This window comes from Paraburkholderia bengalensis (genome assembly GCF_037126505.1).
Lineage (GTDB): Bacteria > Pseudomonadota > Gammaproteobacteria > Burkholderiales > Burkholderiaceae > Paraburkholderia > Paraburkholderia bengalensis.
In genome coordinates this window covers 56,131-112,023 of record NZ_JACFYJ010000017.1, presented here as the reverse complement: position 1 = coordinate 112,023, position 55,893 = coordinate 56,131, and the positions used below count along the sequence as shown (strand labels likewise).

Annotated in this window: 48 protein-coding genes and 2 pseudogenes (1 of these 50 only partly in view); 29 read left to right on the top strand and 21 right to left on the bottom strand. The window is 60.1% G+C overall.

Annotation, left to right across the window (positions count from 1 at the left end; all coding sequences use genetic code 11):
- Nucleotides 1-260 (top strand): annotated as a pseudogene (locus H3V53_RS13380) (porin); the annotation flags it as partial.
- 174 nt (nt 261-434) lie between these two features.
- Here the strand turns inward: H3V53_RS13380 and H3V53_RS13375 are convergent.
- Both H3V53_RS13375 and H3V53_RS13370 read right to left on the bottom strand, forming a co-directional pair.
- On the bottom strand, nt 435-1,877 hold the full coding sequence (locus H3V53_RS13375) for a sialidase family protein (RefSeq protein ID WP_336598314.1): 1,443 nt from the start codon (nt 1,875-1,877) through the stop codon (nt 435-437).
- 324 nt (nt 1,878-2,201) lie between these two features.
- Nucleotides 2,202-2,387 (bottom strand): hypothetical protein, encoded by a 186-nt coding sequence (locus tag H3V53_RS13370; RefSeq protein WP_336598313.1) that lies wholly within the window; start codon nt 2,385-2,387, stop codon nt 2,202-2,204.
- 54 nt (nt 2,388-2,441) lie between these two features.
- Here H3V53_RS13370 and H3V53_RS13365 point away from each other — a divergent pair, with 54 nt between their 5' ends.
- From H3V53_RS13365 to H3V53_RS13355, 3 genes are all read left to right on the top strand, one after another.
- On the top strand, nt 2,442-3,128 hold the full coding sequence (locus tag H3V53_RS13365; RefSeq protein WP_336598312.1) for an SGNH/GDSL hydrolase family protein: 687 nt from the start codon (nt 2,442-2,444) through the stop codon (nt 3,126-3,128).
- Nucleotides 3,129-3,480: 352 nt separating this feature from the next.
- Nucleotides 3,481-5,058: a hybrid sensor histidine kinase/response regulator gene (locus tag H3V53_RS13360; protein WP_336598311.1), complete on the top strand. Its 1,578-nt coding sequence runs from the start codon at nt 3,481-3,483 to the stop codon at nt 5,056-5,058.
- 149 nt (nt 5,059-5,207) lie between these two features.
- Nucleotides 5,208-6,923, top strand: coding sequence for a hybrid sensor histidine kinase/response regulator (locus H3V53_RS13355; RefSeq protein ID WP_336598310.1), 1,716 nt, complete (start codon nt 5,208-5,210; stop codon nt 6,921-6,923).
- Nucleotides 6,924-7,024: 101 nt separating this feature from the next.
- Here H3V53_RS13355 and H3V53_RS13350 read toward each other — a convergent pair whose 3' ends face one another.
- Nucleotides 7,025-8,050, bottom strand: coding sequence for an AraC family transcriptional regulator (locus H3V53_RS13350; RefSeq protein WP_336598309.1), 1,026 nt, complete (start codon nt 8,048-8,050; stop codon nt 7,025-7,027).
- Between the two features lie 434 nt (nt 8,051-8,484).
- Between H3V53_RS13350 and H3V53_RS13345 the strand changes: the two genes are divergently transcribed.
- The 3 genes from H3V53_RS13345 to kce all read left to right on the top strand — a co-directional run bounded on the left by H3V53_RS13345 (nt 8,485) and on the right by kce (nt 11,998).
- The gene (locus tag H3V53_RS13345; protein ID WP_336598308.1) at nt 8,485-9,843 is read left to right on the top strand and encodes a short-chain fatty acid transporter; all 1,359 of its coding nucleotides are present in this window, start codon (nt 8,485-8,487) and stop codon (nt 9,841-9,843) included.
- Between the two features lie 81 nt (nt 9,844-9,924).
- Nucleotides 9,925-10,983 (top strand): ketopantoate reductase family protein, encoded by a 1,059-nt coding sequence (locus H3V53_RS13340; RefSeq protein WP_336598307.1) that lies wholly within the window; start codon nt 9,925-9,927, stop codon nt 10,981-10,983.
- A gap of 76 nt (nt 10,984-11,059) precedes the next feature.
- A complete protein-coding gene (gene kce / locus H3V53_RS13335; RefSeq protein WP_336598306.1) occupies nt 11,060-11,998 on the top strand; it encodes a 3,5-dioxohexanoate:acetyl-CoA acetone transferase in 939 nt (312 codons plus the stop codon).
- A 197-nt stretch (nt 11,999-12,195) separates the two neighbouring features.
- Here kce and H3V53_RS13330 read toward each other — a convergent pair whose 3' ends face one another.
- Together H3V53_RS13330 and H3V53_RS13325 are read right to left on the bottom strand one after the other, a co-directional pair.
- Entirely contained in the window at nt 12,196-12,468 is a 273-nt protein-coding gene (locus H3V53_RS13330) for a hypothetical protein (protein WP_336598305.1), read from the bottom strand.
- Nucleotides 12,469-12,480: 12 nt separating this feature from the next.
- The gene (locus tag H3V53_RS13325) at nt 12,481-13,158 is read right to left on the bottom strand and encodes an MgtC/SapB family protein (RefSeq protein ID WP_336598304.1); all 678 of its coding nucleotides are present in this window, start codon (nt 13,156-13,158) and stop codon (nt 12,481-12,483) included.
- A gap of 119 nt (nt 13,159-13,277) precedes the next feature.
- On the opposite strand from H3V53_RS13325, the gene H3V53_RS13320 reads away from it, so the two are divergent.
- Both H3V53_RS13320 and H3V53_RS13315 read left to right on the top strand, forming a co-directional pair.
- Nucleotides 13,278-13,658: an NUDIX hydrolase gene (locus H3V53_RS13320; protein WP_336598303.1), complete on the top strand. Its 381-nt coding sequence runs from the start codon at nt 13,278-13,280 to the stop codon at nt 13,656-13,658.
- A gap of 235 nt (nt 13,659-13,893) precedes the next feature.
- Nucleotides 13,894-14,817, top strand: a complete 924-nt coding sequence (locus H3V53_RS13315) for a recombination-associated protein RdgC (RefSeq protein WP_336598302.1) — start codon at nt 13,894-13,896, stop codon at nt 14,815-14,817.
- A gap of 123 nt (nt 14,818-14,940) precedes the next feature.
- On the opposite strand, the gene H3V53_RS13310 is transcribed toward H3V53_RS13315, so the two are convergent.
- Nucleotides 14,941-15,162, bottom strand: a complete 222-nt coding sequence (locus H3V53_RS13310) for a hypothetical protein (RefSeq protein ID WP_054924508.1) — start codon at nt 15,160-15,162, stop codon at nt 14,941-14,943.
- 141 nt (nt 15,163-15,303) lie between these two features.
- Nucleotides 15,304-16,212 carry a glutamate/aspartate ABC transporter substrate-binding protein gene (locus H3V53_RS13305; RefSeq protein WP_054924507.1) on the bottom strand — a complete coding sequence of 303 codons (909 nt, stop codon included), beginning with the start codon at nt 16,210-16,212 and terminating at the stop codon, nt 15,304-15,306.
- 306 nt (nt 16,213-16,518) lie between these two features.
- Between H3V53_RS13305 and H3V53_RS13300 the strand changes: the two genes are divergently transcribed.
- Nucleotides 16,519-16,926 carry a hypothetical protein gene (locus H3V53_RS13300; protein ID WP_336598301.1) on the top strand — a complete coding sequence of 136 codons (408 nt, stop codon included), beginning with the start codon at nt 16,519-16,521 and terminating at the stop codon, nt 16,924-16,926.
- A 281-nt stretch (nt 16,927-17,207) separates the two neighbouring features.
- On the opposite strand, the gene H3V53_RS13290 is transcribed toward H3V53_RS13300, so the two are convergent.
- Nucleotides 17,208-19,535, bottom strand: coding sequence for an FdhF/YdeP family oxidoreductase (locus H3V53_RS13290; protein ID WP_336598300.1), 2,328 nt, complete (start codon nt 19,533-19,535; stop codon nt 17,208-17,210).
- A gap of 189 nt (nt 19,536-19,724) precedes the next feature.
- Here H3V53_RS13290 and H3V53_RS13285 point away from each other — a divergent pair, with 189 nt between their 5' ends.
- Together H3V53_RS13285 and H3V53_RS13280 are read left to right on the top strand one after the other, a co-directional pair.
- Nucleotides 19,725-21,167, top strand: coding sequence for an aminotransferase-like domain-containing protein (locus H3V53_RS13285; protein WP_336598299.1), 1,443 nt, complete (start codon nt 19,725-19,727; stop codon nt 21,165-21,167).
- Nucleotides 21,164-21,478, top strand: coding sequence for a helix-turn-helix domain-containing protein (locus H3V53_RS13280; protein ID WP_054924504.1), 315 nt, complete (start codon nt 21,164-21,166; stop codon nt 21,476-21,478). The genes H3V53_RS13285 and H3V53_RS13280 overlap by 4 nt, the downstream gene beginning before the upstream one ends.
- A 58-nt stretch (nt 21,479-21,536) precedes the next feature.
- Here the strand turns inward: H3V53_RS13280 and H3V53_RS13275 are convergent, their stop codons facing one another.
- Nucleotides 21,537-22,691: an FUSC family protein gene (locus tag H3V53_RS13275; RefSeq protein WP_336598298.1), complete on the bottom strand. Its 1,155-nt coding sequence runs from the start codon at nt 22,689-22,691 to the stop codon at nt 21,537-21,539.
- A 23-nt stretch (nt 22,692-22,714) separates the two neighbouring features.
- Nucleotides 22,715-23,326: a LysE family translocator gene (locus H3V53_RS13270; protein ID WP_336598297.1), complete on the bottom strand. Its 612-nt coding sequence runs from the start codon at nt 23,324-23,326 to the stop codon at nt 22,715-22,717.
- Nucleotides 23,327-23,484: 158 nt separating this feature from the next.
- Between H3V53_RS13270 and H3V53_RS13265 the strand changes: the two genes are divergently transcribed.
- Nucleotides 23,485-24,015, top strand: coding sequence for a GNAT family N-acetyltransferase (locus tag H3V53_RS13265; RefSeq protein WP_336598296.1), 531 nt, complete (start codon nt 23,485-23,487; stop codon nt 24,013-24,015).
- A 112-nt stretch (nt 24,016-24,127) separates the two neighbouring features.
- On the opposite strand, the gene H3V53_RS13260 is transcribed toward H3V53_RS13265, so the two are convergent.
- Complete coding sequence (locus tag H3V53_RS13260) at nt 24,128-25,189, bottom strand: alkene reductase (protein WP_336598295.1); 1,062 nt, start codon at nt 25,187-25,189, stop codon at nt 24,128-24,130.
- Nucleotides 25,190-25,272: 83 nt separating this feature from the next.
- Nucleotides 25,273-25,602: a helix-turn-helix domain-containing protein gene (locus tag H3V53_RS13255; RefSeq protein WP_054924499.1), complete on the bottom strand. Its 330-nt coding sequence runs from the start codon at nt 25,600-25,602 to the stop codon at nt 25,273-25,275.
- Nucleotides 25,603-26,497: 895 nt separating this feature from the next.
- Between H3V53_RS13255 and H3V53_RS13250 the strand changes: the two genes are divergently transcribed.
- The 4 genes from H3V53_RS13250 (at nt 26,498) to H3V53_RS13235 (ending at nt 31,113) form a co-directional block, all read left to right on the top strand.
- Nucleotides 26,498-27,145, top strand: a complete 648-nt coding sequence (locus tag H3V53_RS13250) for a hypothetical protein (protein WP_336598294.1) — start codon at nt 26,498-26,500, stop codon at nt 27,143-27,145.
- Nucleotides 27,146-28,102: 957 nt separating this feature from the next.
- Complete coding sequence (locus H3V53_RS13245; RefSeq protein ID WP_336598293.1) at nt 28,103-29,146, top strand: medium chain dehydrogenase/reductase family protein; 1,044 nt, start codon at nt 28,103-28,105, stop codon at nt 29,144-29,146.
- A 596-nt stretch (nt 29,147-29,742) separates the two neighbouring features.
- Nucleotides 29,743-30,906, top strand: coding sequence for a DUF4382 domain-containing protein (locus H3V53_RS13240; protein ID WP_336598292.1), 1,164 nt, complete (start codon nt 29,743-29,745; stop codon nt 30,904-30,906).
- 51 nt (nt 30,907-30,957) lie between these two features.
- Nucleotides 30,958-31,113 (top strand): hypothetical protein, encoded by a 156-nt coding sequence (locus H3V53_RS13235; RefSeq protein WP_336598291.1) that lies wholly within the window; start codon nt 30,958-30,960, stop codon nt 31,111-31,113.
- Between the two features lie 335 nt (nt 31,114-31,448).
- On the opposite strand, the pseudogene H3V53_RS13230 reads toward H3V53_RS13235, so the two are convergent.
- Nucleotides 31,449-31,835 (bottom strand): annotated as a pseudogene (locus tag H3V53_RS13230) (integrase core domain-containing protein); the annotation flags it as partial.
- 455 nt (nt 31,836-32,290) lie between these two features.
- Between H3V53_RS13230 and H3V53_RS13225 the strand changes: the two are divergent.
- Nucleotides 32,291-33,970: a mechanosensitive ion channel family protein gene (locus tag H3V53_RS13225; protein WP_336598290.1), complete on the top strand. Its 1,680-nt coding sequence runs from the start codon at nt 32,291-32,293 to the stop codon at nt 33,968-33,970.
- 356 nt (nt 33,971-34,326) lie between these two features.
- Nucleotides 34,327-34,974 carry an ion channel gene (locus H3V53_RS13220; protein ID WP_336598289.1) on the top strand — a complete coding sequence of 216 codons (648 nt, stop codon included), beginning with the start codon at nt 34,327-34,329 and terminating at the stop codon, nt 34,972-34,974.
- A gap of 455 nt (nt 34,975-35,429) precedes the next feature.
- Here H3V53_RS13220 and arcA read toward each other — a convergent pair whose 3' ends face one another.
- Nucleotides 35,430-36,686 (bottom strand): arginine deiminase, encoded by a 1,257-nt coding sequence (gene arcA, locus H3V53_RS13215; protein ID WP_419539491.1) that lies wholly within the window; start codon nt 36,684-36,686, stop codon nt 35,430-35,432.
- A gap of 16 nt (nt 36,687-36,702) precedes the next feature.
- Nucleotides 36,703-38,070: an arginine-ornithine antiporter gene (arcD, locus tag H3V53_RS13210; protein ID WP_473766656.1), complete on the bottom strand. Its 1,368-nt coding sequence runs from the start codon at nt 38,068-38,070 to the stop codon at nt 36,703-36,705.
- Between the two features lie 533 nt (nt 38,071-38,603).
- On the opposite strand from arcD, the gene H3V53_RS13205 reads away from it, so the two are divergent.
- The 3 genes from H3V53_RS13205 (at nt 38,604) to H3V53_RS13195 (ending at nt 41,657) form a co-directional block, all read left to right on the top strand.
- On the top strand, nt 38,604-40,025 hold the full coding sequence (locus tag H3V53_RS13205; protein ID WP_336598286.1) for a DUF2252 domain-containing protein: 1,422 nt from the start codon (nt 38,604-38,606) through the stop codon (nt 40,023-40,025).
- 92 nt (nt 40,026-40,117) lie between these two features.
- On the top strand, nt 40,118-40,963 hold the full coding sequence (locus tag H3V53_RS13200) for a hypothetical protein (RefSeq protein WP_419539490.1): 846 nt from the start codon (nt 40,118-40,120) through the stop codon (nt 40,961-40,963).
- A 91-nt stretch (nt 40,964-41,054) separates the two neighbouring features.
- A complete protein-coding gene (locus tag H3V53_RS13195; protein ID WP_336598284.1) occupies nt 41,055-41,657 on the top strand; it encodes a hypothetical protein in 603 nt (200 codons plus the stop codon).
- A 92-nt stretch (nt 41,658-41,749) separates the two neighbouring features.
- On the opposite strand, the gene H3V53_RS13190 is transcribed toward H3V53_RS13195, so the two are convergent.
- Complete coding sequence (locus H3V53_RS13190; protein ID WP_336598283.1) at nt 41,750-43,012, bottom strand: cation:proton antiporter; 1,263 nt, start codon at nt 43,010-43,012, stop codon at nt 41,750-41,752.
- 1,138 nt (nt 43,013-44,150) lie between these two features.
- On the opposite strand from H3V53_RS13190, the gene H3V53_RS13185 reads away from it, so the two are divergent.
- From H3V53_RS13185 to ppk2, 3 genes are all read left to right on the top strand, one after another.
- Nucleotides 44,151-45,032, top strand: a complete 882-nt coding sequence (locus H3V53_RS13185) for a potassium channel family protein (protein WP_336598282.1) — start codon at nt 44,151-44,153, stop codon at nt 45,030-45,032.
- Nucleotides 45,029-46,756 (top strand): SulP family inorganic anion transporter, encoded by a 1,728-nt coding sequence (locus tag H3V53_RS13180; protein ID WP_336598281.1) that lies wholly within the window; start codon nt 45,029-45,031, stop codon nt 46,754-46,756. The genes H3V53_RS13185 and H3V53_RS13180 overlap by 4 nt, the downstream gene beginning before the upstream one ends.
- A 147-nt stretch (nt 46,757-46,903) precedes the next feature.
- Complete coding sequence (ppk2, locus tag H3V53_RS13175) at nt 46,904-47,725, top strand: polyphosphate kinase 2 (protein ID WP_336598280.1); 822 nt, start codon at nt 46,904-46,906, stop codon at nt 47,723-47,725.
- Nucleotides 47,726-47,965: 240 nt separating this feature from the next.
- On the opposite strand, the gene H3V53_RS13170 is transcribed toward ppk2, so the two are convergent.
- From H3V53_RS13170 to H3V53_RS13155, 4 genes are all read right to left on the bottom strand, one after another.
- Nucleotides 47,966-49,009: a Vgb family protein gene (locus H3V53_RS13170; protein WP_419539488.1), complete on the bottom strand. Its 1,044-nt coding sequence runs from the start codon at nt 49,007-49,009 to the stop codon at nt 47,966-47,968.
- A gap of 315 nt (nt 49,010-49,324) precedes the next feature.
- On the bottom strand, nt 49,325-49,822 hold the full coding sequence (locus H3V53_RS13165) for a TPM domain-containing protein (RefSeq protein ID WP_336598277.1): 498 nt from the start codon (nt 49,820-49,822) through the stop codon (nt 49,325-49,327).
- A 2-nt stretch (nt 49,823-49,824) separates the two neighbouring features.
- Nucleotides 49,825-50,679: a TPM domain-containing protein gene (locus tag H3V53_RS13160; RefSeq protein WP_419539487.1), complete on the bottom strand. Its 855-nt coding sequence runs from the start codon at nt 50,677-50,679 to the stop codon at nt 49,825-49,827.
- Nucleotides 50,676-51,338 (bottom strand): LemA family protein, encoded by a 663-nt coding sequence (locus H3V53_RS13155; protein WP_336598276.1) that lies wholly within the window; start codon nt 51,336-51,338, stop codon nt 50,676-50,678. The genes H3V53_RS13160 and H3V53_RS13155 overlap by 4 nt, the downstream gene beginning before the upstream one ends.
- Before the next feature lie 349 nt (nt 51,339-51,687).
- Here H3V53_RS13155 and H3V53_RS13150 point away from each other — a divergent pair, with 349 nt between their 5' ends.
- Genes H3V53_RS13150 through H3V53_RS13135 form a run of 4 tightly spaced genes read left to right on the top strand, consistent with a single transcriptional unit; the run spans nt 51,688 to nt 55,265 of the window.
- Entirely contained in the window at nt 51,688-52,053 is a 366-nt protein-coding gene (locus tag H3V53_RS13150) for a hypothetical protein (protein ID WP_336598275.1), read from the top strand.
- A 26-nt stretch (nt 52,054-52,079) separates the two neighbouring features.
- Nucleotides 52,080-52,352: a DUF2933 domain-containing protein gene (locus H3V53_RS13145; RefSeq protein ID WP_336598274.1), complete on the top strand. Its 273-nt coding sequence runs from the start codon at nt 52,080-52,082 to the stop codon at nt 52,350-52,352.
- On the top strand, nt 52,336-52,992 hold the full coding sequence (locus tag H3V53_RS13140) for a methyltransferase family protein (protein ID WP_336598273.1): 657 nt from the start codon (nt 52,336-52,338) through the stop codon (nt 52,990-52,992). Before H3V53_RS13145 ends, H3V53_RS13140 begins: the two co-directional genes overlap by 17 nt.
- A gap of 20 nt (nt 52,993-53,012) precedes the next feature.
- Nucleotides 53,013-55,265: a copper-transporting P-type ATPase gene (locus H3V53_RS13135; protein ID WP_419539486.1), complete on the top strand. Its 2,253-nt coding sequence runs from the start codon at nt 53,013-53,015 to the stop codon at nt 55,263-55,265.
- A 281-nt stretch (nt 55,266-55,546) separates the two neighbouring features.
- On the opposite strand, the gene H3V53_RS13130 is transcribed toward H3V53_RS13135, so the two are convergent.
- On the bottom strand, nt 55,547-55,893 hold the 3' portion of the coding sequence (locus H3V53_RS13130; protein WP_336598272.1) for a BON domain-containing protein. 343 nt of this gene lie beyond the right edge of the window; only the last 347 of its 690 coding nucleotides appear in the window; the start codon falls outside the window, past its right edge; its stop codon occupies nt 55,547-55,549.

Below are 55,893 nucleotides of genomic sequence, written 5' to 3'. Positions count from 1 at the left end.
CCGTTGAACTCTCGGCTGCCTATACCTATTCGCGCGCGGGCGGTAACGCAGGCAGCGGCAGCCCGCACTGGAACCAGGTGAGCGCGATGGCCGACTACAGTTTCTCGCGGCGCACGGACGTGTACATACAGGGAACCTGGCAAGGACTTAGTGCGAGCAGCGACTCCCCACTCGGAGTCGCCTGGATTAACGGCGTGAGCGCACCGTCATCAACGAACAACCAGGTGGAAGCGACTATCGGCCTGCGTCACCGGTTTTAGGCTCGCCGCTTGGGATTGCGCGAGGGAGCCTGCGACCCAGCGGCCGCGAGTAATTGGGCGCTTTCATCGAAGAATCAGGCAGGCCGAGTCTTTGGAGCGCTCTCGCACATCGTGATGTTTTGCACGCAGCGGTGCGACCCTCGCTGCGTGCTGATTCCTAGCTGACGATTACGGCTAGGGCTGGGCAAAGACGTCTGTGCGATTACTCAGATTCCCCGAGTTCGTTTCCACGAAAAACGGCAGAAAGCGCGTGCCGGCGGCGGCCAGACCCTGGTAGTCTCCGACGAAAAAGCCTTCGGCATTGGGCGCAGTCTTGAGATCGAACGGGCCCGCCAGATGTGTTTCGTTGCCGAACGTTGACCCCTTGTCCGCCGAGATCTTTTGCCAGATATCGGTGGGCAACGTCGCTGTGTTGCCGTCGGCGAGGTTGCGGAAGTCGTAGTAGGTCACTGCCACGGTCCCCGACGAGTTGACGCGAATGCTCGGGTTGAACGCAGGCCGTCCGGTAGGCGTATTCACGCGGACGGGAGCGCTCCATGTCACGCCGCCGTCGCTCGAAGTGGAAAGGACGATCTCATCGTAATGCCCGCCATTGAAGCGGGAATCCTGCCAGACCACATAGAGCTGGCCCGTCTTCGGGTCGATGGCCGGCTCGGGAATGTCGTCCCCCGATCGCACCGCTTCGCCCGTGTTTGGATCGAACACCGAGACGGTCTGCAAACCGGTGATAATTTTTGGCTTTGTCCAGGTTGCGCCGTCGTCGGTCGATTTGATGAATGCCACCTTGCCTGCTGATTTCGAGAAGGGCGGAGTAATGAGGTTAAAGAAGTCGTACAGCGTTCCGTTTTCCGAGTCCACGACGATCTGATTGCCGATTGTCTGTTGCCGTGAAGGTAGCGCCACAATCACCGATGGTGTACTCCATGTGACTCCGCCGTCGGTTGTCTTCGAAAACAGCGAAGGCCCGCGGAAAGCAGCCGTATGTCTGTTTGCGTACGGATTTGCATTGGGCAGTTCAAGGCGATCCCACACTGCATACGCGACGCCTGTCCGGGTCGGACTGGCCGTGACCGACTCCTTGTCGTTGAAGAACTGCAAGCTCGGTTCGTTATTCGCGATGATCGTGCTCGGCTTCGCCCACGTCAGGCCACCGTCCTTCGACACTGAGGCGAGCACGGCGTTACTGTTGTTGGACTGATTGAACGAGATGGACACCGCGTACGCTGTTCCATCTGGGCCTATGGATACCCATGGGTCGGAAGCCCGCTCGTAGTCGGTCCCGCCAGCGCATGCACTGAACGGAAGGGCGGTCGGCGTGCCCCAGGTGTAACCGCCGTCGAATGACGAACTGGCAACCAGCCCATGTGCGCCGCCGTTGTCCCATCGGTCCTGTTGCCACACACCGATAAGAGCCGAAGGATTTCCGGGGTTAGCGGCGATCCACGGCTCCACTTCCGCATTCACGTAATTCTTCCCGGGGCCGCCTATATTGCAAGAGGAAAATACGCTGGGACGGGAGACGAGAACGGGCGCTGCCCGAACAGTGGAGATTGTTGTGAGGAGGACAGCAGCGAGCGGGATGCCGCTCAGCAGTGCACGAGTTTTGTGGCAACGCATGGAAGGCTCCTTCCCAATGCAGTCGACAACAGCTCGACGCAGGCCTGCTGGCAGTCGCGAAAGACGCGGGCTGGCAATCTTCGCCACCCTGCTGAAAGATGACATCGTCGGCGCGTCTTGTTCGCATATTCTTCGCTGACCAACTCGCTACCGCGTGAGTTGCTACCGACCGCGAGCGCTGGTCGCCGCCAGCGCGTCGGTCAAGCAAAATGCCGATATAAGATCGTCGTTCCTCGTCATGCAAATATGCTTTGCAGATGAGCGCACACCTTGCACAGGTCGCAATTTGTCAGAGGTGTGGAATGGACTTTAGATTCTGAAAGATCAAGTTGCGCGATTTTTTTGTAACAAGAGAAAGCGATATTCACTCTCATTCGCTAATGCAGCGAGAACTGTTGTGTCCTCGCGCACCTCGACCTTGCGCGCCGTCGCCGTCGAGCGGGAATCTGACGCGACGTCGCACAGGTGACCGGCCTTTGAATCGGCGTACCATGTGGGCGAAAGCAGCATTGGGATGTCGTTGCAATAATCGCAGCGATTGGCAAACTATTTCCCATCACTACGATGAGCCGCGAGTTTCGAGTCCTCTTTGTCGGCAACAGCTATACCACGAGAAACGATTTGCCGACGCTGGTTGCCCGGCTTCTTGAGGCGAGCATTCCCGATATGAATGTGAAAGCAGAAGTTCTCGCATTCGGCGGAGCATCGCTAGCGGCGCATTGGAACCGCGGGGAAGTCCAAAAGCGTCTGGCTGCCCAGAAATGGAATGCCGTCGTGTTGCAGGACCAAAGCACTCGAGCGCTCCGTGCATTGAAAAGCATGCAGGAATATGTGCGAAGGTTCGTCGATGAAATTCAGGCGACGGGTGCGAAGCCATATTTGTACATGACCTGGGCCCGGAAGGATAACCCGGCGTCGCAGGCAAATATCGCTACGGCGTATGAGGATCTGGAGAAAGTGACGGGAGCCAGCGTTGTCCCGGTTGGCCTCGCATGGGATCAGTTCCGCAAACTGCGGCCCGCGATCGGCCTCTACGAGTCCGATGGAAGCCATCCATCAGTGATAGGGTCATATTTGGCGGCGTGCACTCATGTTTTCTCGTTTGCCGACATTGACGCGGTCTCCGACGGGTTGGCCGGAAATAAGTTGAGTGCTCTCGACCTGAATCTGCTCCATGAGATATGCAGGACGACCGCAAGAGCTGATAAAACATTTCGGCCTGGCGAGTTGGCCGTGCCGCCGGCTGATTAACTCTAGGGCCACCACGCGGTCGAGTAGCGTAGGGCGACTATCCTCCGTCGTCGCGCTTGTGCATGAGATCGTTCCGTTTAAGGTGACGCGGCAGTACCGCCCATCACCATCAGCCAGGAAGTCGACGCGGCGCGCGTTGCGCCTGCTTCTCACTCTTATCGGTTGACGTCATTTTTTCCGCGATGTCCCGCGCCGCTGGCGTCCGGCCGTGTGGGAACAGAACATGCCCATACGTTTCGGATGCTATCGTCCTTTGGTCCATTTCCTGATAGCGGAAGGCGAAACACCTACGGCAAGGAATGGTGAAACACGACTTGTTACAGCGTCATTTCGAGTACACACGCCAACGACCATGACCGACTACCGACTACGCCCACAACTGGAAACCGTGGAGCAGACACGGGATCGCCTGCGCCGGGCAGCGGAGGCGGCCGAAATCGGCACATTCTATTGTCCGTTGCCTCTGCAGCGCCTGTACTGGAATGCGCGGTGCAAGACGCATTTCTGGCTCGACCCCGGCACGCCGGACGATGAGATCGATATCGGTACGTTCTACCGTACGATCCATCCGGATGACCGGTCCCGTGTGCGCTCTGCCGTCGAAAATTCGATAGCGGCTGGCCAGCCATACGATGTCGAATATCGCACTGTGTCGACCGAAGGTGCGGTTCGATGGCTCAGGGCGAAAGGCAGCACCTCTTTCGATGACGAAGGGCGCGCCGTACGGTTCGACGGGATCACGATCGATATCTCAGAACAGAAGCGGGTGGAAGCCGAGCGGGATGCGTTAATCGAAAGCGAACGTGCGCTGCGGCGCGCAGCGCAATCTGCGAGCGAAGCAAAGGATGCTTTCATCGCCGCGGTGTCTCACGAGTTGAGGGCGCCCCTGACTGCAATACTGGCGTGGGTTGAACTGCTTGCGCAGAGCGCCCACGACGCGGATTTCGTCAGGAACGGTATTTCCGTCGTCCGCCGCAACGTGGTCACGCAGACCCGACTGGTGAACGACCTCATGGATGCGAGTCGCATCAGCAAGGGCAAGTTCACGGTCGAGCGAACGCCCATCGCGGTTACCGACTGCTTTAGCGCTGCGCTACAGGAAGTGAGGCCGATCGCCGATGAGAAAGGCGTGTTCGTAGCGGATCTCGTTGCCGACGAGGTGCACGTGCTCGGCGACGGCCCCCGGCTGCAGCAGGTGTTCAGCAATCTGCTCAACAATGCTCTGAAGCACACGCAGCGCGGCGGGAAAATTCTGCCTTCACTCGTGGTGACTGGCAACGTGGTGCGGATCTGCGTCGCCGATACAGGCGCTGGTATCCCCCCGCAGAGGCTGGAGGAGATTTTCGAGCCCTTCGTACAGGTCGAATGCGCGATCAACCGTGAACGCGCAGGTCTCGGCCTGGGGCTAGCTATTGCGCGCAGCATCGTCATGATGCACGGCGGGGAGATCACTGCACAGAGTAGCGGGCCGGGACAGGGGGCCGCCTTCACGGTTGTGCTGCCCGTCATGAGGCAGAGCGCGCCGGCAGGTCCTGCGCGCGAACAGGCGGAAGCGGCGTCGGTCATTCACGGACGGTCCGTCCTGCTCATAGAAGACGACGCTGACACGCTGGAGGCGCTCTCACTGACGCTCCGGCTCGAGGACATGCGCGTGCGTACCGCCAGATCAGCGGCCGAAGCTCGCGAGACGCTCAAGTACCATCTGCCCGACATCATCGTGTCGGATCTGACGATGCCGGGAGAACATGGATGCGACCTGATGAAGGCCGTGCGTGCGCTGGGCATCGACGTGCCTGCGGTGGCGCTCACCGGTTACGTGAGGAAGGAAGACGAGCAGATGGCACGCGACGCCGGTTTTGACGGCTATCTGTGCAAGCCGGTTGATCCGGCGGAACTCATCTACGTCATTGGGAAACTGATCCGCAAGTGAGCGGGGCTGCAAGCATGGATCTCCACGCGCTCGTGTCGAATGAAGGAAACTTGCCCACGCATGCCGCGCTGCAGTGGCACATACATTGCGGCGAATACGATGAGGTGACCAGCAGGTCCATGTGATGGTTCGTCCCGCGCAGACTAAAAATGGAAAGCAGACCACTCCTTCCGGCCCGTTTCTACCAGCACGTTTTTTCAGTTCTTCCCAGCCCGTGTCTTATCGTCCATGCGGACCCCTGTTTCACCATTGTCGATGCGAATGATGCCTATTTGCGGGAAACCGTTAGCGAGCGGGATCAGCTGGTGGGGCAACCGCTGCTGGATGTGTTTCCGGATAACCCGGATAACCTGAAGGAAAAGGCTACGCAATCCCTGGCCGAGTCGTTGCGGTGGGTAGTCCGATACCGTCGGACGGATGCGATGCCTCTGCAAAGATATGACGTCCCAGACCGGGCGAGTGGCAACGGGCAATTTCTCAAGCGTTTCTGGAGTCCGATAAATGTGCCCGTTCTAGACCACGATGGATCGGTGGCTTTCATCTTGCACCGCGTCGAGAACGTAACGGATTTGGTCTCCGACGTTCTTCAGACGACTGATGGAAGTACTGTCCACGCGCTGCCGCACTGGTGGATCGAGAGCGAGTCGGAACTGATCAGGGGGAGTCGTCGACTCGGCAACGCCAATGCGGAACTCCGCCGTGTAAGCGAGGAAGCCGTTGAACTTGCGGCACGCCTGAAAGAAGAGAGCACGCGAAAGGACGAGTTCCTGGCAATGCTCGGACATGAATTGAGGAACCCGCTGGCCGGACTGGCTTCTGCATTTCAATTGATTCAGGGCAGCGACGCGAACCGGTCGATTCCGGTGGACATCACAGCGCTGATTCATCGACAGATTGCCACGCTCACCAGACTTGTCGATGACCTGCTCGATGCGTCCCGGGTGTCCCGGGGAGCGATCAAACTGGCGCGCGAGATCGTCGATCTGCGGATGGTGGTCGAAACCGCAGCGTACTCTGTGCGGCGAGATTTCGAGCTGAAGCGCCATACGCTGAGCATCAACATTTCTCCCGACGACTACTCGCTGCGAGGTGACGAAACCCGCTTGCAACAGGTGGTCGCCAATCTGTTGTCGAACGCAGTGAAATATACGGATGCGGGTGGGAATATCGAAGTGCGCCTCAGGACGCGCGGCCCAAAGAGAAATCGCCGCGCAGTGCTAACCGTCTCGGACAACGGGCGGGGCATTCCTCAAGCCTTTCTCGAAACCATTTTTGAACTGTTCGCACAGGTTCACACCACGATGGACCGTGCAGAGGGAGGGCTAGGCATTGGTTTGAATCTCGCGCGACGCCTCGTTGAATTGCACGGGGGAACACTTCGCGCCCAGTCACGGGGCGAGGGAAAGGGCAGCGAATTCACCGTCGAGCTGCCCCTTGTTGAAGCGCCGCAACGTCAACCCGAGCCGTCAACGACTTTGGCGTGCGTGACTGCGACGCCCAATGTGACAGTCTTGTTAGTGGAAGACAACGAGGACGTCAGGCTGGCAACGGCAGCAATGCTGGAAAGCCTCGGCTACGTCGTAACGACTGCCCGTGATGGTCCTGACGGCCTCGCGGCCATAGAGTCGACAAGGCCTGCCGTCGCGATCGTCGACATCGGGCTGCCCGGGCTCGACGGGTACGAAGTGGCCCGACATGCGCGACGTCTACTTGGTTCAAGCTGTCCATTTCTGATTGCACTGAGCGGTTACAGCGGTGCCGAAGTGGCAGCGAGGGCAAAGGCAAGCGGCTTCGACTGCTCGTTCGTCAAGCCGGTCAACGTTTCGTTGCTAAGAAGCACAATAGAGTCTTTCGCATTGGGCTAATCGAGCGTAAGTCAACGTGAATGGCGACGGGAAGCTATCAGCACCGACCACGGCTCGACCAGCTGGCAGACTCCTGCGGAAACAGCGCGACAGAAGCGAGATTAACCGCGAAGCTCTTTCGGCCCTTTACCTGTCCATCGTTTCAGTGCACGTCGGAAATTGGCGGCATCGCTAAAGCCGAGCAGTGTGGCGATATCGCTCGCGCTCATTTTCGTTGTCTGCAAGTACTCTTGCGCAAGGGAAGACCGCACGTCGTCGAGAATTGACTGGAATGATGTTCCCTCTGCCTGGAGGCGCCTGCGCAGCGTGCGTTTGACCATGTTGAATCTGGCAGCCATTGCGTCCATCGAAGGAAAGTCGCCGGGATTGGTCAGGAAGACCTGATACATCTCACCCGACAGTCCACTCGACGTTTTCTCCTGGCTGACAAGGCGATCGCATGTCTTCTGCAACAACGCTGTCGTCAACCTGTGAGCCTTCTGCGGTTTCTGGTCGAGAATCGAGCGCTCATAGACGAGCTCGCAAGCAGGCGCATCGAACTCGCAATGGCAGCCGAGATACTTTGTGTACAAGCCTGCGTGAGCGGGTGGCGGGTACGAGAAAGTGGCCCGCAGCGGTGGACATTCGCGGCCTGCGATTTCCTGAAGATGTGCGACGTTGAGACTGACTTGCTGCTCGATAAGGAACTTCCAAAGCCTGGGTGAGAGATCAGGGACGATCGGATCGACAAAAGTCCATGTGACGGTCTCATCGTGCTCCGCCCATTCGATGTTGACGGGCGGAGTCGCCAAACGGCGGTACTTCACGGCTAACCGGAAATACTCGCGCAGCGAAAGGCATGACAACAGCGCATATCCATAGATCCCATACGCTGACAGGTGTAGACGGCGACCGACCTCGAGAGCTGTAGCGGGATCTGTGGCGAGCCTGACAGCGTTCTCGCATACGGTCAGATATTGACGCACCGAAGTCAGTTCGAACGCGTCGTACAGCTTGTCAACACCAACCCCGCTCCCCTTGAGACTGTCCTCGGGTGCGATGCCCTGCTCGGCAAGCACCTCCACCACGGCGTCGATCTTGTACGGCGCATAAATCTGCTCGTTCGGCAGCGGAAGTTTCGATTTCACGGTTCTGTCCCGAATGTCCCTTTTTGACCCCTGCGAGTCCCTTAATGACCTTTCGGCGAGGAGAGTATCTCACTACCATGCTGATCACAAGCATCAGGGACCTCATCGCACCGGTCGCACACAATCAAATGACGGAGACAACGTGAACATCACTACATCGACTTCGGCATCCGCCTCGGCCTGTCACATGTACCTGGTACGCGGAAGCGTTCACGCGGCACCGCGACGACCCAAGTCACGGCGGCATCGGTAGCGCCACGCGCAATTCCGCGATTCACGAGCGGCACAGATATCCGTACACGAGGACACCTGCGCAGATCGCAGTCGTGGTCTGCGCTCGCGGTGCCGAATTGATCAAGTAGAGGGGACGAGACATGGTGCAGATGGTGCAAAACGACGCTGAAGATTCAAGGCGCGGAGTCGCTCAGTCGGCAGTGCAAGTCAAGCGAAACATATCCGGGCGATTTACCGAATGGAGTCTGAACTGGATTCCTGACTCGATGGTCTTCGTCGCGGCGCTCACGATCATTGTTTACCTGATGGCATTGGGGTTGACTCGCCATGGCCCATTGGAACTGCTGGACGACTATGCGAAAGGCTTCTGGGTATTGCTGACGTTTGCGATGCAACTCACCGTGATGATGGTTACCGGCTTTGTCGTTGCCGATTCAAAACTGGTGAAGGCAGCAATCGTTCGCGTCATCAGCCTCACGACGACGGCCCGATCAACGTTGATCCTGTTCTGCCTGATCGTTGGTGTCGTGAGCTGGCTGCACTGGGCAGCAGGACTGATGGTGGCCATCGTGATGGGCAAGGAAGTCGCAGTACGCAAGCGCGGCTTGGGAATCCATTATCCCGTTCTGGCGGCTGCAGCGTACACAATGATGCTCCTCATGGCGAATGGACCGTCGCAGTCTGCACCGCTGCTCGCGGCTACCTCGGGCAATTTTCTTGAAAAGACGATCGGCGGCCTGATTCCGCTCACGCAGACGGCGTTGTCTCCGTTCCTGCTGGCGCTCGTGCTTTTTGAGCTCGTCACGTTGCCCGTCATTTTTGCATTCCTGATGCCGCGGAACGGGCGCGCAGTTGAGATCAGCGACGCCACTTACGACGAGTTCACGAGGCCGCCCGTGTCAACCGGTTCGACGGAGAACCTGCGTCCCGCCGAACGTTGGGAACGTTCGCGCGTTCTGCTGACTGTCCTTGGCCTGGGCATCCTCATCTGGTCGGTGCGTTTTCTCGCCACCATGGGCGCAGCAAAACTCGACTTGAATGTCATCAACTTCATGTTGTTTGGGCTGGGCATGGTGTTGCACGGATCGCCTCGCAGCTTCACGGAATCTGTCAAGCAGGGTGTGGGTACCACGTACGGAGTGATCATCCAGTTTCCGCTTTACGCAGGCATCTTCGGATTGATCGTCCATTCGGGTCTGTCGGACATCATCACGCACTGGTTCCTGTCGATTTCGACGGCAGGAACGTACGCGTGGATCGTGCTCATCTACACGACGATCATGGATTTCTTCGTTCCTTCCGGCGGCTCGAAGTTCGCGGTCGAGGCGCCGTACATCATCGCTGCTGGCCAGAAGCTTGGCATTCCTGTCGCGCACGTCGTCAACGCCTACAGCACGGGCGGACAACTCGCGAATCTGATCCAGCCTTTCTGGGCGTTGCCTTTCATGGCCGCGTTCAAAGTACGCTTTCAGGACATTCTTCCCTACACATTCGCCATGTTCTTGTATGCCCTTGGCGTAGGCAGCATTGCATTCCTGTTATTTCCGCACGGTCTCTGAGGCCACCCACTTTCGCGATGAAGCACCCCTCGCGGGCGATGGCGACGTGCTGCGCGTGTCCAACATGACGATGGAGAGTGAATGAGAGCAGCAATCATTGGCGCGGGGTCGCTTGGCACCATCATCGGTGCACTGATCACGCGCGCTGGAAAGCAGATTGACCTGATCGATACCTATAGAGAGCACGTGGACGCGCTCAACAGCAATGGCGCGACGATCACCGGGTCAGTCGAGATGAATGTGCCAGTCGTCGCCCTCACACCGGATGAAATAGCAGGGCACTACGATCTGGTGTTTTTGCTCACCAAGCAGACGAGCAATAGAGACATGCTGAGCAAACTGCTCGCCCACCTTCACGCGGACAGCATCGTCTGTACGCTGCAGAACGGCATCCCTGAACACAGCGTCGCTGAAATCGTAGGCGCGCAACGTACGGTCGGAGGTGCCGTGGGGTTTGGCGCGACGTGGGTAAAGCCTGGCGTCTCGTCACTGACGTCCAGCTACGATGTACTAAAAAGCTTCGCATTTGAGATTGGCGAAATCGATAACGCAATCCGACCCAGGTTGACACAGGTTCAGTCGTACCTGCAGTGCGTGGGTGCCACGGAAATACGCACCGATCTCATGGGCCTGCGTTTCAGCAAGCTTCTCATGAACGCAACGTTCAGCGGAATGTCGGCTGCGCTCGGTTGTACGTTTGGCGACGTTCTGAACAATCCCAAGGCGATGACATGCCTCGCATTTGTCGCAGACGAATGCATCAAGGTAGCTCATGCGCACGGCGTACGCCTTGTGCAGATGCAAGGCGAAGACTTCGAAACCTTTCAGCTGGATAGTGCGGCCGACATCCCTGCAAAGATGCCGATGTATCGGAAGATCTGGGGGGCACATGCAGGACTGAAGGCCAGCATGCTGCAAGATCTTGAGAAAAGGCGGGATACCGAAATCAGCTATATCAACGGCCTAATTAGCGACATGGGACGCAAGCGGGGCGTTGCCACTCCGTTCAACGACAAGATTGTCGAATTGGTACTCAAAGCACAGACCCGCCGCGAGCTTAGCAAGTTTGAGGATCTCGAACGATTCGACGAGCTGCTCTCGATATACGCGGGCGAATCTTCTTGCTTGCCAAGCTTGTGACCGGCAGCAGCGCGTCCGGCGTGGCGACGTCGAGCGCGCACAAGAATTCAATCAGGCAAATCAGAGGGAAATGACAATGGCTCGTCAGGACAGGAAAGTCATCATTACGTGTGCCATCACCGGCGCTATCCATACGCCGACGATGTCGGACGCGTTACCGTACCGTCCGGAGGATATCGCAAGGCAGGCCATAGACGCCGCAGAGGCGGGGGCATCCATCGTGCACCTGCATGCCCGCAATCCGACGAATGGGGCTGTGTCGATTGACCCCGACCACTTCATGCAATTCCTGCCCCATATCAAGGCATCAACCGACGCGGTGATCAATCTGTCGACGGGAGGCAGTCTCACCAATACGATGGAAGAGCGAATCGCACCGGCGCGCCGCGTGTCGCCCGAAATGTGCTCGCTCAATATGGGCAGCATGAATTTCTCGATGCACCCTTTGGCAGATCGCTACAAGGAGTGGAAGTTCGACTGGGAGGAACAATATCTGCGCAACTCCGATTCGTATATCTTCCGCAATACGTTCCGTGACATCGGTTTTTCTGCGAAGGAGTTGGGTGAAGGACACGGTGTCAAGTTTGAGCACGAATGCTACGACGTGGGGCACTTGTACAACCTCAAGTTTTGCATGGATATCGGTATGTTCAAGGCACCCGTTTTCATCCAGTTCATCTTTGGGATTCTGGGCGGTATTGGCGCCGAACTCGACAATCTTCTCTTTATGAAGCGAACAGCAGACCGTCTGTTCGGTGACAACTATCGTTGGTCAGTTCTCGGTGCAGGTGGTGCCCAGATGAACTTCGCAACCACGGCTGCCATGATGGGAGGCAACGTGCGCGTCGGGCTCGAAGATTCGTTGCATATTTCGCGCGGGAAGCTTGCGAAGTCGAATGCGGAGCAGGTGACCAAGGTCCGTCGAATACTCGAAGACCTCGGTTATGAAATCGCAACACCCGCTGAGGCGCGCGCTATTCTTGCCCTCAAGGGCAGCGAAAACGTGGGCTTCTGATCGCCCAATAGCGGGATTGATGCCGGGCCAAAAGAGCGGGGGCTTTTCAAGGAATTGGCCAAAGGCCGCCGATCGACATTCATTCGGGAATCGCCGGCAATTTCGCGTCGACTCCATGACTTGTCCCCGTAGAAGTCAGCATTAACCGTCCGATTTGCCAACCGACCGCAGTCCTTTCGGACTGCTGTGGCACGGGATCAATGGACTTCCCGCTGGGACAAATCATCGACCAGCGTGCGTGCGGCCTGGTAACCGCCGTCAAGCGCTTCGGATTCGCTGACGAAAGGACGTCCCGCCTTCTCCACGAATCGGAGCGGTGAGAAGCGCGACAACTGGGTGCCGGGTTCGCAGATTCTCACGACGGCAACATAGCCCGGCTTTCCCGATGGGCGCGCGCCTTTTCGGTTCTGAAAATCGGACTCGATCGCGATCTGCAGGGTATATCCGTTGTACTCGTAACTCTGTGTCATGGCCTCTTCCCGTTACTGCCCACGCCGGCAGCTACGCGCGCCCGGCATTGCTTCGAGTCTCTCGCAGATCGCGGAGAACTCAGTTTCCGTCACGCGCGAGAGCGCGATCTGGATGTCGTCGAATTCCGGATCATCCTCGGACTGCTGAACGACAAACTGCTTGACCCTGATCTTGCCTGAACCGAGTGCGGTAACCAGCGTGTCCAGGGAAACCGACCCTCGCTCGACCAGCAACTGCACGTTTCGTTGCTGCCGAACCGAGATAAAGCGGCGCTCAAGGGGTTTGATCCCCGCCAGGATGATCAGCATGATGACCGTAGCGCCGATCGCCGCCGTGTACATTCCGCCGCCCACCGCCAGACCGACACCGGCGACCGACCAGAGACTGGCCGCCGTCGTCAGGCCGCGAACGATCTCGCCACGAAGCAGGATGGAGCCTGCACCGAGAAAGCCGATGCCTGACACGACCTGCGCGGCGATCCGCGACGGATCGAGCACGACATCCTTCTGACCCAGCACGTCCGCAAAACCGAACGCAGACACCAGCATGATCAGCGCGGAACCCATACAGACCAGCATATGAGTGCGTAGCCCGGCTGCCCAGTTCAGCCGTTCGCGCTCGAACCCGATCACGCTGCCGAGCAGGGCAGCGATGAGCAAACGGGCGACGATTTCCCAGTTACTGATCACGATGAGCCAGGTCCGACGTCGATGAGCGCGAATTGTGACATTTATGTGACATTTCTGCTGGGAACATGGACAATTTGTGTTGTGATACGTTCACAAAATCGCGAACAGGCAAGGAGCGCATGAAAAATCGGGCAACCGTGCTGTGCATTCGCGGCGACCGCATTCTGCTCGTGGCGAGAGCCCGTGCGAGATGGGCGCTGCCGGGCGGCCGGATCAAACGCGACGAAACACCCGCGGACGCCGCGCGACGCGAGCTCGAGGAGGAAACCGGTCTCGCGGCGACCGATGTGATTTACCTGTTTCAGTTTGGCGGGTCGAGCACCCATCATCACGTGTTCCTCGCCGACGTGCCCACGCATGCTGAACCGGAGCCCATGAACGAAATTGCACGGTGCCGCTGGTTTGTGCACAGGAAGATAGCGACGCTGTCAGCGAGCGTACCGACGCGTGGCATCGTCGAACTCGTCGCCAGGGCGACGACGGACACGGACGGGAGCTGAGCAGGAGCCCGCTGGCGGCGGCGCCGGCCGTCAGCTTCGCAGCACTTCGTTTTTGGCGAGCTTGAAAGGCAGATGACGCACGCCGCTGACATTGATAATTTAGTATCACCAACTAATCGGGGTTAAAAGCGTAATCGCCAATGCGCTCGTTCGCCTATCGTCTGGTTGTATGACACATAAAAATCCGCCGTGCCGCCATCGTCATATAGAATGACGCGCTTTGCCCGTTCTCGCCATGTGGTTCAAGAATCTACAGCTTCACCGTCTTCCCGCTCCGTGGAACGTGAGCGTCGAGCAAATGGAAAAGTGGCTCGCGCCGGATGCGTTCCAGCCCGCCAATAGCGTCGAGACCCAGCGACAGGGCTGGGCGCCGCCGCGACACGACGGCGCGCTCGTCTACTCGATCAACAAGCAGATGCTGCTGACTTTCCGCGCGGAAAAGAAACTGCTGCCCGCGTCGGTGGTGACGCAGGTGACGAAGGCGCGCGCGTTGGAACTCGAAGAGCAGCAAGGTTTCAAGCCGGGCCGCAAGCAGATGCGCGACCTGAAAGAGCAGGTCACCGACGAACTGCTGCCGCGCGCCTTCAGCATCCAGCGCGACACCCGCGTGTGGATCGATACCGTCAACGGCTGGCTTGTCATCGATTCCGCTTCGCAGGCGCTCGGCGACGACGTGCTTGGCCTGCTGGTCAAATCCGTCGACCGCTTGCCGATCGCGAGCGTGCGCGTCGCGCAGGCGCCCGTCTCCGCGATGACCAACTGGCTGCTGGCGGGCGACGGCCCTGTCAATTTCACGCTCGACCAGGACACCGAACTGCGCTCGCCCGCCGAAGGCAATGCGACCGTCCGCTATGTCGGCCACGCGCTCGAAGCCGACGACATGCGCCGTCATATCGAAGCGGGCAAGCAATGCATGCGCCTTGCGATGACGTGGAACGATCGCGTGTCGTTCGTGCTCACGCCCTCCCTGACGATCAAGCGCGTGACACCGCTCGACGTCATCAAGGACGCCTCCGACCCGACCGCGCAAAACGACGACGAACAGTTCGACTCCGACTTCACGCTGATGACGGGCGAACTGGCGAAGATGCTGGACGGCATCGTCGATGCGCTCGGCGGCGAACTCGACGATGGCATTGCGGCTGCGAGAGCCGCCTGACGCGCAACGCGTTCGCGTCTCGGCACGCGCGGAACGTGCAATGTGCAAATTGCAACGTGCAACATGAAAAAGGCCCGCATGCAGCGGGCCTTTTTCATATGCGTGGGACAAGTCGCGCGAGCGCTAATCGAACATATTCCTGAACGCGACGGCCACGATCACGGGCACGCACATCACGAGCGGAATCGCGAAGTACGGCACTTCGAGATCGACGTACCAGCTATAGACGAGCCAACCGATGCCCGCGCCCAGCGTGCCGATGCCGATGAGCGCCGTCAACACGTTGAGCGTCGTCGGCGACGGACGCCAGCGCGGTTTGTCCTCTTTGGGCGAAGGCGAATTCATTGCAGCTCCGGAGCGAATCGACATGAGTTGTTGTTTGTTCGATTCTACTCCGGCGGCCCGCCGTCAGCAGGATGGCCCCGGCAAGCCGCAGGCCGCGCTGAAAGAACATTGAAAGCGCGGCGGGCGGTGGAGCTGTCCCGCTTATTCGAACGCCTTGTCGTTCGGATTCTTGTAAAGCGTGCGTAGGTTGTCGCTCATCGGAAAGTCGAAGTTCATGTTCTTCGGCGGCACGGGCTTCATGAACCACTTGTCGTACATCGCGTCGATCTCGCCGCTTTTCATCACCTGCGCAAGCGTGTCGTCGACCACTTTCAGGAACGCGGGATCGCCCTTGCGCAACATGAAGCCATACGCCTCCGACGACTGCGGCGTGCCGACGATCACCCAGTCGGCAGGCTTCGCGGTCAGCGTGCGCGTGCCGGCGAGCAACACGTCGTCCATCATGTACGCAACGGCGCGGCCCGTTTCGAGCGTCATGCGCCCTTCGCCGTAATCCTTCGCGCTGATGATCTGCATGTTCATCTTCTTGTCTTCGTTCATCTTGCGCAGGATGCGCTCGGACGTCGTGCCCTGATTCGTCACGACCGTCTTGCCCGCGAGATCGGGAAAGTCCTTGATGCCGGAATCCTTGCGCGTGAGCAGCCGCGTCGTCGCGACGAAGAATGTGTCGCCGAACGCGACCTGGTTTTGCCGCGACGTGAGGTTCGTCGTCACGCCGCATTCGAGATCGACCGTGCCGTTCTGCACCAGCGCAATGCGGTTCTGAGACGTGACGGGAATGAAGCGCACCTGCAGATTCGCCTTGCGCGTCTTCACCTTCACGGCATCGATGATCCTGTTGCAGAGATCCTGCGAGAAGCCGATGACCTGATTGTTCGAATCGACATACGAGAACGGCACCGATGTCTCGCGATGGCCGATTGCGATCAGATTGGCGGCCTCGATCTTCGCGAGCGTTGGCTGCGATTCCTGCGCGTCAGCGTTGGCCATCGACGCGAAGCACGGCGCCGCGACGCACAGGGCGAGCGCGAGCGAAGTCAGTCGGTTCATTGCTGGTCCTCTGGTTGGACAATCGATTGGAAACGAACGGCACGGCGCGCGCCCGCATGATGTTTACATATGTTGCCACAACAAAAAATTACGCAACATATGTTTTACCCTTAGGGTTTGCCCTCGAGGTTTGCCACGACCCTTTGGTTCGCTTGCGACGCGGCGTGGGCCGTCATGTGCGCGGCGCGCAGGGGTGGCATGATGGATGCACCATTTCGTCGTGAACGTTCGTCCGAATCTGCCGTTTCGTCGTCAACCCCACCCAGGAGAAAGCCGATGCATGCCGTTCGTCAATGGATCGCAGGAATGGTCTTCACCCTGACGCTGGTCGCCTTTGCCGCGCTGGCGCCGCTGCCTGCCGACGCGCAGTCCGCGCCAGGCGCCGCGCCGCCGCCCGTGCCCGCTGGCGACGGCACGTTCTTGCTGACCATCTTCCTGAAGCACGACGAATCGAAGCCGCTGCCGAAGATCAACCAGCAGCTTGCCGAGCAGGGCTTCTACAAGGCATTCCCGCCGCCGGGCATCGAAGTGGTGTCGTGGTACGTGATGATGGGCATCGGCCAGGTCGTGACGCTGCGCGTGCCCGCCGACCGTCTGCGTGAAGTGAATCGTGCGATCGAGGAAACCGCGTGGGGCGGCTACCGAACCGAGTTCTATCCCACATACGACTACAAGGCGCTTGCCGAGCAGGCACGCGCGAAGAACGGCAAATAGCCGCGCGCGTCGTCAGGCCGTGTTGCGCGACGAATGGGAGCCGTTGTTCCGTTTGCAAGGCATGCAGAATCCGCTGCCGCGCATGCGGATGCTCGATGGATTCAACGAAGGCGGATCGCATTCGAGGCGACCGATTCGTCGGCGAAGGACAGTGACGCTCGAGACGGTGGTCCGCCCGCTGGTCGAGCGTTCAGTATGAGGGCGTCTCTGCGGCGCGGGCAGTCCCGCCGCCGTTTGCGATGCCGGCAGGAGCCTTGCGGGCATCGCGAAGATAACAAATATTACGCGGCGTCGGCCGCGGCTGCCGCAGACGCATGCAGCAAGACGGGAATCGACTTCGACGTCGGCGTATTGCATACGTCGGCCGTGCTGGAAAGCGGCACGAGCGGATTCGTCTCCGGATAGTAGGCGCCGAGGCATCCACGCGGAATGTCGTATTCGACCAGCAGAAAACGCTCGGCGCGCCGCTCGATGCCGTCGTCCCAGATCGTTTCCATATCCACCCAATCTCCCGCCTTGAATCCCAGCATGGCGATGTCGGCAGCGTTCGCAAACACCACGCGGCGCTGGTTGTACACGCCGCGATAACGATCATCGAGCGCGTAGATCGTCGTGTTGTACTGGTCGTGCGAGCGCGTGGTCATCAGCGTCATCGCGCGTTCGCCGTGCAGCTTGCGCGCGCGCTGGATCGGCGTGTCGCGCTGGATCTGATGCACGACGAAGTTCGCCTTGCCCGTGCCCGTGTTCCAGTCGCGTTCGCGCGAAGCGACGCGCAAGTGAAAGCCGCCCGGCTGCGCGATGCGCTTGTTGTACTCGTAAAAGCCGTCGATCGACCACTCGATGGCATCGCGGATCTTTGCGTAATCGTTCGCGTAGCCGAGCCAGTCGACCTTCTCGCTGCCGAGCGTCGCATGCGCGATCTGCGCGACGATGCGCGTCTCAGACATGAGGTTCTCCGACGCGGGCTTGTTCATGCCATACGACACGTGCACCATGCTCATCGAGTCCTCGACGGTCACGCCTTGCGGCACGCCATTCTGCAGATCGATTTCGGTGCGGCCCAGCGTAGGCAGGATCAGCGCGTCGCGGCCATGCACGAGATGGCTGCGGTTGAGCTTGGTCGTGATGTGCACCGTCAGGTCGCAGGCGCGCAGCGCTTCCCACGTGCGCGGCGTGTCGGGCGTCGCGATCGAGAAGTTGCCGCCCAGACCGACGAACACCTTCACGTGGCCTTCGAGCATCGCTTCGATCGTTTCGACCACGTCGTAACCGTGCTCGCGCGGCGGCTCGAAATCGAACACTCTGCCGAGGCGATCGAGAAACGCGTCGCTCGGCTTTTCCTCGATACCGACCGTGCGGTTGCCCTGCACGTTCGAGTGGCCGCGCACCGGGCACAGACCCGCGCCCAGACGCCCGATATTGCCGCGCATCATCATCAGGTTCGACAGCATGTGCACGGTCGGCACGGAGTGCTTGTGCTGCGTGAGTCCCATGCCCCACGTCGCGATCACCCGCTTGCCGTTCGCGTAGATGCGCGCGAGGTCTTCGATGTCTTCACGCAGCACGCCCGATTCTTCCACGAGCGCGTCCCAGCTTTGCGCGCGCAGATCGGCGGCGAACGCTTCGAAATTGGCCGTGTGCTCGTCAAGGAACGCCACATCGAGCACGCGCTCCGCGTTCTGTTCGATCGCGATGTCGTCCAGTTCGAGCACGCGCTTGGCGACCCCCTTGATCAGCGCGAAGTCGCCGCCGATTTTCGGCTGGATGAACGTCGACGCGATCTTCACGCCCGACATCTTGACCATGTCCGTCACGTGCTGCGGGCTGGCAAAACGTTCGAGGCCGCGCTCGCGCAGCGGATTGATCGACACGATGGTCGCGCCGCGCTTCGCACATTCGCGCAGTTCGCCAAGCATGCGCGGATGGTTCGTCGCGGGGTTCTGGCCGAAGATCAGCAGCGTGTCGGCGTGCTCGAAATCTTCCAGCGTCACCGTGCCCTTGCCGACGCCGACGGTAGTGGGCAGGCCGCGGCTCGTCGCCTCGTGGCACATGTTCGAGCAATCGGGGAAGTTGTTGGTGCCGTACATGCGCACGAACAACTGATACACGAATGCTGCCTCGTTGCTCGCGCGGCCCGACGTGTAGAACGCGGCCTGATGCGGGCTATCGAGCTTGTGCAGATGCTTCGCGATCAGCGCGTAGGCGTCGTCCCATGAAATGGGCTTGTACTTGTCGGTGCGCGCGTCATAGACCATCGGGTCCGTCAGGCGGCCGTGCTGTTCGAGCGTGTAGTCGTCCTGCTTCATCAGCGCGTCGACCGTGTGCTGCGCGAAGAATTCGGGATTCACGCGCTTGGTCGTCGCTTCCGCCGCGACGGCCTTTACGCCGTTTTCGCAGAACTCGAATGTGGATGCGTGCTGCCGGTCCGGCCATGCGCAGCCCGGGCAGTCGAAGCCGTCGGGCTGGTTCTGCTTGAGCAGCGTGCGGTAATTGCCGCCCGAGACCTTTTCCTTGATCAGGTTGATCGCAACGTATTTCAGCGCGCCCCATCCCGCGGCTGGCCCCGTATACGGTTCGATGCGGCCTGGCTTGGTGGTGGTCTTGTCCATGTTCTGCGTCCGGTGTGGCGTGATGTTGTGGCAAGGGTAGTGGGGAATACGCGTAGCCGGTGTGTACACAACGTGCGAAAGAAAAAGAGTACAGTTTCGACTGTTATCGTTGAAAATTCCCCGCGACGGCGAACTGTGCTCAAAAATTGGGCGCCGTGCCCGTCTGCTGTGCCCGCTCGAGAGGCGTCGTTGAAGCTCTACGAAGAATTGGCGAAGGAGATCGAAGGGCAGGTGAGGCGCGGCGTGTTCCGGCCAGGCGAGCGCGTGCCGTCCGTGCGGCAAACCAGCCAGCACCGGCAGATTTCGATCACGACGGTGCTGCGTGCTTACCTGCTGCTGGAAAGCAAGGGCATCATCCAGAGCCGCCCGCAATCCGGGTATTTCGTGCGCCTCGGCGCGAACGATGCCGCAGCGCCCGTGCAGGAACTCGACGTATCGAAGCCGATTGCCGTGTCCGCGCAGGTCGATGTGAGCCGGCTGGTGCTGTCCACGTTGCGCTCGATCGGCAGCGACGAAGCTGTCCCGCTAGGCTCGCCGTATCCCGATCCCGGCCTGTTTCCGTTCCAGAAGATCAACCGCTACGCGCATGCGATCGGCCGCCGCAAGACGCAATGGGGCGTGACGGACGAGCTGCCGCCCGGCAACCCGGACCTGATCCGGCAGCTCGCGCGGCGCTATCTCGAGAACGGCATCGCTGTCGATCCGAACGAAATCGTCGTGACGGTCGGCGCGACGGAGGCGATCAATCTGTGCCTGCAGGCAGTGGCGAAACCGGGCGATACCGTCGCCGTCGAATCGCCCACGTTCTACGCGATGCTGCACGCCATCGAGCGCATGGGTTTGCGCGCGATCGAAGTGGCGACGCATCCGCGCGAAGGCATCGACCTCGGCGCGCTCGCGCAGATACTCGACAAACGCAAGATTGCCGCGTGCATGGTGATGCCGAACTTCCAGAATCCGCTCGGCTTTCAGATGCCCGATGAGAAGAAGCGTGAGCTGGTGAAGCTGCTCGCGAAGCACGACGTGCCCGTGATCGAAAACGACGTCTATCACGAACTGTATTTCGGCGACGTGCATCCGGGCGCGCTGAAGAGCTACGACAGAAAAGGGCTGGTGCTGCATTGCGCGTCGTTTTCGAAGACGCTGACATCCGCTTATCGCATCGGCTGGGCGATGCCGGGCCGCTACCGCGAGCAGGTCGAAAAGCTCAAGTTCCTCAACACGCTGACCACGCCGTCGATTCCGCAACTGGCGATCGCCGAATATCTGAAGCAGGATGGCTACGAGCATCATCTGCGCAAGCTGCGCAAGGGTTTCGCGCAGCGCGCGAAGCTGATGACGACGCTCGTCACGCGCTTTTTTCCCGAAGGCACGCGCGTATCGCATCCGATGGGCGGCTACGTGCTGTGGGTCGAGTTGCCGCCTGCCGTCGATTCGATGCAGCTGTACAAGCTCGCGCTCGAGCACGGTATCACGGTCGGCCCCGGCTACATGTTCTCGACCACGGACGGGTACAGGCATTGCATCCGCCTGAATTACAGTTATGCATGGTCGCCGGAAATCGAAAACGCGCTGGTGACGATCGGCAAGCTTGCAGCCGCGAACATGCGACTCTCTGGAGATTCCACGTGAACCCGAACGACTCGGCACACGACAAGCATTGCGACGACGATGACGACGACAACGGACTCGATCCGACCGTCGAGCAGCTGCTGATGCTGCTTTGGGAAGCGGCGAGCGCGACGGCAGGGGACGGCAAGCCGTGGTCGCTCGCGAAGATCAGCAAGCGCGCCGAGCTGCCGATGAGCACGCTGCGGCGCTATCTGACGCAGCTGCAATCGGCGGGCGTGATCGATGTGCAAATGGACGATGAGGGGCGCGGCACGGCCTCGCTGACGGCCGAAGGGCGCGAGCTGTGCGAGGCGCTGTTCGGCGAGCCTTGAGCGTGCATTCGCGTGCGCTTGTGCGCGTTCGCATGCGCTTGCATCGCAAAGCGCTGCGTCAGGGCGTGGCCTCGTCGGACACGGGCAGGAACGACAGGCGCGCCGCAATCAGCATCACGCAGGTAAGGACTGCGATGCCCGTCAGGATGCCCGCGAGCCGCAGCATCGCCGGGTGAGGATCGGCGGACCACGCGTGGTCCTGCACGAACACCATGAGGAACGCGATCGTGAACTGCCGCCCGATGTAGCTCGCGCCCTCCTTGCCCGTCTGCACGTGACAGCCCGCCCAAACGCCCGCTGCGAGCGCGAGCAGGCACGCGGCGATCTGTCCGTGCATCAGCGGCAGCAGCGCGATGCCGACGGCGCCCGCGATCAGGCAGCCGAACATGCGCTGCACCATCTTGTCGGCGACCGGCTTTTGCGAGCGTACGACGAGCGCGCTGGCGGGCAGGATCATGACCGCGATGGTCGTCACGATTGCCTGCGCGAAGCCGGGCAGATCGAATGCGTAGGTCATCGCGGCGACGATCGAGACCGCGATGCCCGCCTGCACGCCGAGCACCATGCGCGCGTGGCGCAAGGTTTCGAAGGTCGGCGGCACGGCGTTGGCGGACTTCGCCGCCGCCGCCACGACTTTCGACGCGGGACGGTGCCGCTCGTACCAGCGGATGACGACGTGAAACGCGCCCGACACGGCGACGCAGGCAAACGTGCCGACGCACACTTCGGCCACGCGCAGCATCGCGAACGAGGCCGTCGGGCCGAACGCCAGCAGTTTGTGCGCCTCGAACGTGACCATCACCGACGTGATGCCGCCCAGCACCCACGCATACGACGCCGACGAACCGTTCGCGCGATACACGCAGACGCCGCCGATCGCGCCCAGCACGGGCACGAACAGCCACGGCCGATCGCCGATGATCGGGCCGGCGAGCGCGCCGACCAGGGCGCCGATGATGGTGCCGAGCACCCGATGCAGCCCGCGTTGCGCGGACGCCGAGAAGCGCGACTGCATCACGGCGAAGCCGCTGATCGCGGCCCACCATGTGTTCGGCAGATGCAGCAGGTGCGCGAGCGCCACCGACAGCACGACCGAAACGACGGCTTCGATGCCGAACAGCGCGCGTTCGGGCGTCGGTTTCCACGCGGCGAGTTCGCGCCCGAGCGCGGCGAGCGACTCGCGGCCGATCTGCGTGAACATGTTGGGGCGCATCGTCAGGCGGTCCCGAGTGGAGTTCAGCGCGTCGCGATTGCGGCGGCTGCGCCCGCCATCATCGTCGCGCTGGCGCGGTTCGCGATCCGCACCGCGCGGCGGCTCTTCAACAGCGCGCGCGCCTTCACGGCGGCAAGCGCCCAGACGAAATCGACCGTCATCAGCACGGCGAACATCGTCAGCGTCAGTTCGAGCCATGCCAGCGTGCCGACGCGCGACAGGTCGACGATGGTCGGCAACAGCGCGACGTAGAAGATCATGATTTTCGGGTTGCCGAGCGTGACCATCAAACCGGCGGCGAACATGCGCGCCGGCGACTGGCCACGCGGCAGGGCGCCTTCGTGGACCTCGGCGGGCGCGAACCACATCTTCCACGCGAGGAACAGCAAATAAGCGACGCCCGCGAACTTCAGCACGATGAAGACGAACGCGAAGGTGCGCGCGAGCACGGCGATGCCGGCGACGGCGCAGGTGAGCCACAGCGCTTCGCCGATCCACATTGCAGCGAGAAACGGCAGCACATCCCTGAAGCCGTTGGTGAGGACGCGTGCGACGAGCGCCGCGATGCTGGGGCCGGGCGAGCCCGCCGCGACGATCAGCGCGAGCGCGAAGACGAGAAGGCCGGAGAGTGCCATCGAACGACTCCTTGCAAGAGGTTCCCGCTGGGCATTATATCGGCGTGATGCGCTTATCCTGATTCCGCGTTTGGACTCGGATTGCGCCGGGTTGAACTGCACGCGCGGGCGGTGTCACACTGTGCGCTGATCTTCCACGACCTTTTTCGCCCCGTTCGATGCAAGCGCCCGCTGTCCTCTATCGATTCGCTGTGCCCCGCGACGTCGCGTCGATACGCGTGGTCGAATCTGAGGCTGCGCAGCGTTTCGTCAGCGTCGGTCTGACGGGCATCGCGGCGGCGCGCCCGATGGACGCGCCGTTCGTGCTGAAGAAAGTGCGGGCGTCCGAGGTGATCGTGGCGGAATGCGGCGGCGAATGCGTCGGCTTCGTGATGTTCGCGATGCTTCGCTCTCGCATCTACGTCGAGGCGCTCGATGTCGTGCCGCAACACGCCGGACGGCGCATTGGCGCAGCATTGCTCGACGAGGTGGACGCCAGGGCGCGCGAGTCGGGCGCGACGCGCGTCGAGCTGTCGACGTTTCGCCATGTGCCGTGGAATGCACCGTACTACCGGCGGCTCGGTTTCAGCGAACTCGCCGACGATGAACTCGACGCCACGCTGCTGCGCATCCGCAGGTTGCGCATCGCGCGCGGCGTCGACGAGACGAAGCGCGTTTTCATGCGGCGCGAAGTGAAGGCTGCGGGATAAGGGCGCTCGTGTATCCGCTCGCGCATCGCATGCGTGCAGATAAAAAAACGCCGCGGGAGAACTTCCCGCAGCGTTTTTCTTTTGCTGACCGACGTTGCGATGCCGCGATGAATCAGTTCACGGCTTCGAGCGTCGGATAGTCGGTGTAGCCCGCTTCGCCTTCGGCGTAGAAGGTTGCCGGAATCGGCTCGTTCAGCGGCGCGTCGAGTTCGAAGCGGCGCACGAGGTCGGGGTTCGCGATGTACAGCTTGCCCCACGCGACAGCATCCGCTTCGCCCGCATCGAGCAGCTTCTGCGCGCTTTCCTTCGTGAAGCTTTCGTTGGCGATGTAGACGCCGCCGAAGGCCTTCTTCAGTTGCGGGCCGAGGCGGTCGTCGCCGAGCGCTTCGCGGGCCGCGATAAAGGCGATCTTGCGCTTGCCGAGTTCGCGCGCGACGTAGCCGAACGTGGCGGCCGCGTCCGAATCGCCCATCGTGTGCGCATCGCCGCGCGGCGCGAGATGCATGCCGACGCGATCGGCGCCCCATACTTCAATGCATGCGTCCGTCACTTCGAGCAGCAGGCGCGCGCGGTTTTCGATCGGGCCGCCGTAGGCGTCGGTGCGCTTGTTGGTGCTGTCCTGCAGGAACTGATCGAGCAGATAGCCGTTTGCGCCGTGCACTTCGACGCCGTCGAAACCCGCTTTCTTCGCGTTCTCCGCGCCCTTGCGATAGGCGGCGACGATGCCCGGAATCTCCGACACGTCGAGCGCGCGCGGCGTCACGAACGGGCGCTGCGGACGCACGAGGCTTACGTGGCCTTGCGGTGCGATCGCGCTCGGCGCGACGGGCAGTTCGCCGTTCAGGAACACCGGGTCGGACACGCGGCCCACGTGCCACAGCTGCAGGAAGATCTTGCCGCCTGCGTCGTGAACGGCTTTCGTCACGAGCTTCCAGCCTGCCACCTGCTCATCGGACCAGATGCCCGGCGTGTCCGCGTAGCCGAGGCCTTGGGGCGTCACGGATGTCGCTTCGGAGATGATCAGGCCGGCGCTGGCGCGCTCGGCGTAGTACTTCGCCATCAACGCGTTGGGCACGCGCTCGTTGCCGGCGCGCTGGCGCGTGAGCGGCGCCATCACGATACGGTTCTTCAGCGTGAGATCGCCAATCTGGAGCGGGTCGAAAAGATTCGGCATGGTTCCAATCCTTGTGGGCCGTGGCCCGTCTATGTCAAGACTGCATTCGGGAAAAGCGAAGATGCGCGAAGACGCGGCGCGCGTCAGAGATCCGCGTTCATGTGTGCGAGGAACGCCTCGATGACGGCCTCGTTACGCTTGAAGAACACCCATTGGCCAACGCGCTTCGACGTGATCAGCCCCGCGCGCTGCAACGCGGCCAGATGCGCGGACACCGTGGACTGCGAGAGATTGCAGCAGTCGTCGAACTGTCCGGCGCAGACGCCGTGATCGTACGAAAGCTCCTGCTCCGGAAAATACTTCTCCGGCTCGCGCAGCTTCGCGAGAATCACGCGGCGCGCCGGATTGGCGAGCGCCTTGTGAATCGCGTCGACGTCGATGGCAATGGTCTTCGGGTTGGTCTTCGTGCTCATGAAACGGCGGGCAGACTCGGTAGCCGGAAATCGGCATCTGCATCGCTATGGGCCGAATCTTATATCGGAAATTTACGATATGTGTAGATGGCCTTACTTCGGGTGGGGAGATCGTTATCCGCATACAAAAAGCCAGGAACGCACTCCTCTCCCTGCTGTTCCGGAACGGTGCTGTTTTTCATTGTCATATTGACCTTAGCATCGGATCGTCGGCGAATGCCAATAGGCTTCGCACCATGCGCCTTCCTACGTCCGAAAGCTTACCTGAGTCGATATGAATGTCTGTTATTGGAGGCGGCCGTCGATGGTCCGCTCCTGGCCGACTGTACTCATTCACAGAAGTCGCCCGAATGCTGCCGTTGAAGGTTTCAATGGCACCTCTATAGCACCTTCATTGAACTGGGGCTCTCGGCCATGAACGGCCGTTCGATGTCGTCGTCCAGTTTCTATGCCCGGGGTTCCATAGGCTCCTGTCCAACGACCGCTTTGCGGCGAGTGAATCACGGTGACACTGCCTCAACCCGGCCATAAAGGGACGGTCGACGAAGCAACATAGATCGTCGACAATGTGCCCTGGTTCTATGCCCAAGCCTCCGGATGCCCATGATTCACGACTACGACTTTCGGTTATCTTGCCTCGTCTGAGCGGCCCTCTTCGCGAGATACTCGACGCCGAGCTTTGCATCGGTAACGCTATGGTCGAAATCAGCAGTGGTTGGCCAATGCAAAATGTGAATGTATGGCTGAAGGAGCCACTGGGACGGAAATACGCGGCTGATTACCCGGACCTCGAATACACCTATCTCGGCGACGCGCGACAGTGGCTGGAACAATACGTAGACACCAAGACCGGGGCTATGGTCGCAGCCAAGTGCTGACAATAGGCAGCCCTCAAATGAGTGGCACGCCCGCCGAGCCAGTCGTCTCGATAGTCGTCGACAATCGGCGCGGCGGCAGCAATCGACTAGTTGGCGATTTTGAAGAATATGATAGAAAAATTTGCTATTTCTCGACGAGCAGGGGTAATCGTGGCTTGGCTACTCCTCGCCATTCCCTACGGGCCCTAAACGCCTCTGCACAGACCAACACAGCTACCGACTCTTTGATCGATAGAGTTGTTGCGTTGACCGAGCATGGAGATCCAGCCGCCATGGAAAAAACAACAGCTGGATATCAGATTGATGCATCAAGGAAGTTCAATCCAGGGATTCCGGACGACACATGGGGATCTATCCGTGCCGATGTCAATGACATTATCTCAAACAAAATAAAGCCCGGGTACGGCGAGCAAGCTCTTCTAACAAGACACTTCGTTGAAAGCGCGAAATTTTCGGATGATGAACTCAGGCATCTAATAACGATAATGCAAGATCCTGTCATGCAAAGATGGGGCATTGCGATGCGCGACAGTAGCACTACGGCGTATATGGCAAAGCTATCGCAACAAGTGAATAATCAGATGTGGATGGTGGTCTCCATTGTTCTCCGACGACATGGGTTGCAGACAACCGACACATCGACAACGGCTAAGCAGAGTCATTGAGCACGTACACCACTTCCGTCGATTCCGGAAAGCGACTTATGTACGTGACGACCGCATCTAGCTCGGCCAGGCGGCCAACTAAGCCTGCGATTGTCCGTTAACGGAAGCGCCAATTGTCCGCTCTGGGTCCGGAGTGCGCGTTGACGATCGGCCGCTTTCGGGAAGCGAAATACCAATGACCGCTTTGCGGCGATCACTTCGAAGCGCGGATGGACTCCGGCCGACCCTCTCCGGACAGACAGCGCTGCCCGAACCGGTCAGTCATTCGGGCGGCCGTTACTCGGTTAGTAACGGTCATTCCTGAGCCCACGATGAATCTTGAGCCCACGATGAAAAAGGCGGCGGCTCCACGAGGCCGCATGCAGGTCGTCTGCGGTTGCTCGAACGCTATCTGGTTCAGTCAGGTCTTAGATGATTGTCAGCGCTGAGTCCATGCATCGCACTTTCGTCGAGGGCACCTTCTCCGGTATTTCGTCCAGCGGCACCGTACGCTAGTGGCGCCGGCACGCCGACCGATCGCTCCAGGATGGCATGCGGAGGTTGAGGCGTGTCCAGTGGAAGGGAAGTAACCTGACGCGTGCTGCCCCGTTGCGGCTTTGCGAAATCCGGCCCGCGTACGTCCGCTTGCATGAGGCAGAGCCCGGCCATTTGCCACGGTTGGTCCGCGCATTCGCTCGAACATTCGGATGACTGATCAGTGCGCAAGCGGCGCACCCCAGAATCTCCCCACCAACGATGAAGTAAGCGTCGCCGGACCCAGGGCGGCCGATACCTCATGGGCCGCGGCTAGCAAGATGCGGGCGGCAAGGGCTGCAACGCTGTTATTTTGAAAAGATGATCTGCATCAAAATGGCGCGAAGGGAGGCGGGTACTTTGAACTCAGAATGTCGCTGACTTGCCTTGACATCTTGCTCGCGTTCGCTGGACGGGGCACTCGGCAAGCGGGGAAATGTGCTCATGAGACACACACGTATCGTCGTGACTCACTACGGTGGACCCGACGCACTCAGGGTAGTCGAGGAGGAGTGCCCCGAGCCGGGGGATGGCGAGGTGCGGGTGCAAGTGCTGGACGCAGGTGTGAGCTTGCCCGACCTGATGATGCGCGAAGGCATCCACCCTGAAACGCCACGGCTGCCTTTCACGCCCGGGTGGGATCTGGTTGGCGTGGTGGACCGGCTCGGCCGCGGCGTCTCGGGAATCGAACCTGGCCAGATGATCGCCGCGTTGCCGATCAGTGGCGCCTACGCGCAGTACGTGTGCCTGCCGCAGGATGAACTGGTTCCCGTGCCCGCCGGATTAGATGCTGCCGAGGCTGTTAGCCTCGTGCTGAACTATGTGACGGCGTACCAGATGCTCCATCATTCGGCAAAGGTCAAACCGGGCCAGCGCGTCCTGATCCACGGCGCTGCCGGCGGGGTCGGCACGGCGCTATTGCAACTTGGACGCCTCGCCGGGCTGGAGATGTACGGCACCTGTTCATTGCGTGGGGCCTCGGCCGTTTCAGAGCTGGGCGGTATCCCGATTGATTACCAGCAGTTCGACTTCGTCAAAGAAATTCAGCGGCTCACCAGGGACGGCGTAGACGTCGTCTTCGAAGGGATCGGTGGTCCCCACATTTGGCGATCCCGCAAGGTTCTCCGTCCTGGCGGGACAGTAGTCGCATATGGCTTAACCTCTTCGCTACGCGGAGGTAGATTAGCTTCAGGTCGTCAAGGTGGTCGTCATCGCTTTCGTGCAATCGCCATTTTTGGGTGGTACATTGCCGCCAGCTGGCTTTTGCCGGGCAGGAAGCGGGTGATCCCCTACAGCATCCAGTGGCTCAAACGGCTGAACCCCGCATTGTTTCGACAGGACTTGATTGCCCTGCTTTGTCTTCTACAACAGAGGAAGATCGTGCCACTAGTCGCGCAGCTCATTCCCCTTGCAGAGGCACGACGCGCGCAGGAGTTGCTAGGCGACGGGGGCGTGACAGGCAAGATCGTGCTCGTCTGCAATGGATGATCCGCTGCTGGCTGTGGAGCGGTATAAGAACGGTACGCGGCGTCTGGCAGCACCGAGGCGCGCGTAGGGCCGAGTATTCTGCGGCGGATACTATCGCGTCAACGGGCGTAGCAATCTTCGAAAGCCACCGTTGGCGCAGCGATAGCGCGAACCGCTCAAGCGGGTCGGCTTTTGGCTTTTGCATGGAACACGCCCGAGGCGATCGCCGCATCGGGCCGTGGGACGCTATGCGGCCATGAGCGGCCGCTCAAGGTCGTCGCCCAGGTCGGACCGCCCAGACCTCATCCGCCCTTGCTGAGGGGTCGCTCTGCGGCGAGCGAATTGCGGATGGCACTGCCTCGGCCCGGCCAGCTTGGGTCATACACCCCGCACTTTAACTGACCGGAATCGGTGGGCCTTCGGACATATCAGCCTGCGCTAATTGCCCGAGGGAGGGCCTGGAACGTTTCCGTGAGCGAGGCTCGCGAATTTAGATGACCACCTGTCCACACGCGCCAGGTGCAGCTCGAAATGTTGCGAATCGTTACAAAATTAGAAATCGTTTGCTCCCCGGCAAACGTATCCTTCGCAACTCTGAAAAAACAAACAGGTGCTGAATGAACGGCTTGCGGAAAAGCTTAGCGTGCGCAATTCTCGCGTCGGTCGCCCTTGCGGCGTGCGGGGGTGGTGGGGGTAGCAGTGGCGGCGGCACCCCGACCGGCACGGTGAACGTCCAGATGACGGATGCGCCCTCGTGCGGATTCGACCACGTGTACGTAACGGTGAGCCAGGTACGGATCAATGCGAGCTCGAGCGCGGGCGACAATGACGGCGGATGGACTAACATCACGCTCGCTACCCCGCAGAAGGTCGATCTACTTTCGCTCACGAACGGCACGATGGCGACGCTCGGCCAGGCGACGCTGCCCGCCGGCCAGTATCAGCAGGTGCGGCTGGTCCTCGCCCAGAACCAGGGTAACACGGCGGCCAACTCGGTCGTCGTGTCGGGTACGACCAACGAACAGCCGCTCGCGACACCGAGCGCGACTCAAAGCGGTCTCAAGATCATTCGTCCGTTTGACGTGGCTGCGAACTCAACGGTCGATCTCGTGATCGACTTCAACGCCTGCAAGTCGGTCGTCCAGCACGGCAACGGCTCGTACGCGCTGAAACCGGTCATCACTGCCACGCCGACAACCGTCGCCGGCACGATCGACGGCTACGTCGCAGCGGCGGAAGCCGGCGCAACCGTGTATGCCGAGCAGAACGGCAAGGTGGTGAGCGGCACGGTGGCGGACAGCACAGGCCACTTCGTATTCTCGACACTTGCCCAGAGCTCAACGAACGGGACCTACGACATCGTGATCGTGCAACCGAACGAGACAACAGGGATCATTACGTCGGTGCCTGTCGTTGTCGGCGCTACGACGCGCGTGTCCACGGCGGGCCAGCCGATCACGCTTCCCGTATCGGCGATGAATACGGTAAGCGGCACCGTGACGGCGTCGGCGGATGCAAGCCTGCGTGCGCTTCAGGTTACGCCGATGGGCACGTATGAGATCGCGTCGGCGAATGCCAACCTCGATACGGGCAACTATACGACGAGCCTGCCCATCGCGGCACCGATGGTCGGCGCGTATAACGGCACGCTGCCCGTCGGCCTGAACCCAGCGGCGTCGGGCCAGTACACGATCGAAGCCGATGCGGCCTCGGGCGCCACGCAATCGACCACCGTCAGCATCACCGGCGGAAGCAAGACTAACGTGAACTTCACTTTCTGACGAAGTGCACTATCGACGAAGGGCGGCCGCCCCTTCTCCTCGGGGAGCCTCATGAAAAGATTCATCATTGCCATGGCCGTCGCCGCCGGCACGCTGTCCGGGTGTGCCGTGTACGTACCGGCCGAACCCGCCGTGGTCGTGAAGCCGCAAGGCGGCCCCGGCAACGGGTTCTGCCCCCCGGGGCAGGCCAAGAAGGGGAACTGCTGACGCGTTTCGCTTGTGCGCGGACAGAGCCCGCGGGGGCGCCCCTTGTGATTCGAACGTTTTTATGAGGCGGTGCCCAGCGCCGACCGTTTCACTTTGTAACGGTTAGTAATCTCTTCCGCTTACGCAACCCGGTTCGCATGAGCGGCGGATTGGCTGTTCTGATGGCGAGAGCGAACGCTCAGCGCTCGCAGGCCAATGTCCCTTTCAAACGGGTCGACTAGGGAAGTTCGGGGGGCGATCCAGGCTGGCCATCCGTCGTCAGCGGATGGATTTCCGGGTTCGGGCCGTCAACGGACGTTGGCCAATTCTTAGATGTGCGATTCACAGACATCGTTTCACTTTCGTGGTGGCCGTTTTCTTACCGTGCTGGAACTCGCGGCTCCGGTAGGAGGCGCGAGTTCCAGCACGCGCCTGTGATGCTCTGCAAGTATCTTGTCCACACGCCAGCCGTGTGGACGGCGCCAGTTGTAGTCGAACTGCCACTCTTCAAGTCGCTGGTCAATCTGGTCCTCGGTCGGGGCATGGTGGAACCAGAACTCGTTCAGGTCGGTCAGCTGTGAACGCTCGACCTTGCCGTTGAGGTGTAGGGAGCGTGGCGGAATCGGTCGAAATTTGATGCACTCGCTCATCAGACGTCGCTGCACCGATTCGGCGAAGAACTCGCCGCCCCGATCAGTCTGGATACGCTGGATTGGAAACGGCATTCCCTCGATGACTCGATCATCACCCAACGTAATCGAGTCGCGATCTCGCGGGTCAATGTCTGCGAATCACACAGGTAAGAGGACCCATGAAAACCTCGCTGAAGTCTTTCCCGGGGAGTTTTTCAACACAATGGGCCATGTCCAGTCATTCGCTTTCGTGCTTGATCGCCATTCAAACGTCGGTTCGAGCCTGCAAACGGCCATTAACTCCGCTCGCGCACGCCCATTCTGCCAACCGACAACTATCGTGTTCAATCACGCCTGGATGCATCCATCCAGGCCGCGACATGCCACTGGCCTGGAGCCCTCGACGGCATTTTTGTCGCGTTCTGCTTTCCGGCCGTCCCCCTTTTGGCTCTCTTGATATAAGTCAAGGGCGTCAGTCGTCCGCACGGCAGGATATCCATGGGAAGTATTCCGGTGTACGCCTTGTCCGGCGACACGGTGACGGCTTGTTGGCAGTAGAGGGGACAATGTCTCTGAGAATTCCCATACTTGCGGTGTTATTCATGATGCTTGCGGCGCCGCTTCAGGCTGCAAGTGAGGACGTGCGCCCGGAAACGCCGGCCCTCCTCGAGTCGGTGCTGGAAACGGCCCCGGTCGAGATCGACGGTCAGCTCCTGTTCAGGGTTCGGGGCGTTTCGTCCTTTCCCGCTGAGCAGCGCGCAGAGGCGATCAGGGGAAGAATCGAAAAGGTAGCGGCGGACGCCTCCTTCCCGAGCGACCGGCTAAGCACCGAAGTTGTCGAGAACGTCACGATAATCATGGCCGGGGAAGCTACGCTGATGATCGTGAGCGAAGCGGACGCCCAGCTGGAACACACGAGCCGCGACCATCTCGCCACGTTGCATCTGATGCGGATCAAACGGGCCATCGACGAATACCGGCAGTCACGAAGAGGCGACGCGCTGCGCAAGGCGGGGCTGTATGGCGCGGGCGCCACGGCCTTGCTAGCGCTGGTGATCGCAGTTCTGCTCGTGCTCAACCGATGGCTGGACAAAGCGCTCTCCCAACGTCTGAAGGGTCGCGTCCATGCCGTCGGCATCCAGTCTTTTGAGATCCTCCGTTCCGACACCATCTGGAAGGCATTTCATGGCCTGATGCTTGTGACGGGCGTCGCGACTATCATCGTGTCGGCGTACGCCTACCTGCATTACGTACTTGCGCTCTTTCCCTGGACCCGCTCCATCTCCAACAGCCTGTTCGGCCTTGCCGCTGGCGCGGTTGAGCACATAGGAAAATCCGTGGCCGCCAGCATTCCGGACATTCTCCTTCTGGCTGTCATCTACTTTCTGTCCCGGTTCGTCCTGCGCCGGCTGCACAACTTCTTCGATGCGATGACGCAGAAGCGCGTTACCTTCGCACAATTCGAGCCGGAATGGGCCCTGCCGACCTACAAGCTCGTTCGGGTCTTGGTCCTGGCCTTCGCGCTTATCATCGCGTACCCGTACATTCCTGGCTCCGAGTCCGCCGCTTTCAAAGGGATTTCGATCTTCATTGGCCTCGTGCTCTCCCTCGGCTCCTCGACAGCGATATCCAATCTCATTGCTGGCTACCTGATGACTTATCGAAGGGTGTTCAAGGTCGGTGACCGGGTGAAGGTGGGCGACGTGACGGGTGAGGTTATCGCCATCCGCCTCCAGGTGACCCATCTGCGGACGGTCAAAAACGAAGAGATCACGATTCCCAATTCCCAGATCCTGAACGGCGACGTAACAAACTTCAGCTCCATGGCCGGCACACGAGGACTGATCGTCCACACCACGGTCGGTATCGGGTACGAGACCCCTTGGCGACAGGTGGAGGCGATGCTGCACGCGGCCGCAGCGCGTACGTCGCGGGTGCTGAGGGAGCCGCAGCCGTTCATCCTGCTAAACAAGCTGGGGGATTTCGCGGTCACTTACGAACTGAATGTCTATATCCGTGAGCCGCATATGATCGCCCAGATCTGTGCGGACCTGCACCGGCATATCCTCGATGTCTTCAACGAGTACGGAGTGCAGATCATGACCCCCGCCTACGAGGGCGATCCTGACGAACCCAAGGTCGTACCGCGCGCGCAGTGGTATACGGCACCGGCCTCATCCGATCAAAGGAAAGAAGTGGAGGACGCGGAGGACAACACGTGTACAGGCGCGAGAACACAGAGGTAACGAAGCCGCCACCCCGGCGCGGCGGCTCAGCCCATGCAATGCGGGCAAGAGACTGGCGGTTTTTTGTGGTGGAGCAACGAGGCATGCGCGGACTCTGTCTGGACAGCAGGTCTGCCCGGAATTGCACTCCCAAGGAATTGACGCGGGAAAGTTCAATTCAGACTGGTACGACGTATGGCGGAGCAAAAAGCCCGTTCCCCGTCCTGTAATCGATGCATTGCCGCCTTGCATCGGCCCCGGCTCTGCCTGACCAGCCGTCCGCGGCCAGCGGAACAAAGTGACTGCTTTCGAAGGGGAAAGTGATGCCTCATGTGCGCCAATCGACAGGCTGGATCGCGCCGCTACGCAAGGCGAACATGGGAGTACTTCTGGCGCTGCTTGTCATTTCCGTGTTCGGTGTCCCATCCTTCACGGAGCCCGGTCGCCTTGTCGGCAGGATCTTGCAGGATCTGTTTCTCTCTTTGATTCTGATAACCGGCGTCGTATCGGCAAAAGAACGGCCGAGAGCCTTCGTGCTGATCGCACTGGTCGCGCTCGCCGCTATCACCCTTCGCCTGGCAGGTTGGGTAGTACCGGCTCATCTCACATTGGCAATACGTGACGCAACCACTCTGGTTGCAGTGGCGTTAATAACCGTGGTGATTGGATTGAATGTATTCGGTTCTGGCAAAGTGACATTTGACCGAATCGACGGAGCCATTGCCCTCTACATATTATTGGGTGTGCTCTGGGCGCAGGCTTACCAAATCCTTAGTAGCGTAATTCCGAATGCGTTTTATAGTGCTTCCCTTCACACGAATTCATTGGATCGCTCGATCTGGATCTATTTCAGTTTTGTCACGTTGACCACGGCGGGCTACGGCGACATTTTGCCCATCGCGCCTGAGGCGAGATCGCTCACGAATCTGGAGGCGCTAATCGGGCAACTCTATCCGGCGATCGTGCTTGCACGACTCGTATCGTTACACTTGGCGGGCGGGGATTCCGGCGCATCGAATTCGTGACCGCACAGTTCCGATGATCACCCATCTTCAGAGCGGGGCGCGCATACCGCATCACCGCGACACAGAACGGGTTTCATTCCACGCGGCCTGAGCGGAGCGACCCCGTACCATGCTCATTTGGCCCGCTGGGCATCCGAGCGCGTACGGCAATTGAATGAACGGCACAGTGTGGCTTGGCAAACGACCTGAGGGCGATTTCAGCGTCAAGGCCGGTTTCCCCTCGAGTCGATCGTTCGTCGATGAGGGATCGGGGATCGGCGGATTTGCGCGAGGCGCCCAGTGTGATCACAGGACCGGACACGAGCAACACCGGGCAAAACGGAAAAAGTCACGCAGGACACGACAATACGTGACCTTGGCGCCCTGACCTTATCCTGCGACCTCGGACGCGCAGCCCGTGCGCGTCGACGTCTTCTCGAAGATCAGGGCGCTCTTGCGCACCACTGAGGCGGTTTTCAATAGTCGACGCGGTCGCGCACGATGGGGCAGGTCATGCAATGCCCGCCGCCTCTGCCCCGGCCCAGTTCGCTCGCCGTAATCGTGATCACTTCGACGCCTGCCTTGCGCAACAATGTGTTGGTGTAGGTGTTGCGGTCGTAGCCGACCACGACGCCCGGCTCGATGCAGACAACATTGTTGCCGTCGTCCCATTGCTCGCGCTCTGCGGCGAACGTGTTGCCGCCCGTCTCGACAGTGCGCAGCTTCGGCAGTCCCAGGGCATCGGCGACGACTTCGACGAACGGTTTGTCTTCGCGGCGAATGTTGATTCGTGTCGCTTCGGAATCGCTGGGGCGAAGAGAGAACGCGACGATCTCGTTGACCACTTCGGGAAACACGGTAACGAGATCGCGATCGCAGAATGTGAACACCGTATCCAGATGCATCGCGGCGCGAGACTTCGGCAAGCCGGCCACGATGATGCGCTCGACAGCACCTCTTGCAAAGAGGCTCTGTGCGAGTTCGCCGATCGCCTGGCGCGACGTGCGCTCGCCCATTCCGATGAGCAGCACACCCTTGCCGATCGGCATCACATCGCCGCCTTCGAGCGTCGCGAGACCGTGGTCGCGGTCTGGATCGCCGTACCAGACATCGAAGTCCCCGTTCGCGAAGTCAGGATGGAATTTATAGATCGCTGCCGTGAGCACGGTTTCCTGCCGTCGCGCGGGCCAGTACATCGGATTCAGGCTGACGCCGCCATAGATCCAGCAGGTCGTGTCGCGCGTGAACAGCGTGTTGGGCAAAGGCGGCAACACAAAGCCCGAATAACCGAGGTACTGCCGGTACATCTTCAGAGCGTTCGAGTCATCGGTATCGGGAATGTCCTCCGCCACGACGCCGCCTATCAGAAACTCGGCCTGCCGCCTGGGCTCGAGGCTTTCGAGCCATGCGCGAACTTCGTTGGCAAGCCCCACACCGACGGTGTTGGGACGGATCTTTCGATCCAGAATCCATTTGAGCGCTTCCGGGCTGTGCACGGTTTCCGTCAGCAGGTTATGCATTTCCAGTACCTCGACGCCGCGCTCGCGCATCTTGGTGACGAAATCGAAATGATCGCGTTTGGCCTGGCTGAGCCAGATGACGTCGTCGAACAGCAGTTCGTCGCAATTGCTCGGAGTCAAACGCTGGTGCGCAAGACCAGGCGAGCAGACCATCACCTTGCGTAGCTTGCCCGCTTCCGAGTGAACGCCATACTTCATTGTTTCCGTGATCATCATGTGTCTCCTCGATTCAGAGCGTGAGGAAGCCCCTGTACAGGCCGAATGCGGCAACCAGCGCACCCAGCACGACCGCCGCGAAGACGGCTTTTTCCACCAGCGTGAAGACAGGTTGACCCGCTTCGCGCTTTGCCTTGGCAAAAAGCAACGCACCCGGGGCATACAGCAGTGCGGAAAGGAGCACGTACTTGAATCCGCCTGCATAAAGCAGCCATATCGCGTACACCACGGCGATGGCGGCAATCAGCAAGTCCTTGTTGCGCTGCGCCGGTTCCGTTTCGTAGGTGTCACGCCGCCATGCGACGAGCAGCGCATAGGCCGCCGACCAGAAGTAGGGCAGCAGGATCATCGACGTCGCCAGATAGATCAACGAAAGATAGGTGCCTTTCGAAAACAGCGTGATAAGCAGGAAGGCCTGCGTCATGCCATTTGTCAACCACAAGGCATTGGCCGGAACCTTCTTCGCATTCTCCTTGCGCACGAAATGCGGCATGGTGTTGTCGCGCGCCGCGGAAAAAATGATCTCCGCGCAAAGCAGCACCCACGAAAGCAACGCGCCCAGCAGCGAAATGACCAGCCCGACACTAATAAGGATCGCGCCCCAGTGGCCCACGACATGTTCGAGCACACCTGCCATCGACGGGTTTGCTAGCGCGGCCAGATCCGGCCGCGACATGATGCCGAGCGACAGCATGTTGACGAGCACGAGCACCAGCAGCACGCCGACAAAGCCCATGACGGTCGCCTTGCCGACATCGGTGCGTTTCTCGGCGCGCGCAGAAAAAATGCTTGCGCCTTCGATGCCAATAAAGACCCAGACCGTTACCAGCATCGACCCGCGAACCTGATTGGCGACACTGCCGAGCTTCGGCGTACCGAGTCCGAAAAAGTCATTCGTGAAGATATGTGCGTTGAAGGCAAAGATGCACAAGACGATGAACAGGACGATCGGCACGACCTTCGCAATGGTTGTGACCATGTTGACGAACGCCGCTTCCCTGATGCCCTGCAATACGAGGAAATGAACGCCCCATAGCAACACCGACGCACAGGCGATTGCAATCGGCGTATTGCCCTCGCCGAAGACGGGAAAGAAGTACCCGAACGTGCCGAACAACAGGACGAAGTACCCCACATTGCCGAGCCATGCGCTGATCCAGTAGCCCCATGCCGACGAGAAGCCCATGTAGTCTCCGAAGCCTTGCTTCGCATAGATATAGACGCCGCCGTCAAGTTCGGGCTTGCGATTCGCAAGAGTCTGGAAGACGAACGCCAGGGTCAGCATGCCGACAGCGGTGATCGCCCAGCCAATCAGCACCGCACCTGCGCTGGCGCTCACCGCCATGTTTTGCGGCAATGAGAAGATGCCGCCGCCGATCATCGATCCCACCACGAGCGCGGTGAGCGCGCCGAGATGGAGTTTCGGGGCGGCGGCGGACGTCGTCGACGGTCCTGTACTCGCCCCGGATGTGGGTTGCGTTACGGAATCAGACATGTAACTTCTCCTTTACCTGTTTCGAGTCCGCAGCGGTGCGCAGGGTCTTTTATGATTTGCCCGCCTGGAGTCAGGCACTGCGCGAACCGGCAGTGCGCCAGCATCGTCCCGATCGCGTCGTCACAGATGCGGTCCATCGGACGGACTCTTGGTGTGTACTCAGGATACGAACGGTCAACGCATGCCGATTGACCTGAATCAATGGATACTCGGGTATCCATAACATTCATGTACGCTCGCACAACTTGCATCACGCGATTGGCGACAGGTCTTCAATGCTGACGTTTCCGCGTTGGGAATGCGCGCTTATCGTCTGCGGTCACGTTCTCGAACTCTTGACCTGAATCAACCTCGCGGTTAGTCGCATGCGTATGGTGATTTTCACGGATAGAGATTCCGTGGAATTCGCAGGGGGCGTGATGGACAAAGCCGTTTCGCGCAAGGCCGCACATGACGCGGACGCAGCATCTGCCGGATATCGCACGTCGGACGAAAGGGCGGCACAAGGGCGATTGATACGCGACCATGTTTCCCGGTCGTCGCAGGCCGGGTGGAGGTTACCCGCGCAGCGCCGCGATCCTGTCGAGCTTCTCCAGTTGTCCAACGAAGGGCGCATTCCGAGCCTTGTTCCGATCCGCTTCGGGCGTATGTCCGCATCGCCGTTCGCGTTTTATCGCGGCGCGGCCATCATCATGGCCGCCGACCTGGCAACGACACCGACTAGCGGCTTGCGCGTGCAGGCATGCGGCGACGCGCATCTGATGAACTTCGGGGGTTTCGCCACACCCGAGCGCAACGTGATCTTCGACGTGAACGATCTTGACGAAACGCTGCCGGCGCCATTCGAGTGGGACCTGAAACGTCTCACAACGAGCGCCGTAATCGCGGCGCAGCATCTGGAACTGCCATATAGCGACACGACGCGCGTTGCCACCGAACTCGTTCGCGAGTACCGCGAACGCATGCACGACTACTCCTCGATGCGGGCGCTCGATGTCTGGTACGACAAGATTGATCTGCAGAGGTACAGGGACCGGTCGGCAGATCCGGAGGTGGTCGAAGCAGCTCGCAAACGGATAATGGAAAGGATAGAAATAGAGCGCCGCAAGACGGTGCCGGACCATTTTTATCCGAAACTGGTTTCGGAAGAGGGCGCGCAGCCGCGGATCAAGGACGAGCCGCCGCTCCTGTTTCATCCCTCGGAGGAGATTGCCCCGGGGCTTCAGTCCGGGTACGCCGACGCGATTGCCTCGTATCGCGAGAGCCTCGACGGACATGTACGCGTTCTGTTTGACCGGTTTCACTTTGTCGATCTCGCACTCAAGGTGGTTGGTGTTGGAAGCGTCGGCACTCTGTGCGGCATTGGTCTGTTCATGGCGGCGGACAACGATCCATTGCTCCTGCAGCTCAAGGAGGCGCGTGCGTCGGTACTCGAACCCTACGCGGGCAAGAGCCTGCATGCGAATCATGGAGAGCGCGTGATCGCCGGCCAGCGCATCATGCAGGCCGCGAGCGACCTGTTTCTCGGCTGGAGCCGGGGACAAAACGGACGCCACTTCTATATTCGCCAGCTGCGCGACATGAAGCTGTCGGTGGTGCTCGAAGGGCTCGATGCGGGCCTGCTCAAGCAGTACGCGCGCATGTGCGCGCATGCGCTGGCGCGGGCTCACGCACGATCCGGAGATGCCGCGATGATCGCGGGCTATATGGGTTCTGGCCAGACGTTCGATGACGCAATCACAGAGTTTGCGACTGAGTACAGTTCGCAAAACCGGCGAGATTACCGGACGTTTATTCAGGCCATTCGCGAAGGCAGGATCGACGCGCAGACGGGGGAATAGGCAATGTCGGCAGCGGCCGACGCTGCAGATTTCGAACCAAGGCTTTAGCGGAGAAAGTTGTGATCCGAGCAGGCTTCGCGACAGCGATGAAAATGGGGTTCTTGCTGGCGGCCTGGTGCGCAGTCCTCTGGACGTCGACGGGAAAAGCGGCGTTCAGGGAAAGCGCTCATGCCGGGCAGCCCGAACCGCCCGCCGCACTGGCAAGCCCTGCGACGCCTGAAGCGTCCAATCTAGGCAGGACGCTGAGTCAGAACGGAATCGCCCCGGGCTCGGCCAAAGCGCACATGCTGACAGCGTGGTTCGAGATGGTGCTGCATGACCCGAGCATCGCGATGCGCATTGGTGGTGGCCCTGCTTCACTGGAACGGATTTTCGTGGACGAGGGCAAGCGCGAAGCGCTGATGTCGAGCGGGCTCGCACGCCTGGCTCCGCAGGAGCGGCTGCTGTATTTGCAATTGTTCACCCGTCTGCTCGATGAGTTCGTTCCCGTCAACTGCTTTGGTCTTGTCGACATGAGCGCGGTGATGAGTCACATCACGATATCGCAGATGTCCGATGCGGATGCCGCGCTCTATCTGCAGCTTCTTTATAAGGTGCTGGTCAGCAGTACGTCCGACGCTCCTGTCCGGTTGCCGACACAGCAGGAATACGCCGGCGCGTTGGAGGCGCTGTCGCGCGCAATCGTGATCGAACTGGATGGCGACACGGCGAGTCTCGACCGCTATGGGACGTACACACGACAGCCATCCACTGCGACGCCGTCCGACGTGTGCTGGATGACGAGAGTCACGCTCCACGCGATTGCGAAGATGCCCGAGAGCGAGCGCGACGTCATATTGTTGACGGTCGTTACCGCATCGCCGCTTCGAGCGTTAACGGACCCTGCGCAAGCGCCGCGTGATTCTCCTGATAAACAGAAGGAGGAGGGCATCCCTTAGCGCGAAGTCAAGATCGCCGCCGCCAACCCGGCGTGCCCTATTGTCGGGTTGCGGCTGTCGGCGCCATGTAGTCTCGATCGGAGAGTTGCTTATGAATGTCCAATGGCGATGCACAAGCCTGGTCTGCATGATTGCACTGGTGGCGGGCACAGGCGCGGCAATCGATGCAGCGGGCCAAGGCTATGCTAACGATGTCGAACAGTCGAAGCAGTTCTCCGGCACCAGCGTAACCAGAGCGAAGGCTATCGTTTTCGGGATCGATGTGAAGCGCAACAGCATCACGCTTCTTCAGGAGAGCGGGGAACCGATCGATGTCCTGGTAGACCCGTCCGTTGGCGATGTGAGTACCCTGAAGACAGGTGATACGGTTGCTATCACCTACAGCCGGGCACTTCTGATTCGGGCAGGAAAGGCGCCGGCTGACGGTATTCGCGAGCGCATCGATAGTGGATTCAGCACTGCACAGTCGTTGGAGTCGTCGTTGTCGATGCACAGGGTTCAAGCAGTGGCGACAGTCGAGAAGATCGATCGCGCGAATCGTTTGCTGACGTTGCGCGATTCGACCCGAACGTTGACGCTCGAGGCTTCATCCGAAGGTCTTCTGAATGTGCTTAAGGTGGGCGACAGCGTGCGCGTCGATTTTGTCGAGGCGACGGCCATTCGAATTTCTCGCGATGCAGCGCCGCTTCATTAGCGGATCGGATCGTCGAGAATCGGTTTAATCCCGATTGGACGGCAGCCATTCGACAGTGGCTGACGCTCGCCTGTTCATCCACACATGTTGCGTCAGGGCCCGTCGGCCGTCGCGTGATGAGCGTCGAGTACTTCGCGCGGATGCTCGGGCGCATCATCGCCTAGCTTCGCAACCGTCTTTTCGTACCGGCCGATTGCGGGAAGCGCCGTCAATCCGTGAGCAAATATGCTAAGAAGAACCGTCGCCATGACACCGAGCCTGATGATCGGCTCTCCCGGCAGGTCGGCTTCTCCTTCGAGATAGACGAGTCCAAGAACGATCGATGCCAGTCCTCGCGGACCGAACCACCCCATAAACAACGTCGTGGGCCGACTAAGGTGCGTGCCTCTGAGCGCAATCGCAACCGGGACCATGCGAATCAACGTCAGGCTGAGCACGGCGTACGCCAGAATCGCAAAGCTGAACTGCGCCCAGACGCGGGTGACGAGAAGCCCGAACAGAAAGAAGACAAAGTAGTTGAAGAGTTGGCCCCATTCCTCTGCAAACTCGACGCTATGTTCGCCAACCTCGCGAAAGCATGCCTGAGTCGCCAGACCGGCCACGAATGCCGCAATGAACATGCTTGCGCCCGTCGCCTCCGAGGCCACGACGCAAGCAAGCGGCAGCGCCACTACGCCAAGCTGTGTGGCGGGTTCGGCCATCCATGCCTTGCGGTGAGCGAGACTGAGCAGCCACCCGCCCAGCAATCCAACGGCGAGTCCTACGAGTGTTCCATAACCGAGTTGCTCGAGCAGAAAGCGGCTCAACACTGAACCGCCGCGGCTGGTCTCGCGCGCCTCCGCCAATGCGATAAAGAACATCAGGAATGGAACCGCGAGTCCGTCGTTCAAGCCGGCTTCGACATTCAATGCCTGACGGATCGGGTGGGGGACGCGCGGGCTGTTCACAATGGCCTGTCCGAGCCCTGCGTCAGTCGGTGCCAATATTGCAGCGAGGATACCCGCTTCCCACCAGGTGAGCGTCCTGAAAACAACCATCGCGACAAGTACGCCGAGTCCGATTGTCAGCAGCATTCCCGTGGTTAGCAGGCGCACCGGCAAACTGGTTTCACCTTTGAGCACACGCGGTGGGACGCGTGATGCATCGGTGAAAAGCGTCATCACGAGACCAAGTTCGGCAACCAGCAGCAGATCTTGCCTGTCCATGGCAAGCTCGTTCAACGCTCCTTGCGAAGTGGCCAGAAGCATACCGAGCGCGGTAAATAACATGGGCGCTGTGAGAATGGTTCGTTCCAGCCGCCGGGATACCAGGCTGTAGAGAAAGGTCATCGAAATGAAGGCGGCGATGAGGATCATCGGTCATCTCCTGCGCGGCAGAATCTTCGTGTCATGGCATCAGACAAAAGCAATGGCTTCAGCTGAGTACTGCGTCGAGAAGAACGGCCCACTCACTTTCTGTGAACCGCTAGTCGTGAAAATCGAGGAGTCGCGAGTGGGACACGCACTCATGTAGGCATCACATCGCGGATCGAAGTCGTCACGATTGATCCATGTCAATCGGGAGCGCGCCGACGGACGATAAACGATCGCGATTGGTTCGTGAGCGGGGTGTAACGCCGCCCGTGACGCTCACCGTCTATCAAACGTCGGGTCAATCGACAACATCGCTCCGTAGGGTCGGCAGCTAAGCTGACATACGTCAATTCGGCGGTCATTCGTGGAGGTAGGGTAGCAATACAGTGCGATTGAGCGGGGCTGCGCTCTGTCGGTTCGGCACAGGAGCAGCGGCCAATTGATATCTATCTGACGAGGTGAATTCCGTGGCTTTTCTTTTACCAGCCTTGATTTTCCTGGTGTCGACAGGATTCCTTGTCGGTGGCGCGGTACAGCCTGACGCGCCGACTGCCGTTGGTCCCATCCCCGCCTCAACGCCAGGTGAGGGTGGTCCCGCGGCGCCGTCCGCGCCTCCCGGGCCATCCGGTTTGAATAGTCCGGCCCGTCAGCAAGTTCTCGCTTCGCGAGCACGGATATGAGATTGCGGGACAACCAGTGCGGATGGGTAAGGCAGAAACCGGGATATTAACCGGCTTGATATTCCCTCAACTAATAGCGCGCCGTTAGTGACGGACGGCGAAGGATCTGTCAGCACGCTGCTCTTCGGACGTGCATAGCATGAATACATGCATGTCGAGGTAATGCCATATGCAATTAATTAACCAAGGATTGCTACGTAATATGTGTGCATGGAAGACGCAGCCGCTGATTCCGGAGGTTCATCGCTTGACTCAGGTCAATCTGACCATCGCCGTGCGCATTAGTCTGTCATACAAGGTCTTCGGCATGGCAATCCGAATTTGCCCGTTGGGGGCTGGGGCGTAGGTTCGATTTTGCATGGATTCGACTTGCGCAAATTCAAATACTGATGAGCGAGGTGTGACGATGCGAAAGATGCCCGTGACGGGAGCGGCTGCGGGTGCTGCCACAGCGGTATTCGTTGCTTGATCTGCAGGAAGTAATACGCCGACAAAGAGCGAGTAGTCAGGATTTCTCGGCGACTACTTCAATCTGCCCCGCTATGTGGATTTATCGTATCGATGAGCCGCGCCTCGGCGCGGTTCGAGTGCGTGAATGGAGACGCCGCGCGCGCCACGCCATCGGACTGCTTGTCTTGTTGCTCGTGCTGGCTACAACCGGGCTGATGGTGCTGGATCAGTCGAAAGCACCGTTTGGCAGCCGCCTTTTCACAGCCGTGTGGGATGCGGTCAACCTGACAACCACGCTCGGCGATTTTTCCGACTTCGACGTGCGCCAGAAGCAGTTCATGCTCGCGGCGATGTTCGTGACGATGCTGGTCGCCGCGTTCGCTATATCGAGGCTGACGGGGATCCTGTCTGGCGATGACGTTGTCGCGTACAGGGAGAACAGAACTATGGAGCGCAAATTCGAAACGCTGAGCAATCATGTGGTTGTCGTGGGATACCGGTCGCTCGGCCAGTCCATTGCCGAAAAATTGCGGCGAGCGGGCGAAACCGTGTTGGTGCTCGTCGCCGACAAGGACATGGCCGACCGGGCGGCGGAAAGCGGTCACCTCGTCATTCTCAGCGCACCCGAGGTATTCGACGACGCACTTCGGCACGCACAACTTCAGAACGCGAAAGCGCTCGTCGTGACCACACCCAATGGCGACGCAAATCTGGCTGTCACGCTGCTGGCACATGCGCTGAATCGTTCGCTGCCGATTATCGCGCCAGGCGAGAACAGCCTGAGAAAGACGCTGCTGGAGAATGCCGGAGCGACGGGCGTCGTGATCGGCGATGAGCTTCTCGCCGATGCAATGATGGAGAGGCTTGCGGTTCGCACCGAGGCTACATCATGAAGACGTTGACGCCAACGGAATCGCCCGCCCACCGGATCCATCTATTGCAGGGCGTCTTTCCCGTCTCTCGCGCGCAGTTGCCGCACGACATCGTCGCAGGCATTACGCTCGCTGCGTTGGGCATCCCGGAGGTAATGGGATATACCAAGATCGCGGGCACGCCCGCCGTCACGGGGCTATACACAATCCTGCTGCCGCTGGTGGCATTCGCCTTGTTCGGGGCGTCGAGGCACCTCGTAGCGGCCGCGGATTCGGCGACGGCTGCGATCCTCGCTAGCACGTTGGTTACCGTCGCCGCACTAGGCAGCAAGGAATATGTCGGTCTCACGAGCACCGTCGCGCTGACTGTGGCGGTGATGCTCGTCGCAGCGCGATTTTTCCGGCTCGGTTTCCTGGCCGATTTTCTGTCGCGAAGTGCATTGATCGGATTTCTGTCAGGAGTCGGCATTCAGGTGGCGTGCGGCGAGCTTGCAGGATTGATCGGACTTGCGAAGGAGGGGCATGGACCTATCCTGCAAGTTGTTTCGGTGTTGGAGCGGATCGGGAGCGCCAACTACGCGACGGCCGGGCTGTCAGTCGCAGTGCTTGTCGTGATCGTGGGCTGCAAGCGCGTCTCGCCACGTGCGCCGGGCGCGCTGATTGCCGTGGTTGGCGCGATAGCGGCAAGCTCGCTTTTCAGCTTCGGCGAGAGAGGGCTCAGCGTGATCGGCGAAGTACCCAGTGGTCTGCCGTCGCTTTCGTTTCCGCCCGTGCATTGGGCAGAAATTAACCAGGTGCTCGCTACAGCGGCGTCGTGCTTCATTGTGATCATTGCGCAGAGCGCCGCGACTGCGCGGGCGTATGCCAACCGGTATAACGAGCATAGCGACGACAACCGGGACATCGTCGGGCTCGCGGTAGCCAACGCGGCGGCCGCCTTCACTGGGACCTTCGTCGTCAACGGTAGCCCAACCAAGACTGAGATGGTGGACGATGCCGGTGGCCGAACGCAGGTTGCCCATCTGACCACCGCACTGATCGTGTTATTCGTTTTGCTGTTCTTGACGAAGCCATTGGCCTACCTGCCAACGGCAGTGTTGTCGGCGATCGTTTTCATGATCGGATTAAAGCTCATTGACGTGAAGGGCATGGGCGAACTGTTCTGGGTGCAGCGCGATGAATTTGTCGTCGCGTTGATCACGGTCTGCATCGTGGTATTCGTCGATGTCATGCACGGCATCATTGCCGCTGTGCTTCTGTCGGTCATCGACAACGTTCGCCACAGCTACCGGCTGCGTACGCGTGTGCTGACACGCGATGAGGCCGGGCACTGGATTGCCCACGCCGTAGCGCCGAATATCTTCGCCGCGCCTGGCATCATCGTCTATCGTTTCGAGGCCGATCTGTTCTATGCGAATGCCGGCCGCTTCATGGACGAGATTCTGAAGCTCGCGGAAGATTCTCGACCTGCCCCGCGCTGGTTTGTCGTTGATGCGTCGCAGATCAGTAACGTCGACTATACGTCTGGCAAAACGCTGCTCCAGTTGACGGATGAATTGGCGCGGCGAGGTATCGGTATCGCTTCAGTCGCTGTTCCCGAAGGCGTGGGCAATGAACTGGAACGATATCGTGCACTTGGAAATGAGCATGAACGCCGTCCAATCTATCCGACAGTCGAGGCGGCAATAGAGGCACTGCGCGACGCCAGTGCAGACGCGGCTGCACCTGCTGTTTCGAACGACTAGACCGGCCGCTGCGTTGCAAGACGGAGAGCCTGTAGGCGGCGGACCGTTCAGGCAGACTGAGCGTTGCTCAATTCGCTGGCGACGGATGGCCCGGAGCCGGCGTCGCGCTGGTAGCGCTTGATCTCGACGTTCTCAAGGAGGATGAACATGGCGGACATTGCGCAGAAGGCAGAGAAAGGTGGAAGCAAACTCCGCAACAAGGCATATTTGAAAGAGCTGCGGCGTCTGCATGTGGAGCTGGTAAAGATGCAGCAATGGGTGGTCAGCAGCGGGGCCAAAGTTTGCGTCGTGTTCGAAGGGCGCGACGGGGCTGGCAAAGGCGGCGCAATCAAAGCGATTACTGAACGTGTCAGTCACAGGATCTTCCGGGTGATTGCACTGCCGGCACCGACCGAGCGCGAGAAAAGCCAGATGTATGTGCAACGGTATCTTCCGCATATGCCTGCGGCAGGCGAGGTCGTGATCTTCGACCGCAGTTGGTACAACCGCTCCGGGGTAGAGCGTGTGATGGGATTTTGCACGGAAGAGCAGGCGCAAGCGTTCCTCACCGCGGTTCCTCTCGTCGAGCATGCCGTCATCCAGTCGGGCATCATTCTTATCAAGTATTGGCTGGAGGTAAGCCAGGAGGAACAAACGCGGCGACTTGAAGACCGCATCCATGATGCGCGCAAAATCTGGAAGCTGTCGCCGATGGACCTTGAGTCCTATCATCGTTGGTACGATTATTCCCGCGCCCGAGACGACATGTTTGAGAAGACCGACACGGATTTCGCGCCGTGGTATGTCGTGCGTTCGGATGACAAGAGGCGCGCCAGGCTCAACGTCATCAGTCACCTTCTTAGCAAGGTGCCATACGAGAGCGTGCCGCGGACGAAGGTGCAATTGCCCCCTCGGCAGAAGGCGGATGGCTATCGCGAACCGGATTATCCGTACAGGTTCGTGCCGGAGGTGCTTGACCGATCAATGTAGTGATATCGACCTTTGTCCAATGCGTGGCGGCCTGGTAGATGATGCACACGCAACGCCCGGTCGACCAGATAGAGGCGATGAGTGGCGAGTCCGTGGCGGCCGGCAATGTGCGGGGCATTGCGTCGTTCCGCGCATGTTGATACCTCCGTGGGGCGTCGCTCATCATGCGCTGCCGAGCCTCGCCGACCCGAATGCGAAGCAGGGACCGCGGGGCTGTACTGCGGACGTGGCGCTGGGGCGTCACTTGTTTCCGACAACCGCCGCGCCGGATCGGTAGCGCAGCAAGTGATCCGTGCGAGACTCGGATAGCCAGACTTCTCCCGGTCGGCCCATCATCTGGCGTACGTTCGCGTGTGGGCGGGCCAGCGCGAACATCTCGAATCGTTCCGTTTGTGGATCGAAGCGCACCAGCGCGTTAGCGCTCCATTCGCTGAGCCAGACGATGTCTTTATCGTCGACGAATATCGCATATACATGAGGATGGGAGCCCGGCAGTTTCCATTCGCGCCACCGATGCAACGCCGGGTCGAACATCCCAACCTGTCCTGCGTTCCATTCGCTGATCCAGACGCGTCCTTTCGAATCGGACCATACCCGGCGTGCGCCCTGTTCCGGTGTCGGCGGCTCGATGACATGGGCCGCGCCACTGACGGGATCGATTCGCCCGAGGTAGTTGCCAGCCAGTGAAGCAAAGTACAAGCTGCCGTCGGGCGTGACGCAGATTCCGTAGGCACCCGGCCCCCTCGGCGCATTGAACACGCGCATGCTGCCGCTTCCGGGGTCGAGCTCGCCGTAGATTCCGCCTTGTCCGGTAAACCACAGGTGTCCGCGTTTATCGAAAACGGCCGTATTCAGGTTGGCGTTCGGTCGGTCTTTGGGCAACGGGAAGCGTGTGACAGCGAGTGTTTTCGAATCGACGCGGACGATCGCATTCAGCCCGCTATCCGTAATCCATGCCGCGCCATCAGGACCGACGATCACGCCATGCGGTGCCGATCCGTTGCCGAGTTGAACCCGCTCCGTCTTGCCGCTGCGCGGGTCCAACCTTCCCGCTGCGCCTTGCGCCTGGGCGGTGTACCAGACGGTGCCGCCGGGATCTGGCGCGACATCGTGCGGTGCGCTACCGGAGGGGACGGCAAACGAGTCGAACGAAGGGGACTGGGCTTGTACTGAACCTGCTGTTAACGTCGCGCCAACAAGAACCGACGCAAAACATCGACCAACCGGGAGGCGAAATTTCCTTTTACCGTCGCTAAAAGCCGTTGCATTTGCGATGCGAATCACGTCCGCCTCCATAACCAGAATTGGCCTGCACACGGGTATCACCATATTGTGGCACTAACCGGAAGAAATCCGGGATCAGGCGCAGCTAAGGTGTGTGGCAGAGATGGGGGACCGGCCAGGCTCGTTCGATTTGTCAACGATACGCAGGAGGCCATCCACGCTATGCACGAGATCAGTGGCGTAGTATCGCGAGTTCGTTGACGAGGTCCGCGGTGACATGGACGAGCACGTCCCGCTCGCAGGCCAGGGCCCCGGTCTGCAAGGACTCGAGAATGTCTGCGATAGCAGATGCACCTCCGAACGGATACGACAGGCCTACATCAACACGGGTTTAGCAGGTAGGTCCTCGTGGGGCGACGAAAGCGCGGGGAAATGCAACTTGAGCAGCGCCGTGACTTGCTCGATTCCATGTACGGCACCAGATTCATAACTACCAGATCGGAACTCCGATTCCATCATGCTACAGATGGTTTCCCATTCTTGAGTTGCAACACGTGAATTGATGCCTCGGTCGGCGACTATTTCAACATCGCGGTCGGCCAAGAGCAGATAGATGAGAATCCCGTTGTTGCACTCCGTGTCCCATACTCGAAGCTGGGAGAACACGTCAATTGCCCGTTCGCGCGCCGTTAGCCCATCGAAGAGCGGCGTGCTGTGCAGTGCTCCTTCTACGACGAACAGGACCTGACCAATGTGCGCCCGGTGACTCTCACGAATGGCCTGCTCGATGGCCCGTAGCGTGCGCGGTGGAAAAGCGGCATTGACCGACCAGCGGGTCATCGACAGATGTCGAACGATACGTTTGAAGTCCACGGTCACCATCTCCCCGAAGCGCCGCCACCACCAAATCCACCACCGCCGCCTCTGAAGATGTCGCGGTTCGAACGGCCGACAGTTCCTCCTGTCGCGCCTCCGATGTAACGGCCTCCGGCGAATGCTCCCATTCCACCGCCTACAAGCGTGAATACGAGCGCCACCGCGCCGGCAACGACGGCCAGCACGATAGCGCCGGAAAGAAACCATGCCAGCACGCCGATGATGCCGCCCGTTACGAGGGCACCCGGGAGCCGGCCGAGGATGGCGCGAAGCACACCACCAGCGACAACAGCCATCACGAACAATACAGGCAGGAGCCCGCCCATACCATTCGATTCCCCGCGTCGCTGCGCGGCAGGTAACGGCTCGCCTTCTGCTACGCGGATCATGCTGTCGACGCCCGCCGCTATGCCGCCATAGAAGTCCCCCTGTTTGAATCTGGGAACAATGACTTCACGAATAATCCGGTTGCTGGTCGCATCGTTCAGTGCGCCCTCAAGGCCATATCCCACTTCGATGCGAAGCGTCCGGTCATTCTTCGCGACAATCAGCATTGCTCCGTCGTCCACCTTGGTACGCCCCAGCTTCCATTGCTCGACCACCCGCATCGAATACTGCTCGATTGTCTCGGGTTGCGTGCTGGGCACGATGAGCACCGAAATCTGGCTTCCCTTGCGGGTTTCGAAGTCCCTCAGGGTTTGCTCGATCGCCGAACGCTGCTCGCCCGTCAGGGTGCCCGTTTCGTCGATAACCCGTGCAGTGAGCGGCGGTACGGGCACTTCCGCAGTCGCGCCTGGTCTTGCAAACGCCAGCGACGCGATAACGAATATGAGTACCGTGAGAAAGCCTTTCAATTGTCGGCTCCGCCAGCGGATGCGGGCGCCGCGCCGAAATCAACGCGCGGCGGCTTGGCGATTTCTGCTTCGTTCGCAACCGAGAAGTTCGGCTTTTCCTGGTATCCGAAGGCCTTCGCGGTCAGGTTGTTTGGAAACGACCGCACAGTCGAGTTGTACTGCTGGACCGACTTGATGTACCGATTGCGCGCCACGGCGATGCGATTCTCAGTTCCTTCGAGCTGCGCCTGCAGGTCGCGGAAATTCGCGTCCGATTTCAGTTGCGGGTAGTTCTCCGACACCACCAGCAGGCGGGACAAAGATGAGCTGAGCTGACCCTGTGCCGAGTCGAATTGCGCGAACGCCTGCGGGTCGGACAGCATCTCGGGAGTCGCCCGAATGGAGCCGACCTGTGCGCGGGCTTCAGTGACGCGCGTCAGGACATCCTTTTCCTGATTTGCATACCCTTTAACCGTGTTGACCAGATTGGGTACCAGGTCAGCGCGTCGCTGATACTGATTGAGGACCTCCGACCAGCTCGCCTTGACCTGTTCGTCCTCAGTCTGGATGGAGTTGTAGCCACATCCGGCAAGAGCTGTAACTGACGTCAAAGCCAGGACCGTGAAAGTCGTCTGAACGAAGCGTCGAATGCTATCGGAGTGTTTAAGGCTGCCTGGCATACGGAGACTCCTGCGATTCGACAGGTTCACGTGCACACCGTCGCGTCCCCGGCGCACGTCTCTGTCATTCCATCCTACGGCGGCGTCGACTCCGTGGCTTGACATACGTCAATTGCCGCAGGCAAGCGTCACCTTGCGGTGGCTCATGCCGGGGACTGCTGACAGAGCATCTCAGCTGGAGCGTTTAATTGAGCTAAATCAACGAGGGCGACGGACCCGGCGATACATTGAAAGCAGCAGGTGCAAAAAGCAGTCGCCTGCAACCGTCTTCACGGAGGCACGAATGACCTTTTCCGAAGGGTCAGCACTGGTTGCGGCGTCGTTTCTCACACTGCACGCGGGAACTGCGATGGGCGCTCAACCGGCATCTGATGCCGCTGCCCACAAAGCGCATCATCCGGCGGCGGCCAGTGGTCCGTCCGCAAAGAGCAAAAAATGCCCGGGCGTTGACCAGCAGAGGAAGCAGATGCAGGCGATGCACGAGAAGATGATGGCCGCGACTACGCTCCAGGAGCGCGCCGCGCTGATGGATGAGCAGATGAAATCCATGCAGAACGACATGCAGATGATGGACCTGATGAAGCAGGATTCAAGCGGCATGCCGATGTCAGGCCAGAAGTACGCGTTGATGGAAATGCGACTGGATATGATGCCGATGATGATGCAGGCAATGATGGACCGCCAGTCCGCGCAAAATCCGCGCACGGGCAAGTAGGTTCAAACTTGTAACCGGAGTGGACCATGGACGAAACCACGCACGCCTCACGCCCCTTCTGGAGGTCGCGGTCGGCGATTGCGCTGCTGGTGTTCGCGGCTATCGCGTTGTTCCTGCTCTTTTCCGAGCACAGGGCGCATTTCCTTGGCGTGCTGCCCTATCTTTTGCTGCTGTCGTGCCCGCTGATGCATCTTTTTATGCATCACGGACATGGGCATGGCCATGGGCATGGCCATCGCGGCTCAGCTAACGAAGAACGCGCATCGGAACAGGGAGACGGCCGTGAGCAGCATCGGTAAGGGCTACGGACTCTGGAGTCTGGTCGTCATCAACTCGCTGGTCTTCATCATCTTCGCTTTCAGCTTCTTCAAGCCGGCAACCGGACGCGACTGGCGCACGTTCGGCGGATTTTCTGCGTTTGTCGTCGCGCTCTTCGCGGAGATGTACGGGTTTCCGCTCACCATCTATCTCTTATCGGGGTGGTTACAGACACGTTTTCCGCAAACCAATCTGTTCTCACACGACTCGGGACACATCTGGTGGATGATGACGGGCCGACACGGCGACCCGCATTTCGCACTTCCGCACATTCTGAGCATCGTCTTTATTTTCGGCGGATTCTATCTGCTGTCGACCGCGTGGCACGTTCTGTACGAGGCACAGCGCGTGGGACAACTCGCTACAACGGGTGCATACGCAAAAATCCGCCATCCGCAATATGTTGCATTTGTCGTCATCATGTTTGGCTTTCTGCTGCAATGGCCCACCCTTGTCACGCTGCTGATGTTTCCGATACTCGTGTTCATGTACGTCAGGCTCGCAATGCAGGAAGAACGCGACTCGGAAGCGCGCTTCGGAGACGCCTGGCGAGAGTACGCATCACACACGCCGCGCTTTATTCCCCGACTGGACGGGGGCAATACCGTCCAGCTTCATTAGGCTGAGTCGGGACGCACACGATGGCCTCATCGCATACGCATGTTCACGGGGACCCGCAACGGGCGAACGAGAGCCTGGCCCACAAACACAGCGCCACGGACGTAGCAGACGTGCTTGCACCGGATACCGGCGTTATCTACACGTGCCCGATGCATCCGCAAATTCGCGCGTCTGCCCCCGGCTCCTGTCCCATCTGCGGTATGACGCTTGAGCCGGTGCTTCCGGCCGGGACGCAGGTGCGAAACATCGAACTGGAGTCGATGACCCGGCGGTTCTGGGTTGGGCTGGTTCTGTCGGTTCCGCTGTTGATGATGACGATGGGCGAGATGATTCTGCCGTTCGACATCAATTCGGCAATCGACGGGCTGTTCTCTGGTGTCCCGCACTGGATGAGGGCATCGTGGTCTCAATGCCTCCAGGCTTTGCTCGCCACGCCTGTCGTGCTGTGGGGCGGCTGGCCTTTCCTCGCGCGCGGATGGACGTCGTTCGCGACCCGGCAGTTGAACATGTTCAGCCTCATTGGGCTGGGTGTGGCGGCTGCGTACGTGTTCAGTGTGTTCGCACTGTTTTTTCCCGACGCCTTACCTCAGGCATTCCGCCACGGACACGAACTGCCCCTGTATTTCGAGGCTGCTGCCGTCATCGTGACCCTCGTTCTGCTTGGTCAGGTGCTCGAACTTCGCGCGCGCTCGCGCACGTCAAGTGCGATTCGTGACCTGCTGAAACTCGCCCCGCACACGGCGGTTCGCATCGGGTCAGATGGAGAGGAAACTGTCCCTCTTGAGGCTGTCATCGTCGGCGACATCTTGCGCGTCAAACCCGGTTCAAAGATTCCCGTAGACGGTGAAGTAACGGACGGGCGCTCGAGCGTCGATGAATCGATGATTACGGGCGAATCCATTCCTTCGGAAAAGGTTGCAGGGAGCAAGGTGACGGGTGCAACGGTCAACCAGACAGGAACGTTTCTGATGCGCGCGGAGAAGGTCGGCTCCGACACCCTGCTCGCGCGTATCGTGCAAATGGTCGCGGACGCGGGCCGCTCGCGTGCACCTATCCAGAAGCTCGCCGACCAGGTGTCGGGATGGTTTGTGCTGGCCGTCATTGGCATCGCGGTCGTTGCGTTCCTGGTCTGGGCGGTTGCAGGACCTGCTCCTGCGCTCGCAAACGCTCTGGTTGTCGCCATTAGCGTGCTAATCATTGCCTGTCCCTGTGCACTCGGGCTCGCCACGCCCGTGTCCGTCATCGTGGGTGTCGGACGGGGGGCCCAGGAGGGTGTGCTGATCAAGGATGCGGAAGCTCTCGAGATGATGGAGAAGGTGGACACCGTCGTCGTCGACAAGACGGGTACGCTGACAGAGGGAAGACCGCGCGTTCAGAAGGTGGTGGCGGTCAAACCCGCACAGGAATCGCAGATTCCCGGCTATGCCGCCAGCCTGGAAGGCGCAAGCGAACACCCGCTCGCGCAGGCAATCACGACATTCGCAAAAGAAGCGGGAGCAGCGACCTCACACGTCGACACCTTTGACTCCGTTCCGGGGAAGGGCGTGACAGGAAAAATTGACGGGCACGCGGCGTCCCTAGGTAACGCCCGGTTGATGGCGGACCTGAGCGTTGATTGCAGGTCTGTGGAGCACGACACGGACCGCCTGCGGGAGGCTGGGCAGACTGTCATGTATCTCGCGATTGACGGCGAGCTGGCAGGCTATATCGGCGTCGCTGACCCGGTCAAAGGCACGACACCGGAGGCCGTGCGGCAACTGAAGGCAACCGGTGTCCGGGTTGTGATGCTGACGGGTGACAATGAGGTCACGGCTCGCGCGGTCGCCGCGTCGCTGGCCCTCGATGACGTCAAGGCGGGTGTTCTGCCAGAAGACAAGTACAGGCACGTCCAGGAACTGCAAAAGTCGGGGCGCATCGTGGCCATGGCGGGCGACGGCGTGAACGACGCCCCCGCGCTGGCTCAGGCCAATGTGGGCATCGCCATGGGGACGGGCACTGACGTCGCAATGAACAGCGCACGGGTAGTGCTCGTGAAAGGTGACCTTCGGGGCATCGCGCGGGCTCGCTCGCTAAGCATGGCGACGATGAAGAATATCCGCCAGAACCTGTTCTTTGCGTTCGCCTATAACGCCATCGGCATTCCAATTGCCGCAGGCGTGCTTTACCCGTGGCTCGGCATTCTCCTCAGCCCAATCGTTGCGAGTGGGGCGATGGCGCTGAGTTCGGTGTCTGTCATCGGGAACGCGCTGCGTCTGCGCGGGGTTCGGACGTGAATCGTTATCCACGACGGGGGCCCGCAGTTGCAAGGCAGGTGCTGGCGGCGCGCCTGCCTATCCAATTCTTCGCCGATTCGAGGGTTTCCGATGGAACTGCTGAGCATGCTGCTCGGCAATTTTCTGCGTCGGTCGACGCTGGCATTGAGAGTTTTCCATCCCGAGCAGCCTCGCCACATTGGTGCAACTCAGGATTGCGGGGACCAGCGGCTCGGTAATATTTGGTCGATTTCTTTCTTCTGCATACACCTTGTCATGCCGCATGTGGCGCAAAACGTTGCTCAGGCGGCTGCAATGGTATTCAGTGCGTCGCACACGTTACGCACTTCAGAATGGTTTTGGGCGGCAGCGATCACGAGCGCACGTTCGCTGACGACGGGCAATGGGCCGCGCAATGTGACGATCCCGTCACGTACCTCGACTTTGATCGCATCGGCTCGTGTCTCGGCGGCCACGCACAACGCGGCGCGGATTCGTGCTGAAACTTCCAACTGGATCTGCCGGTCGCTGACACTGAGTTGATTGCTGATCGACGTGATACCCGGCAAACGCACAAGAACTTTCTCGGCAAGTTTTCGCTGGTACGACCAATCAACCTTGCCAGAAAGCGTAACGCCCCCATTGAAGA

Excerpts from the sequence above, each read along its gene's own strand:
- H3V53_RS13220 (WP_336598289.1), top strand. The coding sequence starts at position 34,327 with ATGGGAGTACTTCTGGCGCTGCTTGTCATTTCCGTGTTCGGTGTCCCA.
- H3V53_RS13260 (WP_336598295.1), bottom strand. The coding sequence starts at position 25,189 with ATGCCGAATCTTTTCGACCCGCTCCAGATTGGCGATCTCACGCTGAAG.
- H3V53_RS13330 (WP_336598305.1), bottom strand. The coding sequence starts at position 12,468 with ATGACACAGAGTTACGAGTACAACGGATATACCCTGCAGATCGCGATC.
- kce (WP_336598306.1), top strand. The coding sequence starts at position 11,060 with ATGGCTCGTCAGGACAGGAAAGTCATCATTACGTGTGCCATCACCGGC.
- H3V53_RS13300 (WP_336598301.1), top strand. The coding sequence starts at position 16,519 with ATGGTCTTCACCCTGACGCTGGTCGCCTTTGCCGCGCTGGCGCCGCTG.
- H3V53_RS13305 (WP_054924507.1), bottom strand. The coding sequence starts at position 16,212 with ATGAACCGACTGACTTCGCTCGCGCTCGCCCTGTGCGTCGCGGCGCCG.
- H3V53_RS13375 (WP_336598314.1), bottom strand. The coding sequence starts at position 1,877 with ATGCGTTGCCACAAAACTCGTGCACTGCTGAGCGGCATCCCGCTCGCT.
- H3V53_RS13360 (WP_336598311.1), top strand. The coding sequence starts at position 3,481 with ATGACCGACTACCGACTACGCCCACAACTGGAAACCGTGGAGCAGACA.
- H3V53_RS13250 (WP_336598294.1), top strand. The coding sequence starts at position 26,498 with ATGAGTGGCACGCCCGCCGAGCCAGTCGTCTCGATAGTCGTCGACAAT.
- H3V53_RS13180 (WP_336598281.1), top strand. The coding sequence starts at position 45,029 with ATGAAGACGTTGACGCCAACGGAATCGCCCGCCCACCGGATCCATCTA.
- H3V53_RS13255 (WP_054924499.1), bottom strand. The coding sequence starts at position 25,602 with ATGAGCACGAAGACCAACCCGAAGACCATTGCCATCGACGTCGACGCG.
- H3V53_RS13320 (WP_336598303.1), top strand. The coding sequence starts at position 13,278 with ATGAAAAATCGGGCAACCGTGCTGTGCATTCGCGGCGACCGCATTCTG.
- ppk2 (WP_336598280.1), top strand. The coding sequence starts at position 46,904 with ATGGCGGACATTGCGCAGAAGGCAGAGAAAGGTGGAAGCAAACTCCGC.
- H3V53_RS13370 (WP_336598313.1), bottom strand. The coding sequence starts at position 2,387 with ATGCTGCTTTCGCCCACATGGTACGCCGATTCAAAGGCCGGTCACCTG.
- H3V53_RS13270 (WP_336598297.1), bottom strand. The coding sequence starts at position 23,326 with ATGGCACTCTCCGGCCTTCTCGTCTTCGCGCTCGCGCTGATCGTCGCG.
- H3V53_RS13315 (WP_336598302.1), top strand. The coding sequence starts at position 13,894 with ATGTGGTTCAAGAATCTACAGCTTCACCGTCTTCCCGCTCCGTGGAAC.
- H3V53_RS13340 (WP_336598307.1), top strand. The coding sequence starts at position 9,925 with ATGAGAGCAGCAATCATTGGCGCGGGGTCGCTTGGCACCATCATCGGT.
- H3V53_RS13205 (WP_336598286.1), top strand. The coding sequence starts at position 38,604 with ATGGACAAAGCCGTTTCGCGCAAGGCCGCACATGACGCGGACGCAGCA.
- H3V53_RS13225 (WP_336598290.1), top strand. The coding sequence starts at position 32,291 with ATGTCTCTGAGAATTCCCATACTTGCGGTGTTATTCATGATGCTTGCG.
- H3V53_RS13135 (WP_419539486.1), top strand. The coding sequence starts at position 53,013 with ATGGCCTCATCGCATACGCATGTTCACGGGGACCCGCAACGGGCGAAC.
- H3V53_RS13235 (WP_336598291.1), top strand. The coding sequence starts at position 30,958 with ATGAAAAGATTCATCATTGCCATGGCCGTCGCCGCCGGCACGCTGTCC.
- arcA (WP_419539491.1), bottom strand. The coding sequence starts at position 36,686 with ATGATCACGGAAACAATGAAGTATGGCGTTCACTCGGAAGCGGGCAAG.
- H3V53_RS13275 (WP_336598298.1), bottom strand. The coding sequence starts at position 22,691 with ATGCGCCCCAACATGTTCACGCAGATCGGCCGCGAGTCGCTCGCCGCG.
- H3V53_RS13355 (WP_336598310.1), top strand. The coding sequence starts at position 5,208 with ATGGAAAGCAGACCACTCCTTCCGGCCCGTTTCTACCAGCACGTTTTT.
- arcD (WP_473766656.1), bottom strand. The coding sequence starts at position 38,070 with ATGATCGGCGGCGGCATCTTCTCATTGCCGCAAAACATGGCGGTGAGC.
- H3V53_RS13310 (WP_054924508.1), bottom strand. The coding sequence starts at position 15,162 with ATGAATTCGCCTTCGCCCAAAGAGGACAAACCGCGCTGGCGTCCGTCG.
- H3V53_RS13240 (WP_336598292.1), top strand. The coding sequence starts at position 29,743 with ATGAACGGCTTGCGGAAAAGCTTAGCGTGCGCAATTCTCGCGTCGGTC.
- H3V53_RS13195 (WP_336598284.1), top strand. The coding sequence starts at position 41,055 with ATGAATGTCCAATGGCGATGCACAAGCCTGGTCTGCATGATTGCACTG.
- H3V53_RS13290 (WP_336598300.1), bottom strand. The coding sequence starts at position 19,535 with ATGGACAAGACCACCACCAAGCCAGGCCGCATCGAACCGTATACGGGG.
- H3V53_RS13145 (WP_336598274.1), top strand. The coding sequence starts at position 52,080 with ATGGACGAAACCACGCACGCCTCACGCCCCTTCTGGAGGTCGCGGTCG.
- H3V53_RS13265 (WP_336598296.1), top strand. The coding sequence starts at position 23,485 with ATGCAAGCGCCCGCTGTCCTCTATCGATTCGCTGTGCCCCGCGACGTC.
- H3V53_RS13155 (WP_336598276.1), bottom strand. The coding sequence starts at position 51,338 with ATGCCAGGCAGCCTTAAACACTCCGATAGCATTCGACGCTTCGTTCAG.
- H3V53_RS13365 (WP_336598312.1), top strand. The coding sequence starts at position 2,442 with ATGAGCCGCGAGTTTCGAGTCCTCTTTGTCGGCAACAGCTATACCACG.
- H3V53_RS13190 (WP_336598283.1), bottom strand. The coding sequence starts at position 43,012 with ATGATCCTCATCGCCGCCTTCATTTCGATGACCTTTCTCTACAGCCTG.
- H3V53_RS13200 (WP_419539490.1), top strand. The coding sequence starts at position 40,118 with ATGGGGTTCTTGCTGGCGGCCTGGTGCGCAGTCCTCTGGACGTCGACG.
- H3V53_RS13150 (WP_336598275.1), top strand. The coding sequence starts at position 51,688 with ATGGGCGCTCAACCGGCATCTGATGCCGCTGCCCACAAAGCGCATCAT.
- H3V53_RS13245 (WP_336598293.1), top strand. The coding sequence starts at position 28,103 with ATGAGACACACACGTATCGTCGTGACTCACTACGGTGGACCCGACGCA.